General features: G+C 44.8%; 55 protein-coding genes and 1 tRNA gene (1 of these 56 running past the window's edge). 20 read left to right on the top strand and 36 right to left on the bottom strand.

Annotation, left to right across the window (positions count from 1 at the left end; all coding sequences use genetic code 11):
* Positions 1-52 carry the end of a carbohydrate ABC transporter permease gene (locus RJ60_RS01750; protein WP_099830524.1) on the top strand. Its footprint begins 878 nt before the window's first position, so the window shows 52 of its 930 coding nt (coding positions 879-930); the start codon falls outside the window, past its left edge; it ends in the stop codon at positions 50-52.
* Positions 49-861 carry a carbohydrate ABC transporter permease gene (locus tag RJ60_RS01745; protein WP_099830523.1) on the top strand — a complete coding sequence of 271 codons (813 nt, stop codon included), beginning with the start codon at positions 49-51 and terminating at the stop codon, positions 859-861. Before RJ60_RS01750 ends, RJ60_RS01745 begins: the two co-directional genes overlap by 4 nt.
* Positions 862-881: 20 nt before the next feature.
* Here the strand turns inward: RJ60_RS01745 and RJ60_RS01740 are convergent, their stop codons facing one another.
* The 3 genes from RJ60_RS01740 to RJ60_RS01725 form a co-directional block, all read right to left on the bottom strand.
* On the bottom strand, positions 882-1,496 hold the full coding sequence (locus tag RJ60_RS01740) for a hypothetical protein (protein ID WP_099830522.1): 615 nt from the start codon (positions 1,494-1,496) through the stop codon (positions 882-884).
* 763 nt (positions 1,497-2,259) lie between these two features.
* A complete protein-coding gene (locus RJ60_RS01730) occupies positions 2,260-3,075 on the bottom strand; it encodes a GNAT family N-acetyltransferase (protein WP_099830691.1) in 816 nt (271 codons plus the stop codon).
* Complete coding sequence (locus RJ60_RS01725) at positions 3,072-4,133, bottom strand: alanine racemase (protein ID WP_099830690.1); 1,062 nt, start codon at positions 4,131-4,133, stop codon at positions 3,072-3,074. The genes RJ60_RS01730 and RJ60_RS01725 overlap by 4 nt, the downstream gene beginning before the upstream one ends.
* Positions 4,134-4,251: 118 nt before the next feature.
* Between RJ60_RS01725 and RJ60_RS01720 the strand changes: the two genes are divergently transcribed.
* The 11 genes from RJ60_RS01720 to RJ60_RS01670 are packed head-to-tail and all read left to right on the top strand — an operon-like array spanning position 4,252 to position 16,567.
* Positions 4,252-4,650, top strand: a complete 399-nt coding sequence (locus tag RJ60_RS01720; protein WP_243392417.1) for a DUF123 domain-containing protein — start codon at positions 4,252-4,254, stop codon at positions 4,648-4,650.
* Positions 4,631-5,413 carry an S-adenosyl-l-methionine hydroxide adenosyltransferase family protein gene (locus RJ60_RS01715; protein WP_099830689.1) on the top strand — a complete coding sequence of 261 codons (783 nt, stop codon included), beginning with the start codon at positions 4,631-4,633 and terminating at the stop codon, positions 5,411-5,413. The genes RJ60_RS01720 and RJ60_RS01715 overlap by 20 nt, the downstream gene beginning before the upstream one ends.
* Positions 5,400-6,695: a PAS domain-containing sensor histidine kinase gene (locus RJ60_RS01710; protein WP_099830688.1), complete on the top strand. Its 1,296-nt coding sequence runs from the start codon at positions 5,400-5,402 to the stop codon at positions 6,693-6,695. The genes RJ60_RS01715 and RJ60_RS01710 overlap by 14 nt, the downstream gene beginning before the upstream one ends.
* Positions 6,685-8,031: a sigma-54 dependent transcriptional regulator gene (locus RJ60_RS01705; RefSeq protein WP_099830687.1), complete on the top strand. Its 1,347-nt coding sequence runs from the start codon at positions 6,685-6,687 to the stop codon at positions 8,029-8,031. Before RJ60_RS01710 ends, RJ60_RS01705 begins: the two co-directional genes overlap by 11 nt.
* Positions 8,006-10,600: a CBS domain-containing protein gene (locus RJ60_RS01700; protein WP_099830686.1), complete on the top strand. Its 2,595-nt coding sequence runs from the start codon at positions 8,006-8,008 to the stop codon at positions 10,598-10,600. The genes RJ60_RS01705 and RJ60_RS01700 overlap by 26 nt, the downstream gene beginning before the upstream one ends.
* The gene (locus RJ60_RS01695) at positions 10,597-11,694 is read left to right on the top strand and encodes a hypothetical protein (protein ID WP_099830685.1); all 1,098 of its coding nucleotides are present in this window, start codon (positions 10,597-10,599) and stop codon (positions 11,692-11,694) included. Before RJ60_RS01700 ends, RJ60_RS01695 begins: the two co-directional genes overlap by 4 nt.
* 14 nt (positions 11,695-11,708) lie before the next feature.
* Positions 11,709-12,287, top strand: a complete 579-nt coding sequence (locus RJ60_RS01690; protein ID WP_099830684.1) for an NUDIX domain-containing protein — start codon at positions 11,709-11,711, stop codon at positions 12,285-12,287.
* Positions 12,248-13,117, top strand: coding sequence for a 4-(cytidine 5'-diphospho)-2-C-methyl-D-erythritol kinase (gene ispE / locus RJ60_RS01685; RefSeq protein WP_099830683.1), 870 nt, complete (start codon positions 12,248-12,250; stop codon positions 13,115-13,117). The genes RJ60_RS01690 and ispE overlap by 40 nt, the downstream gene beginning before the upstream one ends.
* On the top strand, positions 13,099-14,787 hold the full coding sequence (locus tag RJ60_RS01680; protein WP_099830682.1) for an NFACT family protein: 1,689 nt from the start codon (positions 13,099-13,101) through the stop codon (positions 14,785-14,787). The genes ispE and RJ60_RS01680 overlap by 19 nt, the downstream gene beginning before the upstream one ends.
* Positions 14,784-15,704 (top strand): hypothetical protein, encoded by a 921-nt coding sequence (locus tag RJ60_RS01675; protein ID WP_099830681.1) that lies wholly within the window; start codon positions 14,784-14,786, stop codon positions 15,702-15,704. Before RJ60_RS01680 ends, RJ60_RS01675 begins: the two co-directional genes overlap by 4 nt.
* A 14-nt stretch (positions 15,705-15,718) precedes the next feature.
* Positions 15,719-16,567, top strand: a complete 849-nt coding sequence (locus RJ60_RS01670) for a rhomboid family intramembrane serine protease (protein WP_099830680.1) — start codon at positions 15,719-15,721, stop codon at positions 16,565-16,567.
* Between the two features lie 31 nt (positions 16,568-16,598).
* Here the strand turns inward: RJ60_RS01670 and RJ60_RS01665 are convergent, their stop codons facing one another.
* The 25 genes from RJ60_RS01665 to RJ60_RS01545 all read right to left on the bottom strand — a co-directional run bounded on the left by RJ60_RS01665 (position 16,599) and on the right by RJ60_RS01545 (position 41,646).
* Complete coding sequence (locus tag RJ60_RS01665) at positions 16,599-17,762, bottom strand: type III PLP-dependent enzyme (protein ID WP_099830679.1); 1,164 nt, start codon at positions 17,760-17,762, stop codon at positions 16,599-16,601.
* Positions 17,763-17,888: 126 nt separating this feature from the next.
* Entirely contained in the window at positions 17,889-18,839 is a 951-nt protein-coding gene (locus RJ60_RS01660; RefSeq protein WP_099830678.1) for a GAF domain-containing protein, read from the bottom strand.
* 4 nt (positions 18,840-18,843) lie between these two features.
* Positions 18,844-20,046: an LCP family protein gene (locus RJ60_RS01655; RefSeq protein WP_099830677.1), complete on the bottom strand. Its 1,203-nt coding sequence runs from the start codon at positions 20,044-20,046 to the stop codon at positions 18,844-18,846.
* On the bottom strand, positions 20,046-20,756 hold the full coding sequence (locus RJ60_RS01650) for a hypothetical protein (protein ID WP_243392416.1): 711 nt from the start codon (positions 20,754-20,756) through the stop codon (positions 20,046-20,048). The genes RJ60_RS01655 and RJ60_RS01650 overlap by 1 nt, the downstream gene beginning before the upstream one ends.
* Positions 20,743-21,336, bottom strand: a complete 594-nt coding sequence (yqeK, locus tag RJ60_RS01645; protein ID WP_099830675.1) for a bis(5'-nucleosyl)-tetraphosphatase (symmetrical) YqeK — start codon at positions 21,334-21,336, stop codon at positions 20,743-20,745. Before yqeK ends, RJ60_RS01650 begins: the two co-directional genes overlap by 14 nt.
* Positions 21,308-22,534 carry a hypothetical protein gene (locus RJ60_RS01640; RefSeq protein WP_099830674.1) on the bottom strand — a complete coding sequence of 409 codons (1,227 nt, stop codon included), beginning with the start codon at positions 22,532-22,534 and terminating at the stop codon, positions 21,308-21,310. Before RJ60_RS01640 ends, yqeK begins: the two co-directional genes overlap by 29 nt.
* Before the next feature lie 16 nt (positions 22,535-22,550).
* On the bottom strand, positions 22,551-22,829 hold the full coding sequence (locus RJ60_RS01635; protein WP_099830699.1) for a DUF503 domain-containing protein: 279 nt from the start codon (positions 22,827-22,829) through the stop codon (positions 22,551-22,553).
* Positions 22,830-22,935: 106 nt separating this feature from the next.
* The gene (gene fusA / locus RJ60_RS01630; protein WP_103133932.1) at positions 22,936-25,008 is read right to left on the bottom strand and encodes an elongation factor G; all 2,073 of its coding nucleotides are present in this window, start codon (positions 25,006-25,008) and stop codon (positions 22,936-22,938) included.
* A gap of 28 nt (positions 25,009-25,036) precedes the next feature.
* Positions 25,037-26,710: a phosphodiester glycosidase family protein gene (locus RJ60_RS01625; RefSeq protein WP_103133931.1), complete on the bottom strand. Its 1,674-nt coding sequence runs from the start codon at positions 26,708-26,710 to the stop codon at positions 25,037-25,039.
* Positions 26,711-26,722: 12 nt separating this feature from the next.
* Positions 26,723-28,024: a thymidine phosphorylase gene (locus RJ60_RS01620; RefSeq protein ID WP_099830671.1), complete on the bottom strand. Its 1,302-nt coding sequence runs from the start codon at positions 28,022-28,024 to the stop codon at positions 26,723-26,725.
* A complete protein-coding gene (locus RJ60_RS01615) occupies positions 28,021-29,271 on the bottom strand; it encodes a cell wall metabolism sensor histidine kinase WalK (RefSeq protein WP_099830670.1) in 1,251 nt (416 codons plus the stop codon). The genes RJ60_RS01620 and RJ60_RS01615 overlap by 4 nt, the downstream gene beginning before the upstream one ends.
* A 4-nt stretch (positions 29,272-29,275) precedes the next feature.
* Positions 29,276-29,995, bottom strand: coding sequence for a response regulator transcription factor (locus tag RJ60_RS01610; RefSeq protein WP_103133930.1), 720 nt, complete (start codon positions 29,993-29,995; stop codon positions 29,276-29,278).
* Positions 29,967-31,442 (bottom strand): radical SAM protein, encoded by a 1,476-nt coding sequence (locus RJ60_RS01605; protein ID WP_103133929.1) that lies wholly within the window; start codon positions 31,440-31,442, stop codon positions 29,967-29,969. The genes RJ60_RS01610 and RJ60_RS01605 overlap by 29 nt, the downstream gene beginning before the upstream one ends.
* On the bottom strand, positions 31,435-31,842 hold the full coding sequence (locus RJ60_RS01600; protein ID WP_103133928.1) for a hypothetical protein: 408 nt from the start codon (positions 31,840-31,842) through the stop codon (positions 31,435-31,437). Before RJ60_RS01600 ends, RJ60_RS01605 begins: the two co-directional genes overlap by 8 nt.
* A 13-nt stretch (positions 31,843-31,855) precedes the next feature.
* Positions 31,856-33,757, bottom strand: coding sequence for an ATP-dependent zinc metalloprotease FtsH (gene ftsH, locus RJ60_RS01595; protein ID WP_103133927.1), 1,902 nt, complete (start codon positions 33,755-33,757; stop codon positions 31,856-31,858).
* Positions 33,758-33,761: 4 nt separating this feature from the next.
* On the bottom strand, positions 33,762-35,153 hold the full coding sequence (gene tilS / locus RJ60_RS01590; protein WP_103133926.1) for a tRNA lysidine(34) synthetase TilS: 1,392 nt from the start codon (positions 35,151-35,153) through the stop codon (positions 33,762-33,764).
* Positions 35,154-35,195: 42 nt separating this feature from the next.
* A tRNA-Thr gene (locus tag RJ60_RS01585) sits at positions 35,196-35,271 on the bottom strand.
* Positions 35,272-35,315: 44 nt separating this feature from the next.
* Positions 35,316-36,851, bottom strand: coding sequence for a ribonuclease Y (gene rny / locus RJ60_RS01580; protein ID WP_103133925.1), 1,536 nt, complete (start codon positions 36,849-36,851; stop codon positions 35,316-35,318).
* Positions 36,852-36,906: 55 nt separating this feature from the next.
* The gene (locus tag RJ60_RS01575; RefSeq protein WP_258006155.1) at positions 36,907-37,329 is read right to left on the bottom strand and encodes a regulatory protein RecX; all 423 of its coding nucleotides are present in this window, start codon (positions 37,327-37,329) and stop codon (positions 36,907-36,909) included.
* 14 nt (positions 37,330-37,343) lie between these two features.
* Positions 37,344-38,393 carry a recombinase RecA gene (gene recA / locus RJ60_RS01570; protein ID WP_099830663.1) on the bottom strand — a complete coding sequence of 350 codons (1,050 nt, stop codon included), beginning with the start codon at positions 38,391-38,393 and terminating at the stop codon, positions 37,344-37,346.
* Positions 38,377-38,949, bottom strand: a complete 573-nt coding sequence (thpR, locus tag RJ60_RS01565; RefSeq protein WP_099830662.1) for an RNA 2',3'-cyclic phosphodiesterase — start codon at positions 38,947-38,949, stop codon at positions 38,377-38,379. Before thpR ends, recA begins: the two co-directional genes overlap by 17 nt.
* A 1-nt stretch (position 38,950) precedes the next feature.
* Positions 38,951-39,490, bottom strand: a complete 540-nt coding sequence (gene pgsA / locus RJ60_RS01560; RefSeq protein ID WP_099830697.1) for a CDP-diacylglycerol--glycerol-3-phosphate 3-phosphatidyltransferase — start codon at positions 39,488-39,490, stop codon at positions 38,951-38,953.
* Positions 39,477-40,778 carry a 30S ribosomal protein S12 methylthiotransferase RimO gene (gene rimO / locus RJ60_RS01555; RefSeq protein ID WP_099830661.1) on the bottom strand — a complete coding sequence of 434 codons (1,302 nt, stop codon included), beginning with the start codon at positions 40,776-40,778 and terminating at the stop codon, positions 39,477-39,479. The genes pgsA and rimO overlap by 14 nt, the downstream gene beginning before the upstream one ends.
* On the bottom strand, positions 40,775-41,311 hold the full coding sequence (locus tag RJ60_RS01550) for a DUF4416 family protein (protein ID WP_099830660.1): 537 nt from the start codon (positions 41,309-41,311) through the stop codon (positions 40,775-40,777). The genes rimO and RJ60_RS01550 overlap by 4 nt, the downstream gene beginning before the upstream one ends.
* Positions 41,311-41,646, bottom strand: coding sequence for a hypothetical protein (locus RJ60_RS01545; protein ID WP_099830659.1), 336 nt, complete (start codon positions 41,644-41,646; stop codon positions 41,311-41,313). The genes RJ60_RS01550 and RJ60_RS01545 overlap by 1 nt, the downstream gene beginning before the upstream one ends.
* A gap of 149 nt (positions 41,647-41,795) precedes the next feature.
* Here RJ60_RS01545 and RJ60_RS01540 point away from each other — a divergent pair, with 149 nt between their 5' ends.
* From RJ60_RS01540 to RJ60_RS01510, 7 genes are all read left to right on the top strand, one after another.
* Positions 41,796-42,449, top strand: coding sequence for a redox-sensing transcriptional repressor Rex (locus RJ60_RS01540; RefSeq protein WP_099830658.1), 654 nt, complete (start codon positions 41,796-41,798; stop codon positions 42,447-42,449).
* Positions 42,449-43,054: a uridine kinase gene (udk, locus tag RJ60_RS01535; RefSeq protein WP_103133924.1), complete on the top strand. Its 606-nt coding sequence runs from the start codon at positions 42,449-42,451 to the stop codon at positions 43,052-43,054. Before RJ60_RS01540 ends, udk begins: the two co-directional genes overlap by 1 nt.
* 18 nt (positions 43,055-43,072) lie before the next feature.
* Positions 43,073-45,397 carry a hypothetical protein gene (locus RJ60_RS01530; protein WP_103133923.1) on the top strand — a complete coding sequence of 775 codons (2,325 nt, stop codon included), beginning with the start codon at positions 43,073-43,075 and terminating at the stop codon, positions 45,395-45,397.
* Positions 45,394-46,416: a BMP family protein gene (locus tag RJ60_RS01525; RefSeq protein ID WP_099830655.1), complete on the top strand. Its 1,023-nt coding sequence runs from the start codon at positions 45,394-45,396 to the stop codon at positions 46,414-46,416. The genes RJ60_RS01530 and RJ60_RS01525 overlap by 4 nt, the downstream gene beginning before the upstream one ends.
* A 140-nt stretch (positions 46,417-46,556) precedes the next feature.
* The gene (locus tag RJ60_RS01520; RefSeq protein ID WP_180979884.1) at positions 46,557-48,098 is read left to right on the top strand and encodes an ABC transporter ATP-binding protein; all 1,542 of its coding nucleotides are present in this window, start codon (positions 46,557-46,559) and stop codon (positions 48,096-48,098) included.
* Complete coding sequence (locus RJ60_RS01515; RefSeq protein ID WP_099830653.1) at positions 48,095-49,150, top strand: ABC transporter permease; 1,056 nt, start codon at positions 48,095-48,097, stop codon at positions 49,148-49,150. Before RJ60_RS01520 ends, RJ60_RS01515 begins: the two co-directional genes overlap by 4 nt.
* Positions 49,147-50,106 carry an ABC transporter permease gene (locus tag RJ60_RS01510; protein ID WP_099830652.1) on the top strand — a complete coding sequence of 320 codons (960 nt, stop codon included), beginning with the start codon at positions 49,147-49,149 and terminating at the stop codon, positions 50,104-50,106. Before RJ60_RS01515 ends, RJ60_RS01510 begins: the two co-directional genes overlap by 4 nt.
* A gap of 35 nt (positions 50,107-50,141) precedes the next feature.
* Here the strand turns inward: RJ60_RS01510 and gltX are convergent, their stop codons facing one another.
* Genes gltX through RJ60_RS01470 form a run of 8 tightly spaced genes read right to left on the bottom strand, consistent with a single transcriptional unit; the run spans position 50,142 to position 57,555 of the window.
* Positions 50,142-51,590: a glutamate--tRNA ligase gene (gltX, locus tag RJ60_RS01505; RefSeq protein ID WP_103133933.1), complete on the bottom strand. Its 1,449-nt coding sequence runs from the start codon at positions 51,588-51,590 to the stop codon at positions 50,142-50,144.
* A complete protein-coding gene (locus RJ60_RS01500) occupies positions 51,583-52,119 on the bottom strand; it encodes an NUDIX hydrolase (protein WP_099830651.1) in 537 nt (178 codons plus the stop codon). The genes gltX and RJ60_RS01500 overlap by 8 nt, the downstream gene beginning before the upstream one ends.
* A gap of 1 nt (position 52,120) precedes the next feature.
* A complete protein-coding gene (locus tag RJ60_RS01495; RefSeq protein WP_099830650.1) occupies positions 52,121-52,513 on the bottom strand; it encodes a cytidine deaminase in 393 nt (130 codons plus the stop codon).
* Positions 52,467-53,834, bottom strand: a complete 1,368-nt coding sequence (locus RJ60_RS01490; RefSeq protein WP_103133921.1) for a hemolysin family protein — start codon at positions 53,832-53,834, stop codon at positions 52,467-52,469. Before RJ60_RS01490 ends, RJ60_RS01495 begins: the two co-directional genes overlap by 47 nt.
* A gap of 20 nt (positions 53,835-53,854) precedes the next feature.
* Entirely contained in the window at positions 53,855-54,322 is a 468-nt protein-coding gene (locus tag RJ60_RS01485; protein WP_103133920.1) for a 23S rRNA (pseudouridine(1915)-N(3))-methyltransferase RlmH, read from the bottom strand.
* A complete protein-coding gene (gene hutI / locus RJ60_RS01480; protein ID WP_103133919.1) occupies positions 54,319-55,530 on the bottom strand; it encodes an imidazolonepropionase in 1,212 nt (403 codons plus the stop codon). Before hutI ends, RJ60_RS01485 begins: the two co-directional genes overlap by 4 nt.
* Positions 55,531-55,532: 2 nt before the next feature.
* A complete protein-coding gene (gene ftcD / locus RJ60_RS01475; RefSeq protein ID WP_103133918.1) occupies positions 55,533-56,447 on the bottom strand; it encodes a glutamate formimidoyltransferase in 915 nt (304 codons plus the stop codon).
* 22 nt (positions 56,448-56,469) lie between these two features.
* Positions 56,470-57,555, bottom strand: coding sequence for an FtsW/RodA/SpoVE family cell cycle protein (locus tag RJ60_RS01470; protein WP_103133917.1), 1,086 nt, complete (start codon positions 57,553-57,555; stop codon positions 56,470-56,472).
* Between the last annotated feature and the right edge of the window lie 116 nt (positions 57,556-57,671).

Here is a 57,671-nt window from a genome sequence, read left to right as displayed (position 1 = left end):
TGTAATTATCCCATATCTTGCCTCGGCTTTCAGAAAGGAGAAGAGGGTATGATCAAGAAAATCGTCACTTACATTCTTCTGGTTGTATTTGCATTGTTCTTTCTGATGCCAATCTATGTCCTTCTGGCGACAAGTCTCAAACCTCTCAGAGAAGTCGGCCTGGAGAAAATGTGGTTCCTGCCTAAGGAACCCTCTCTTGATGGCTTCGCAAAGGCTTTCAACCGTCTCGCTCCTAACCTGAGGAATTCATTCATTTTGGTGATTCCTGCAACGCTCTTATCAGCCATAATTGGCTCTATTAACGGTTACGTTTTATCGAAACTGAAATTCAGAGGTTCCGATTTGCTTTTCGCTCTAGTTCTCTTCGGGATGTTTATTCCTTACCAGAGTGTCCTCTTCCCTCTTATTCGTTTCCTGCAAGACATAGGTCTTTACGGCTCACTTTGGGGATTGATTTTGGTCCATGTAGTTTATGGATTGCCAATAACAACTTTGATCTTCCGCAATTACTACAGTGAAGTACCTACGGAGCTAATTGAAGCGGCTGGAATAGATGGCGCCGGTATATTCAGGACCTACCTGAAAGTTCTCTTTCCAATTTCTCTACCCGGCTTCGTAGTAGTTGTGATCTGGCAGTTCACTAATATCTGGAACGAGTTTCTCTTCGCGGTAACTGTAACGAGTGATCCCACAAAGCAGCCAATTACAGTCGCTTTGGTCAATCTTGCCGGGAGTCAGGTTGTTGAATGGAATGTTCAGATGGCTGGAGCGCTGCTGGCTGCTCTACCAACGCTGGTTGTCTATGTACTGCTTGGTAAATACTTCCTGAGAGGACTTCTTGCGGGCTCTGTCAAAGGCTAGAGAACTCTAGGCGATCCTTCTCAGTTAACACTCAGAGCTCTGTCGAGAAGATGCTGTCTATTCTGTGCCGAAATCTCGGCAAGCTCATCTTCAAATCCACATTCCTCACCATCTTTTGAAGCTTTCAGGTAAAGGTGAAGCTGTCTTCCAACAACATTGCTCATCGTGAAGCCTGCTTTGTCTTCCATGGTCTTACGGAAGCTTTCTGTAACTTCCTCTCCAAATTCGTCCAGCAGATGGGCATATGTCATCCCGAAGATAAGAAACTCGGCGAACATATCCTCCCGGGAAGGATGCTTCTCTCCGTAAGACTCGAGAATTCCAAGTGCGAAAGGTGAGTGCTCGAGTCTTTTGACGAGTTCGGCAATCCGCGAGAGAAAGAGGTCTGCAAGCGGGTGACAGAACTCGTTAAAAGCAACGATTCTAGACCAGACGAAGTTCTCAAGATAACTGGAGAATTCTTCATCGGGCGCCGTGACCCCTGGCTCATAGGGCCACTTCTCGGTCGCTCTACCTGGATATCTTGCAATACTGTAGAGCCAGTCAGATCCAGATGCACCAAGAGAAACAAGTTCAGGGAAAAGCGGATTTGGAGCGAAAATAAGTTCTTTGTAATTATTCCAAAAAACCGCCACTAACTCTCTCAATACTATTACCGATCAAAGCTTCGATAGCGTCTTTCTCAACCTCATTCTATAGCGTCTTCTGGCTTTCCTGGAGTTTCTCCAGAGTTCCGAACTCGAGAACCCCCTAATCTCCCTGTTCAAACCGCTCCTATGCAAACCCGGTTCGTATCTTTCGAGAAATGGCGGAAATCCAATTGGCTTGAGACCAGGTCATGAATGGCTAAGAATGTAAGTGAAGAAGAAATAGGACGGTGTTCCATCTCTCAATAACCTTTCAAGCTCATGAAAGCGTACCTTATTGCCTAGAATGAAGTTCTCTGTATCCAAACAGAGAGGGTGGTGTCTGTGGGGCTTCTGATTTGCACTTTGATTCAGCTCTGATGTCATAAGGACTATTGCCATCACTTGGATCTGCTTGTCACTTTCGACCTTCATCTTCCATCTCATCTTCAGAGTGTGTCTTTATGAAACAGAAAGAATCTTGATACAGACACCAATTATCGAATCATACCAAAGATTGCAATCAAAGCAAAACTGACTCTTTGTGTAGATTTCATTACTGCATTGAGTCCCGACAATTGACGCCATCAAAAACCATCCTGGTAATTGTAGGATATCCCGGGCTCTAGATCCGAAACTGACGCAATCAGAGTTTGTAACAGCCATTCAGCTCCACACTCAGCTCAACACCGTCTCTTCTCGAAATGAAAAAACTATCCAAGATCGTCGAGAACCACGATCACCAGATACAGTCTAAAATGACTTATGGAGATCAGATTTGAAGAGTTGAACCATCGGCGTAATAAAGGAATACATCCTTTGTTCTCTCGAAAGGTTTGAATCCATTCATTAGAAAGGGTTCTAGATCAAAATCCTCGCTGGCCATGGTATGCATACGGCCGAAACCTCTCGCCTTCGCGTAACAAACAAGCTCCTTCACGAAAACCTCAATACTCTCCCTGTCCTCCATTTCAATGAAATTGATGTCAAGACAATCATTGAACTTGGAGTTTATCGACAAAACCGCCCAGTTAGCGCCATCTGAAAGTTGCACAGGATGTATCAGGAAACTGGTCTTGTTTGGAACTTCTTTTGGAATAAATGACCAGTCTTCGCTGATGTGATCATCGATTTCCGGAATCTCGTCGCTTTCCAGAAGATTGAAGGAAAAGGGAGTCAATTCGTCAATCTCCTTCTCCAGATTTGTGAAGACAGCTATTCGTTCGAAGCCAAAAGCTTCGTTCATCTTGATCGAAGCCGTGTTGTCAAAGTAAGTTGCAAAATAAAGCCTTTCAAGCCCCAGATCTCTGGTCAACTGCAACATCTCTTTGCCCAACTCTTTCCCGTATCCCCTTCCCTGAAAGGCGGGGTCTATTCTCATCCCTTCCATCCAGCCCACTTTGTCGGAGAAGAGCCTTAGATTATCTATTCCAATTAATCCTCCTTCACTCCAAAAACCCATGAAATAGCAAAAGGGGTCGTCTACCCACTTGTCAAAAACCAGGGGGATATAGTCATCTCCTTCCCAGATCGTCTTTACGATCTCCTCAACTCTGCTCCGATCGCTCTTTTTCAGAAGCTTTATCATAAGTACACCTTCCTCACATAGGGAGATGTCATAACTCTTAACAGAGCTCCGTAAGACATTCTGAAGGGAATCGAGTCACCAACAGCAAAGGACTTCTCGGAATCGGTTACATCCACTATCAGATGGTCGCTCGAAGCATGGATTATTTCACATCCACTTACCAAAGGTGTCAATCCGGAGGGAACCACATCTTGTTCACCAAGATCAAGTATTGCCTTCATTCTCTTCCCTTTATCTACGAACCTTGGAACCCGACCAAAGGCATCATGACCGATATCGCCAATTGGTATGGAAGGCTTCTCTGCAAGTTCAATAATCTCTCCTACGAGAGTGAATGTGTTCTGTAGGGTTCCCGGAACTCTTCGGTTGTTAGTGACATCTGTTCCACACATGATAGATTCACCCAATCTGAAGTGATTTATGCCTCTGGGAAGCGTTCCATCTTCGAGAAGAGGAAGCGAAGCGGTGTTTCCTGCTGAGTATCTCCTCATGGAGTATCCGGTTGCCTTTCTAAGCGACTCTCCCAGGTCTAAAAGTATCTCGAATTTGGCGGGAGAGGCTATCACTCCGCCGAAACACCCGAGGTTTGTCCCAATTCCATCGAGATTCGTTCCGGCAATCTCGAATGCCTTCATAAGAATTGCCTCAGCCTCGTAATACATGACTCCCTCTCTGAGGTCTCCGGTATCGATCATATATATGAATTTCAAATCTTTGCCGCTTTCAGTCGATACTTCATTGAGTCTGACCAAAGTCTCCAAATTCCCTATCAGAACCGTGTCTACTAGCTCCACTACTTCCCTGAATCTAGCCTGTTCAGGAAGTCTGAGCAGGAGGTAATCGGCCTTCATTCCAGAGCCTTTAATCCTCGATATGTTCTCCAGCCTTGACTCGCCAATTTCAGAAATGCCGTTCTTCAACAGTACATCTACTATGCTGGGATCGCCGCACACGACCTTAGTCACTCCGGCAATTTCTACCCCACTGTTCTTAGCCAGTTCCCTAATCCTTCTTACATTCTCTGCGATACTGTCCCTCATCACTTCAACAAAAGCCATTCAAATCACCTCTAGTAAATTATATATTATGCTCCTCTTCCGTTCGCTGCCATCTCCTTATCTGACTAACTTGTTGTCGTATAATATCTACATCATGTATCAAAATAAGGGAAGCTATTTGATTCTACTTTTTTTGAAGGAGCCGGAAGAGATTTCTTCTCGTGGAAAGGCCTGGTCTCTGGAAACGGGATACTATCTTTACGTTGGATCGGCAATGAAATCTCTTTCAGAACGAGTTAAGAGGCACCTCGTTGAGCGAAAGAAACGGCACTGGCACATCGATTTCCTGAGAGAAAAGGCAGAGGTTGTTGCAGTGTTGCTACTTCCATCTGAGCACCGTAGAGAAGAACAGCTTTCCCGGTTCGTCTCGAATTACGGCAAACAAGTTCCCGGCTTCGGAGCCACAGACTGTAAGACCGATTCAAATCTTTATAAGCTGGAATCAGAAGGCGTAGAAAGAGTGTTCTCTTCTATCGTCCTATTATGGAGGGATAACTGTGATAGCATTTTTGAGTGACTGGGGACTAAGCAGCTACTATGTTGGTGTAGCTAAAGCCGCGATTAAAGAAGTAAATAGAAAGGCGGAGATAATAGATATATGCCATGATATCAAACCTTTCAGCATTAAACACGGAGCATACGTCGTGCAAAGAGTAATAAGGGATCTTCCCAAGGATGCAGTCTTCCTCGCAGTTGTCGATCCCGGCGTGGGAACTTCGAGAAAGCCAATAATGATGATTCTTAAGGATGGAAGGCGGCTTGTTGGTCCCGACAACGGTTTGTTCACATTTGTTGGGGAAGAGTATGGTATTCACGAGATTCGTGAATTGGAAAACAGAGAATACCACAGAGGCAGTTCGAGAAGCTTCCACGGTAGAGATATCTTCGCTCCAGTGGCTGCCTATGTGGATGCGGGAGTCGAGCCAGAAAAGCTTGGTTCAAGACTTATGAACTTCGAGTACTTGAAATACAAGAAGCCTGTCAGAGATGGAAATACGATTATGGGAGAGACCGCCTTCTATGATCACTTTGGGAACCTCGAGACCAATATTCCAGCATCTCTTGGAAAGGATCTGGAAGAAGGCGATACTCTTGAGATAGTTAAAGGGAGAAGACCCTTCAAGCTGACCTTTGGAAACACTTATTACGATGTCAACCCGGGAAACCTGATGGCTCACTTCGATTCAGCCGGTTTTTTGGAGATAACTGTGAACAAGGGAAGCGCACAGCATTTCCTTTCTATTGAAGAAGGAGAACCCATAACGCTTGTCAAAGTCTGATAGAGGTCTGTTCAAACCAGGCTATCACTACATCGTAGGCGGAGTAGTGCTGGGCGCAGGATTCCTGTTCTCCCTCTTATACGGTTTCAGTCTCGAGAGAGTTTTTCTAGTAGTTGTTTTGGCGGCCACATCGACCGTTACCGTTTATTTCACACTAGTTAGGCAACTCGAAAGGCTAATAAGGCTTGTCCGTACAGGTGAGAAAAAGACTATTGGAGAGCTTGATGGTCAGTTCAACGAGATATATGGTTTCTACAGGAATCTCTCTCTCCAGGTGGAAGAAGAGAGAAACTACTATGAGAAACTATACATGGATTACTCGGAACTCCTTAATACTCTCGATATTGCCGTTGTTTCGGTTGACGAGAAAGGGAATTTCGACCTAGTGAACGAGGCATTCATCAAGAGTTTTTCCTATGGAAGCCAGGGTGCCAGGTATCTGCGAATCGACAGATTCACAAGAAGAACAGGCCTAGTCTTTCCTCTTCAAGAAGGGCAGTACGAAGTTTACAGTAAGAAACTCGGAAAACGCTACCAAGTTTCAGTAGCACATAAGAAAAAGAGCGGTTTCTTGCTTACTCTTACCGACAAGACCAGTCAGTGGAAGACAAAACAGCTTCTTGAAAAGACAAGAAGATACGCAGTAGACGCTCAGACAGTCGCCGACCTTGCACATGGACTCAAACAACCTCTCGCAAATGTTAGACTGGCACTTGATCTGTTCAAGAGAACAAATAAAGCTGAATACATTGAGACTCTGTCGAGAGAGCTAAATTCTTTTCAAAGCAGGGTTGGGGGTATTCTACAGATCTTCAGATATGGAGAAGAGTTTGAAAGAGTCGATCTGTCAGAGCAGGTGAGCAAAATCGCCAGCTTTATGTCATCAATCTTCTCCGAAAAAAAGATTCAGCTTAGTTTAGTCTCTCTTGATAAGGGAACTGTGTTGATACAAAAAGGTAGACTCGAGAATGTGATAAAAAACCTCTTCATGAATGCTGTAGAAGCAACTACTCATGGAAAAGGTCTGATCCTCGTAAAAGTAAGGGCATCAAGAGAACTTCTGACGCTGATTCTAGCCGACAACGGAAAGGGGATAGACTCAGAGGCTCAGCAAAAGATATTCAAACCTTTCTTCTCAACTAAGTCAGAGGGATCGGGGCTCGGACTGTACCTCGTCCACAGTTTCTGCGAAGAGAACGATGTAAGATTGAAAATGAGGAGCTCACCCGGAAGGGGAACAGTATTTGCTTTGACCTTCAGGAGGCAAGTAAATGAGGAGTAGAATTCTATTAGTTGACGACGATCTCGCTTTCAACGGACTGCTGGGTGCAGCATTGGAAGAAGAGGGATACGAAGTTGTACAGGTATATAACCTGGCGCAGGCAAAAAAGCAGATATCCGAAGAAATCTTCGACTGTCTGATTCTTGACGTGAGACTGCCCGACGGTTCGGGACTTGAAATTCTTCCTGAGGCCTCGGCGAATACACCTGTAATAGTAGTATCAGCACACGGAGACATCAACACTGCAATTGAAGCCGTAAGAAATGGCGCCTTCAATTTCCTTGAGAAACCCTTCGACTTGACTCACGCACTCCTTGAAGTGAAGCGAGCAATAGAGTTCTCGGAGGTTTCTCGGGAGAGAGATAACCTTGCAGAAATGGTAGTTGCGGAACCACCCGTAGAGATACTTGGAAATAGCAAAAGCGTTATTCGCATGAAGGAAACGATTGAAATGATTGCTCCAAAGAAGGTGACAGTCCTCCTTGAAGGCGAAAGCGGTACCGGAAAGGAAGTCGTTGCAAGAACCATTCATCAAAAAAGCGGAAGAAAGAAGTTCGTTCCGATAAACTGCGGTGCTATTCCTGAGAATCTATTCGAAAGCGAACTCTTCGGTTATGAGAAAGGAGCCTTCACCGGAGCAATGAACTCAAAACCCGGCTTGATCGAGGAGTCTCATCGCGGAACACTCTTTCTGGACGAGATATCGGAGATGCCTCTTCCTATGCAAGTGAAGCTCTTGAGAGTGCTTGAGACATCTAGCAGCCAGAGACTGGGAGGTACCAATTCTCGCAAGCTTGATTTGAGAGTAATAGCGGCAACGAACAGAGACCTGGAGATCGCCGTGGCTGAAGGTGTCTTCAGAAGTGACCTCTTCTACAGACTGAACGTCGTGAGACTGAAGATTGACCCCTTAAGGGAGAGGAGAGAAGATATCCCACTTCTGATTAGTCACTTTTTGCCTACGCTTTGTGACGAGCTTGGCATGAAGAGGATCTCAAAAGTACCCGAAGAGTTTACCGAAAGCATGAAGGACTACGATTGGCCAGGGAATGTGCGTGAACTACGTAACAGGCTGTTGTCAATCCTTGCGGTGAACGGTACCTTGAAAAGCCTCTCCCGTTCGACAACTCCCGAACGTAAGCATGCTCTCGAAGACGATTTTAGATTCGAAGAAGTATCTCTCGACGAGCTGGAGAGGCGCTACATTTACTGGCTAATTGAGAGAAACGAAGGAAACAAAACAAGAGTTGCGAAGATTCTCGGGATAAGCAAGAGCACGCTTTACGAAAAACTTAAGAGGTGGAACATCTTTGAAAGTAATAACAACTCACCGTAATCCGGATTTCGATGCGTTCGCATCTGCGGTTGCAGCTCAGAAGCTCTATCCAGATCACATTATCGTCTTTGGAGGGCAGCTTGTTCCTGCGTTGAAGAGCTTCCTTTCTTCGAAAAGCCTTCTGCTGTCTTTCTACTACATCAACGAGCTGAAGATCTCCGATCTCTCCTCTGTGGTTATTGTTGACACATCAGATATAAAGAGGATTCCCTCTTCTTTGCAAAGAATAATCGGAAAGAACACAGAATTAAGGTTTTTCGATCATCACAGGACAAATCTTTCGGGCAATCAGATCGGGGTTTTCAGAGAACTGGGGTCCTGCACTACTCTACTGTGCAACCAATTGCGGAAGAAGAAAAAGGAGATTTCCCGAAATGAGGCAACTCTATTTGCAACGGCCATCTACAGGGAAACGGGAAACTTCACCCATGCCTCGACCAAAGCACAGGATCTCAGAACGGCAGCGTGGCTTATAGATATCGGTGCCCAGCCGGACGACCTGGGAGTTTACTCCAGTTACAGGTTAAGTTCGGCCCAGCAGAGACTTGTTGAATCGCTGATCCTGGGTTTGAAGAGCAAACTCGTCAGGGGCGTGGAAGTCAATATCGCAACTGCAAAGAGAGACTCTCTACCCGGCGGCTTCAGTCTCGTTGTGGAGAAGCTCTGGTCGTTTCTGGGGGTCGAGAATCTAGTGGTCTTGCTCGAGACCAAAAACAGAGTCTATTTCACAATGAGATCACGATACATGAGTCTAGACACGGCAAAACTCGAGGGAGTTCTAAGGAACGGCGGCGGGTCTTACACTCTCGGCTACTTTGAAGGTTGCTCTGTTGAAGATGCCGAAGAAAAGATAATCAGGAACTTCGAAGACAACATCGATCGTCTTATAAAAGTCAGGGAAATAATGTCTTCTCCTGTAAGAACAGTACTAGCCGAGATGAAAGTGGAGGACGTCTTCAAGATAATGCACAGAACCGGTCATCACACACTTCCAGTGGTAGACCACGAAAAGATAGTGGGTGTCTCGAAGTACAGAAACGTTGAAAAAGCCGTTCGCCACGGACTTGCAACAAGAAGAATAATCGAAGTCATGGACCGCTTTTTCGTTACAGCGTCTGCTGATGATTCAGTTCAATCGGCGACTGACAAGATGGTAGAGAACGATACAACCGCAATATTGATTATCGACAACGGCATACTAATTGGAATCGTTACTAGAACTGATTTGCTGAAAAGCGCTTTTGGAAGAAAGAGGATAATCGACCCTGGAGGCAATGACAGTGATCAGAGTTATTCGAAGTTTCCTATCGAAGATCTCATCGAGGAACGTGTGGAAAAGCGAATAGTAACAATGTTGAGATTTCTTGGAGCGGTCGGGAGCGAATTGAATATGCCGACATATATCGTTGGGGGTTTTGTCAGAGATTTACTTCTTAACAAACAGAATCTTGACCTGGATGTTGTAGTTGAGGGAAACGCAAACGCTTTTGCCGAGACTTTCAAGAAATATTTCAACATCAAGATCGTAGAACACAGAGAGTTCCTTGCAAGCTCGATGTTCTTCAACGATGGGCTGAGAATCGACGTAGCTACCGCTAGAACTGAGTATTATAAGAAGCCTGCAATGCTTCCGGAAGTGGAAATGAGCACGATCAAGAAAGATCTATATAGAAGGGACTTCTCAATAAACGCAATGGCAGTGAAACTTAACCAGGAAGAGTTTGGGATTCTGATCGATTTTTTTGGTTCAAGAAGGGATCTTTCAAAAGGAGTGATAAGGGCGCTTCATCCACTTAGTTTTATTGAGGACCCGACCAGAATTCTCAGAGCCGTCAGGTTCGAACAACGCTTTGGATTCGAAATTGAAGTGAGAACTGCCGAACTATTGAAGCAGTGCGCTGCAGAAGGCTATCTTGATAGAGTGACAGGTCAGCGGCTTAGGGATGAGTTGATCAAGACTCTCTATGAACCTCTTCCTTTGAAGGCTTTGAGAAGGCTTTCGGGGTTTGGCGTAACTGAGAAGCTCTTCCCACAGTCGAAATTTGATAGAGAAACCGATATAATGCTTGACAGGTACTTCTGCAGAAGAGACAGAAACGCTTCGATCATAGGAGAAGACAAAATATTCTACACTCTCTTGATGATTATGCTAAGAAATAGCGATAATGAGGCTGTTGAATGGTGTATCGAACGCTACGGACTTACGAGAAACTTTCTCGACAGGCTTACTGATGCAATAGACACTGCTGGTAGAATAGTAAATGAGAAGCCCAAAACGCCTTCTCATTTTCATGTTTTGCTTAGAACAAGGAAACCGGAAACCCTGAACTTCGTTGACAGCCACCTCGATGATGATTATGACCTCCTGTTTTTCTCTTATCTGAAGAGACTGAGCGAAACAAGATTGACAGTCGACGGAAACACGCTAATAGAGAAATACGACATGAAAGAAGGACCGGAGATCAGGGAAGCGCTTGACAGACTGTTCTGTGCGAGACTGGACGGTCTTGCTGAACAAGAGGAAGATGAATTTGTCAGGAAATACCTAAAAGGGAGGGGATCGAAATGAAAAGAGCGAAATTGTTCTTGATATTGAGTGTATTAGTAGTAGTTGCGTTCACAGTTTCTTCTTGTTTCCCAATTAAAGGAACCATCCTGCTTCTAGCGCAGAGAATCGGATGGGAACCCGGAAAGCCGGTCGTTATTGAAGCCAACGCACTATTATTCATGCCAGATCAATCGTCGAACTACCAGTGGTCAGTAGATGCCAAACCTCAAGGGAGTTCTAACTGGATATCGAGAAATGACCTGGTCAAAGTAATCCCGAGCGACAGAAACTCGAAAGTTGTCGTTTACCTTCCTGTTTACGAAAACTTCGAAATCAAGATTACCGCAAAAATCTCTGGAACCAGTGCAAGTGGAGATCATGCGAACTACAGCTCAGAGATTACGAAACACGTAAGCGAAATACCCGATGTATTGGTTGAGGTCTTCGAGAAGAGTCTTGGGTTCAATACACCAGACTTGTGGTTTGAGGATTATTTGGATGGTAGTAGATCAAGTTCGGTAAGGACTCCTGTGTTTTTTAAACTCAGCAAGGCTCTGCACTCAACTGCTTACTACAACAGAATCGGTTGGGGAGTATACCCTAAAAATGAAAGCATTCTTCCGGCTGCACAAGTGGTGTTTCATGGCGATGCTGAATACGTTGTAAACAGCACCTCGACATCTGTTTCTACAACCATGGAGAACTGGTTTAAGCTTGTGGATATTGATCACAACCGATTCAAGATGCGAATCGAGCCGCAGAGTCTTGTAGGACTAGATTCAGGATGGAGAGTAAGAGACTGGATAGTATCACTGAACGTTTCTCAGGCTGTTCTGGATAGTCCAGACACTCTAATATATCTTGTGAAAATCGATCGTTCAAGTTACAGAGCAACTCATATATACAATATTAAAAATGAATTCTATCTTTCTGAAGTAAGCGGCGATTTTAGAGAAGAGGCAATTGTTCCCGCAGCGTACCTTCACGAATCGAAATATGGAACACTTTGGAGTGAGGATAATTATTTTGCAGTTGTAGTTATGAATTATGACAGTGTAGCACCCCAGGTAATAACTGATCCATATGTAATCAAAGCTGCCGAGATGATCTGGTAGCAAAGGAGAAAGGCTTGGAAGAGAGAGTTCTCGTAGTCGATGTTGACTGTCTAGGAGAGCTGGCAACCCGTAACGGGTTGTTGGCTCTTCCTTTGGATGAAATTAGAGAACGCGTCAGGAGATTCGGAAGGTTCGTACCGCGTTCCGATGCAGAGCATGATGAATCAATGAGGCAAATAATACCTTATGCGGTCTTCAAGAATGGAAATGAACACCTCCTCATGAAGAGAACTAAGAAGCAAGGAGAGGCGCGTCTTCACGACATGTATTCGATAGGTGTCGGGGGTCACATCAATCCAGAAGACGGAGCGTATCCCTGGGAGGCATTTGAGAATGGCTTCGAACGGGAGATCCGAGAAGAAGTCTCGGTGGAAATTCACTCAATTGAATACTTGGGAATCTTGAATGACCTTCAGACGGCTGTAAGCAGGGTCCACATGGGTATTGTATACTTGGCAGAGGTGGATTTCAACGGATTTAACGAAGTAGAAAAGTTCACGGGTGAGATGGTCGACCTGGCAATGCTTTACAAATATAGGGAGAAGATGGAAACATGGTCTCAAATCGTTTTGGGATATCTTCTGTCTCGTTGAAATGTCCGGCAAAGATAAACCTGTATCTTGCAGTAGATAAGAGGAGAAGTGACGGATTTCATAACATAAGCTCCGTCTTCCAGACAATAGATTTATTTGATGAGCTGATCCTTACTCCAGGAGTCAGTGAGACTTACTTCAAATGCAATACCGACATTAGCTGGAATCAAGAGAACACTCTTCACAAAGCGCTTACTGAAGTTGAAAGGCAGACTGGGAGAAAGATCAAAATTGGAATGGAACTGAAGAAGAGGATTCCTCCAGGAGGAGGTTTGGGTGGAGGTAGTTCAGATGCCGCTTCTTTACTGAGATTCTTTGCTCAGATATTCGAAATCGAACCTGAAAGACTGATCGAAATGGCATCGATGGTCGGTAGCGATGTCCCTTTCTTTCTTAGAGGTGGAACAGCAATAGCTTCGGGAAGAGGCGAGATTCTTAGTTATCCTGGCGATGTAACGGGATATTCCGTTGATTTGAGCTTTCCGGAGGTTGAGGTCTTGACAGTACTGGCATACAGATTAATAGATGAACGGGATTTCTTTCCTGGAATTGATGAGAGAGGGGCCGAGCAATACTATAAAGCCCTGAAAGCTCGTGATAGCCTTGGGATAAAGAATCTTTCTCTAAATTCATTTCAGAATCCCATCTTCAGTTGCTTTGCGGAGATCAAAGAGCATTATTCTAAATCCTCGTCAGAGAAACCTAATGCAGTCGTAACGATGATGACAGGATCAGGATCAACCATCTTCTCACTTTTTCAAGGCAGAATTGGAAAGTACAGGTTCATTAGTTCAGAGGAGCTGAATAGAGTATGGTATTCGACGGGTTGACTCTTCAGAGAGTCTTAGCAGAGATCTCAACTGGTCTTGGAACGCAGCTTCGGCAGGTATATCAGATTGGAAAGACGGAATTCTTTCTTAAGCTGTCAAAGATGGGAATCGAGATTTCCGTAAACCCCTCTTCTCCATATGTAATTGCATCTGAAAGAGATCGGAACTCCCCGTCGCTAGAAACCCCTTTCAGCATCTTCTTGAGAAGACATTTGAACGGTTTCTTTGTCACAGGAATAGAGCAGAAGGAAATGGACAGAATACTGAGGCTAGACTTCGAAGGAAGGGATGCCTTTGGCGAAAGGACGAAGTACTCTATTGTAACTGAATTCATTGGCCCGGGCTCGAATATGATAGTGCTTGATGAAGAAGGCATGATAGAGCAAACATTCAAAGAGATGATTACTTCTAAGAGGTCTCTGGTTAGAGGACTTAAGTATTATTCTCCCGAAAGCCCCGGAAGGTGTTTGAGAGAACTGTCAGCTGAAGAAATTGTCTCCACTCTTCAAGAGTCTAATCAGATTCTTTCGAAGGCAATCAGCGTATCCTTTACTGGCCTCTCACGAGCAACAACTGAAAACATAGTCGGATATCTTCAGCTTGAAGACGTTCCTCCTCTTGCACTTGGAAAGGAAAGGCTCCGCGAGACTGCCGAATTCTTGAAGAGTCTGGTAGAGAACTCCAGTGACGACTTTCTTTTCACTCTTGAAGCCAAGAACGGAACTGAGCTTTCTCCAATCCCTCTTGATTTCAAGGGTCATTGTGAGAAGATTCCGGCATCCCTGGCGATCAGCAAGACTCTTGAATCGATAGGGGTTGAAACCGAGATTGACAGGAGAAAGTCAACGATTCTCAGAAAAATCGAGAGAGCTTCAAAGAGACTCTTCCTATTAGCCGAGAAGCTTGAGAAAGAGCTTGCAGAAGTGGAAAACTATGAAGAATTCAGAAGATACGGAGAGCTACTCGTCGCAAATCTTTACCGGTTGAAGGAAAGACAGTCAGAAGTGGAGCTTGATGACTGGGAAAGCTCTAGCAAGGTTAAAATATCGCTCGATAAGAGACTGACGCCATCGGAAAACGCGCAACTCTTTTTCAAGTACTTCAGCAAGTCACGGCGGAAAGAGTTTCAAGTGAAGAAACGGCTGAGAATACTTCGTGCTGAAAGCGATTACTTGGAGCAGCTGAAAGAGATGATCGTTCAGGCAGAAACAATTGACGATATTCAGGAATTCTCATCGGAATTGGAAGAAGCAGGAATAATTCACAAAGGCAAGAGCGAAAGAAAGAAGAAAAAGAAGGTTCAGAATTACGGACCGAGAGTCTTCGAAAGAGATGGAATGAAGTACCTCGTGGGAAGAAACAATCTTCAGAATGACGACATAACGAAAAACGCTTCCAGGAATGATCTGTGGTTTCATGCCCGAGGCATTCCCGGAGCCCATGTTATACTTAAAAGAGCGGGAAAAGAGATCACTTCAGATGCTCTCCATTACGGCTCTTTTCTTGCAGCAATGTATTCAAGAGGAAAGCAATCTGGGAAGGTGGAAGTAGTATATACCGAAGTTCAAAACATAAGAAAGCCCAAAGGAGCTAAGCCAGGGATGGTTCTATATAAAAAATCGGAAACAGTTACAGTAGATCTCACCAAAGAGGTGTTACCAAAAAAATGATAAAGCTTCCTCCATATATCTTTTTTCTAGGGGGTTTCCTAACTTACGCTTCGATTTTCTTTTCGAGTGCTTCCGTGTCGATGACGATGTCGGTTATCGGAATGACAATAAGCCTCTATATCTGGTATATTCTTGCCTGGAATCGCGATAGACACATAAAGAATATGAAAACAAAGGGCCTCGTTAGGCCGGAGCAAATTCTTGAGCTCAAAATCACAAGTAATTCCAGAGTCTGGGTAATTGTGTACTCCGCCAGCTATTTGACAATGAACTTGACGGGTCTTTATATCGTCAAGGCCATTGTTGAAAACATAGACATCAACCTCGATGTTCCCAGCATGGAAGAACTGATGACGCTGCTCGGCACTGGCTACGTTCTCTCCAGCTGGTTGTTCTTCTTGACAGGAATCGCTTCTCTGTTTCTTTATGGGAAGCTGATCACAATGCTGTACAACGACGAGATGAAGATACAGTCACTTGAGAGCAAACACAGGAACATCCCTGAGTTGATTGTCAAGCCACTGTCTATAGTTGTGATGGTAGTCTTCACGCTCGTAACCTACGGCCTGTTTAGCTGGTTCATGAGATACAGGTTGGCCGCTATACAAAGATTTCACAACCAGATCGAGAGGAAGCTTGACGAGCTAGATATTTCATTTAAGGGAAAGGCGATTCAGGAGCATCAGCAAGAGGAAATAGAGAGTCCAAAAACGAAAGACAAAGAAATCCTGGAGAAATACTCTTCCAGTCTTGCCACGACCGGCGAAAGCGAAAGAAGAAAAGAGATTATCGCTTCTCTATTCAGAGATCTGGGCGATCTGAAATCCGACCAGGCTTTATCTCTGCTCAATAATCTACTTTCGAGGCAGTTACTTACGGAAAATGAGTTCAACAGGCTCACAAGACTTTTAGTTTAGCAGGAGGAAGGAAATTGATCCGATTCAGAAGTGCAACCATAACTTTGATAATAATAAATGTCGTTGTATATCTTTTTGTTATGATCATGGGGCTTTTCAGGGGCCCAATGGGCGTCAGTTATCGCGACTTGATAACGATTTATGGTGGGGTGAGCAGGTTTGCTCTTTCAAATGGCCTCATTTACACCCCTCTGACCGCTCTCTTCCTTCATGGAAATCTGATGCACATTCTCTTCAACATGTGGGCTCTATTTCAGCTTGGACACATAGTTGAAGGAGTTTATGGTATGAAGTGGTACCTCATCTTCTACTTCATTACGGGAATTAGCGGGAGCCTGAGTGCTGCTGCGTTTTCTAATGCATTCACTATTGGCTCGAGCAGCGCTATCTTCGGACTCGTAGGTATCCTTTTCACTTTGGGACTTAAAGATGACACTCCTGTCGCGCTACGCTCGATAACCGGCTACTCCCTACTTCCTATCATATTGATCAACTTGTTTCTCGGCTTCAGTATTCCAGGGATAAGCAACGCAGCTCATATTGGTGGCCTTGTGGCCGGTGCGATAATCGGTTGGTTCGCAAAGCCTGCTTATGCTAGATTCGCCCGTACTAGAAAAGTCTTTACGAAAGTGAAGGAGAAGAGTCCCGAAGAGTTCTCCAGAGATATTCTTGTAAGGTATATTCCTGTTCTGAACGATCTCAAAAACGTGAAATCAGAAGAGAGAACGTTGAGAATCGTTCAGTTGAGAAGTGAGCTGAGCAGTCTGAAGGATCAGGAAGTAGCCTCAAAAGTTCTCTGGGAGCTCTACAGACGTGATCTACTTTCAGAAGAGGAGTTCGAACGCTTGAGAAGATTTCTTTGACATTACAATAAGAGCCCCTTTCGGGGCTCTTTCATTCTATGAAGTCGCCGTCGATATGCATCTCAGCATCCACAAAGTCTTCTACAAAGAGAACTCGGGGAGCGTCAATACCGTTGAAATTAGTAGCATACTCGGTTGTGTAAGCACCGGCATTGATGAAGTATACTATGTCTCCGTAACCAATGTTCTTCGGAAGATCGATTTCATGATAGATCGTATCCACGGAATCACACGTGGGACCTGCAAGATGGAAAGAAATCTTTGTATCATCGACCTTTCCTTCTGTCAACACCTCGTATCTGAAGCCTTCAATCGTTTCGGTAAGACCGTGAAATACACCGGCATCAATGTACGCCCACTCTTCTTCACCCTTTTTACTTCTAAGAATAACCTGGCTAACGAGAACAGCGGAATTTCCTACCATCGATCTTCCTGGTTCTATGAAGAGCTCGAGATTAGAAACTGAAGACATGTACTTGTCGAGTGCTTTGTTAATTATGTCGCCATATGACTTAACAGACTTGATTTCTCTAACATGCCTAACGGGCATCCCTCCACCAAGGTTGAGCATGCGAAGGTTTATATTCTTCGAGCGCAGAGTCTTGAATACTTCCGAGGCATCTCTTATGGCGTCGTCCCAGCTATTGACGTTGTAATTCTGAGAACCAACATGGAAGCTTACTCCGTAAGCGTCAAGTCCAAGCTGATCGGCGTATTCCATTATTGAAATGACATGGTTCACATCGGTTCCAAACTTTCTTGAGAGAGGCCAGTCGCAGTCGCCCCCGCTCGTAGCGATTCTTCCGTACACTTTGCTTCCGGGAGCGTGGGCGGCTATCTTCTCCACTTCCATTTCCGAGTCGACAGCATAGTAGTCTATTCCAACGGAATAAGCGTACGCAATATCCTCTACTTTCTTGATCGTATTTCCAAAACTCATTCTTTCTGGACCAATTCCAAGTGAGAGAAGTTTCTCAATCTCTCCGCGCGATGCTACGTCGAAATTACTGCCGAGGTCCCGAAGAGTCTCGATAATCCTGGGGTGTGAGTTCGCTTTAACCGCGTAAAACACCTGAACATTCCTAACATGGCTTACAATGTCGAAATAGTTGTTTCTAACGTAATCCATATCCATTATCAAGAATGGTGTCTTTACTTCTCTTGCGGCCTTTCTTACCTCAGGGGTAATGTGCACTACGGCATCCCTCCTATAAAATAATCAAGTTATTGTAGCATCGATACTATGAAGGAATGCCAAAGATAAAATGTCATTTATAGTTTAATAACGTTACAAAACCATATTGCCCAATAATAGGCGCTTTCAGCTTTCTATGAGGAGTCTGCAAGTTTTTTCTAGAAATTCCCGATCAAGATCATCGAAACTGTTTTGAAAATGACTGTCAATATCCAGTTCACCTATGACTCTTTCATCGACAATCAAGGGTAGTACGATCTCTGACTTGGTACGCGCGCTGCACGAAAGATAGTTGGTCTCCTGTGAAACATCTGGTATGAGAAATACACTCTTCGTCTCGGCCGCCTGGCCGCAAATTCCGCTACCGAAGCCTATCCTGACGTGTTCGGTGGGTTCGCCCACATACGGTCCCAGTATGAGGGAGTTATCTCCATCGGAAAGATAGAAGCCTGTCCAGTTATAGTAGTCTACATACTTGTCGAGAAGCTTCGAAACAATCGTCATCTTCTCATCGAAACCGCATCCCTTAGTGCTCATCTCTATGTACTTGAGTAAACGGTCAAATCTCTGTACCTTCTCCTCCATAGACATACTAATGCGAACGTTCATTTCGGAATACTCTATGAAGTCTTCCAATGCCCTCATGGCTACGGCAGAGAAGTCTTTTATGTTGCCTTCACTCCAGCAATGAAGAAGATCTATCATTACTACATTTCCCTTTGAAGTTGGAACGATAAGATGCTCTTGTTTTCCCAGAGCACCCAGAATGTGGATCACAAAGTCTTCCCTTTCCAGGTGAAGCTGTGACGATATCTTTCCAAGATTTTTAAGGACCCTCCCTTTCTCGATAGGACCATGACTTTCCCAATAATGAGAAAGTCTGTCTATCTCCCTTCTTTCCAGTTTCTCAATCTCTCCTGAGAGGGTTCTGTCATCTAGATTGTTCTTGAACATGTATTCTTCGAGTACCCTTGGATGCTTTTCTCTGTATGCAGCCCAGAAGTCTCCCCACTTTTCCTTCGGATAGCTTAGAATACTGAAATAGTCATAAGTGAAATCCCTGAAAATGCTCCTCATCTAGCTACTTTCCTCCTACGCCAAGCAATACATAAGCATCATAATTGGACGGGTAGAATCTGTTTTCAGAAAGCGAATCGATCAGGCCGTAGTAGTAGTCCAGTCCCCCAAAGCTTGAAGTAACCATTACTATAGGTCTATGATATACATGAGCCTTAGAGAATAGCTCCCTGATTTCCGTTGCTCTATTATTAATGAAGAGATATGTACCTCTCTTTTCAATCCCATTTATTTCTGGAACTAGACCCGTTGCATCTATCTTCACGCCTGCCTGAGCAGACCACTGAGCCTTTATTGTCTCGGCAAAATCTCCGAAACGAGTGCTGTAATCAGGAATGTTATTGACCACAAGAATTTTTGGTGAAGAGCTTGCACCCCTTGTAGGTTCTGGATCATCACTTCCCGGTCCTGTAGGTATTATCCGACCTTCTCCATCTATGTAGTAGTCTATCTGGGCAAAGCTGACAGACCTCGGTCCAGTGAAAAAGCCGACGGCGAAATCCGTGAGAGACTTCTTGTCGATGCTGATATCTGTCTTTTCGAGCAAGAAGTCAATCATCTCGACTATCTTTGAGGGTCCTGCGTTAACAAGGTTCTTCAAGAGCTGCTCCACCACCAGTCTCTGCCTCTCTATCCGGCCCAAATCCCCAGAATCCGCCTGCCTATAACGCAGAAACTTGAGCAAATCTTCACCCTCAAGAAAGTGTATTCCAGGTTCAAAGTGAATGTGGAGTCCCTGCTGAAAGTCATCGTGATGCATCAAGGAATTCACTTCAACTCTTATAGGACCGGTGAACCTTGTCAGTTCAGTCACAGTGCTGAAATCAACAACTACCCAACCGGTTATTTCTCTTTCTGTGAGTTCCTCGACTCCCTTGATAAGTGCCTCCATTCCGAATGAGTTGTATAGTGAATTGATCTTCCTTTTCTCTGATCCATAAGAAATAACTGTATCTCTCGGAATACTTTTCAAGAGAAGTTTTCCAGAGGATCCAAAGTAGACTATGGAAATATAGTCAGTTCTTCCGCCAACGGCAGCCTTTGAGTTACCTCCAGAATCTATGCCAACTATCAGCACTGTCTCTCCCACAAGGTCTCTTCCAGTCATAGAACCGTATGCATCCCTGAAAACCAGAAAAACTAGGAAGAAGAAGAGAAAGACCTGAAGAACCGAAATGGTTGCAAGGGTAAAGTGAACAGACTTCATCAGTTTGAGAGTGCTCTCTTCACACTGTCAAGAGAATCGGGCTTTAGATATAGACGGCTAACGGTTTCTCCTCCAACCCCTACAGAGATCTTCAAAGGAAACTGAGTTAGTGTTTCCAGCTGATACGCCATCCTTGAAGAGCTTCCAAGTCTGTCGAGAAGTACGGCAATCCCCCTAGATGTAAGAGTAGTGGAACCGTCGTTTTCCTTTACTGTTTCTGCAAGTCCATTTATCTTCCAGTAATCGAACAGCTTGAACCCTCTTAAGGCCATTGCATCAATTAACTGAACGGGATTCGAAGCATTCACACCTAATCCCGATGCGAGTTCACTTATCAGCTTAGGACTAAGATTCACGAAGTATGAGAAGTCACTGTTGGTGTTCAACCAACTATGCACCAATCTCATTGCCTCTGCGCCAAGTTGAGGATCAAGAACCTCTTTGGAGTTCTCGATCGTTGCAAATACCGGAAAAGTTACCACAGAAGTCCGGGCGCTCACAGTGGTTCTCAAATAGTAGTACACGTGTTCACTGCCCTCCTGCCAGTGGAAGAGATAGTCCACATAACTTGCCTTCATCTCATCGCTTCCGCTGACTGAGCTGATTGTGAAATACACATAACCGGCACCGGCAGCAACGATTACTAAGATAAGAATAATCAGCCACAACAACTTCGGACCACGTCGTTTCTTTGGCTTAATTAGAGACATGATTGGCACCTCCAAGTAATTCATTCCACGTCCACACAGTCTCAGGAAGCAAGAGACTGCCCGACTTTACGGCCCATGTTATTTTCAATCTTATCACGTCAACAAACGATTTTTCCAGATCTGCTTCGGCCGCCACACGAATCTGGAGGGCCTCGGGAAAGGATCTACTTTCCTCGCTAATATCGGCAATCATAAGTATCTTTCCAAGCACACACATACCGGGAATCCCGCTGACATGCCAGTACACTGCCTCAAACACGTCACCTTCCAGTCCGAACTCTTCATTTAGAAAACAGGCAGCAACCTTGCCATGAAGAAGAATTGGGAAGTTTCTCTCGATATCTGATGGCTCTATCCCGTATGAGACTGCCTTTCGCATAAGTTCATCTCCATCCGCATCTCGGAAGAGATCGTGCGACAAGGCTGCGAGTGCTGCCTTAAAAGGGTCTGAGTTATGTACAACGCTGAGTCTCTTTGCCAATCTCTCGACCCCCGAAATGTGTTCTAGTCTCTCAGGAGAGCAAGTCTCTTCTGCCTTCTCACGAACAACTTCAGTTAGAATATCGTACCCTATATTCAACCTCTACCTCCGCTACCTCGCCTGGATCGACCGATACCGTGTAAGTCCACATACCTGTTTCTTTTATGTAGTCGAAATCACAATCTTCGCAATTCAGGTGGAATTGTTCGGCGTTCTGACCAAGGTAGTCTTCAATTTCAACTGTTACAGTCTCCTCGGAAAGGTTCCTAACGTAATAAGTGTTCTTGTAATATCTATACTTTGAATCACCAAGCGTTGTCACAGTCGTCTTTCTACCCGAAACTTCTATTGATCTTGCTATGCTTTGAAGAACAACACTCTCTCCCTTTGCAATATTTCCAATTCCTGCAGAACCTAAGTATACAGATTCGCTCCAGACCTCCATGACGCCGGACGGAAGATCAATTGGAACTTCATTCAGATAAACGTCAATTTCAACTCCGGTGAAGTTACTTCCGCCTCTACTTGCTCTGAAGACTAGCCTCTTATCTCCAGAAAAGAGTTCGGAGAGAAACGCAATATAGTTGGTGCCACGTTTCAGAGGAACGGAAATCTCGTAAAGTCTCGTCTCAGCATCGGAAGTAGTAGGAGATACTGAGTAAGATTCATTTACCATCTTTGCCGCCATGTCCCTGGTTGCATAACCGTAACCTGGATTTGATGAGACCAGAGTCACGTTTTCATTGGTTTCCATTTCAAGATGCACTATCATAAGACCCGTTAGAGAGAAATCCTTAAGTGAGAGCGAGTACCTCGTGGTCCAGCTGTTGTTCCTAACTTGATACGCAAATGAAGAGTGACCGCTGAAGCTATCCTGGGAGTTCAACAGAAAACGGGCGTTTGGGCTGAACTCATCGGAGAAAACGGGATACCCTTTTGGATTCACGATGATTTCGCCATATGAATTTCTGAATACTGGAAGAGGCGAGACAACCTCAAGTCTCTCAACTCTACCGTCTTCATAAACAAACTTAACAGGTCTTCCCAGATTTCTTTCGTATAGCGATTCCACGCTGTCACCTGGAACAAAGTTGATCGTAGTAGACTCAGGCACCCCAAATACAGAGAAGGTTTCTGGTTGAACTTGGGCACCATAAGGAACCTCAATAACCGCTCTTCCTTTCTCAAAAGCTACCTCCCCGGTGAGAATCGAGAAACCATTGAAAATGTAGAGTTGCTCAGAAAATGCGACAAATGCTCCGATAATGAAAACAACTAGAATCAGAAACCTTTTCATACCCCACCTCCAGTTTTCACCAGATCTCTCCTTCCTCTCCATAGACTTCGACACCGTTCCAGATCATTCGCTGCCAAACAGACTGAAATAGAGAGTCCAGCTCGCTTCTTTTGCACGCAACCATGCTTACGGTAATCTCTGCTTCCAGCTTCGAATCGTGTTTTCCCGTCTCCACAACGGAAGCGTTGAAATTTCTTCGAAGGTCGCTAAGGATCGGCCTTATGATGGACCGTTTTTCCTTCAATGAACTTATTCCGTAAAGTCTCAATAGATAGGTCACATAACCTACGTGCATCTTGTCTCCTCCAAGTTCTCTCGAATCTATGACATCTGGCGCTTGACTGCCGTTCAAAAGAAAGCGGGGGATAACCCCCCCCCCCGCTTAGTCAATCTGAAAAGCATTACTTCTGCTGTTCTTCAAGCTCCCTCTGTCGTTCAAGAATGATTTTCTGCTGGACATCTGGTGGGGTCTCCTGATAAGAGTTGAATCTCATGGTGAAGTAGCCCCTTCCGCTAGTTATAGAGCTCAGCTTGTTAGCAAAATCAAGCATTTCCGCAAGTGGGACCTGAGCGACGACTTTCGAAGTGCCCTTCCCTTGAGGTTCCATGCCCATCGGTCTGCCTCTTCTAGAAGTTATCTCACCCATTATATCCCCTGTCGCTTCTTCGGGGACGAAGACATCGACATCCATCAAAGGTTCAAGAATTACCGGATTGGCTTCTCCCATACCATTCTTGAACGCCTGCCTGGCAGCTATCTGGAAAGACATATCTGAAGAATCTACATCGTGGTAAGAACCGTAGAAAAGCGTTACTTTTGCATCGACTACCGGATAAGAAGCCAGCACGCCCTTTTTCATTGCCTCAACGATACCTTTCTCAACTGCAGGGATATAGTTTTTCGGAACGACTCCGCCGACGATTTTATCAATGAACTCAAAACCGGCACCACGTTCATTAGGCTCAATTCTGATCTGAACGTGTCCGTATTGACCGTGACCACCGGTTTGCTTTTTGTGTTTATACTCAGCCTCAACGGTCTTTCTCACTGTCTCTCTGTAGGCGATTTTCGGCTTTCCTACTTCGACATCGACGGAGAAGAGTTTTTTCAGCCTCTCTATCATTATGTCTAGATGCACAGAACCCAGACCGCTGATAACCGTTTCATTGGTTTCGGGATCGTTTTCCCACTTGAACGTAGGGTCGGACTCTGCAAGTCTCGCGAGACCTCCGCTAATCTTATCGATGTCTCCTTTTGACTTGGGCTGAATCGATTTAGAAATCATTGGTTCAGGCATTTCCGGCAATTCGAGTTTCAGCTGTCTGTCCTTGTGAGCTACCGTATTACCTGCAGCGCTCTTCTTGAGCTTACTCAACTTGACGATATCCCCGACAGTAGCCTCATCTACCTCAATCTCCTTTGTACCCTCGGGAAGCATAACATGTCCGACTTTCTCCAAGGATTCTTGATCAACCACGATGAAAGTGTCTCCTTGTTTGAGTGTCCCTGAAAGTATCTTCATGAAAGTCAGCTTTCCAACGAAGGGATCGACGACTGACTTGAAAATGTAAGCCACAAGCGGCTCTTCTTCGGTAGCGTTGACTTCTATCTTCTCTCCGGAAAGAAGTGTGGCTGCCTTCGGCGATGTCTCTGATGGCTTCTTTCCAACTTCGATCACAAAATCGAGTAGCTGCGAAATTCCGATATTCTTTGCCGCCGAACCAAGAAGAACCGGAATCACTTCATTTCCAAGATAGGCCTTTTTGAAAGCCGAGGTAAGCTCATCTGTCGAGAGGGGTTCTCCCTCTAGATACTTCATCATCAGCTCCTCATCGTTCTGAACGATGTCCTCGATCATTTTTGTTCTAGCCTCTTCGGCAGCTGATTTGAGATCTGCCGGGATATCTTCTTCTTTGAATACGCCACCATCTTCGAAAATGAACGCCTTCATTTTCACTAGATCAATCAGACCTCTGAAACCAGCTTCACTGCCTATTGGAAGCTGCACAAGAACCGGTGTTCTCTCAAAGGTGTCTCCTAGATCGGCGAGTGTATCTGCGAAACCGGACCTCTCTTTGTCCAGCATGTTGAAGAATGCAATTATCCCTTTTCCATGCTCTTTGGCGACCGAACCAAACCTTTCGGTTTGTATCTCAATCCCGGCAGTAGAATTTATTACCACCACGATGTTCTCTGACACTAAGATTCCGTTTGCAGTCTCAGCATAGAAGTCCGACATACCGGGAGTATCGATGACGTATATCCTGCTATCGTTGTGGCGAACACTTGTTACCCCCATTGAGAAACTTGCTTTCTTCTCTCTTTCAACTTCTTCAGAATCGGTTGCAAGGATGCCTATACGATCAATCAACTTAGCGTTATAAAGCATCGCATCAACAATTTGAGTTTTTCCAGACCCGTGGTGCCCAATTAGTGTAATATCTCTCTTGGCATCGACAGTAATCTTGTCCATATCTGACCACCTCCAAATCTATTTCAGTCTACTTTCGCGATCCAGTTATAATTACTGGAAGAGAAGGCACTCCCGAGGACGGCGAATTGATTATTTTACCATTGACAGATAGTATCGATGACTTCCCTCCATCAAGACACATGAGGGATTCAAATCCCTTGTCTTTGAAGAATTCTATCATCTCTTTGAAGGTTAAGCCATAGCTAGTCTGCTGGTAGCCATCAATTACGATGAAAACAACTTCTCCGGTTTCTTTAACTCCAACAAGCGTTCTTGGAGCTCTAACATCCAGTAGAGATGCTGAATAGTAGTTTCGCTCGTAACTGGTTACAGGCTCGCCTCCATGTATTATCATCGGACCTCCTTCAACAGCTCCTGTTACCTTCTTCCCATATGAATTCAACAACTCAAATGAAACAAATTCTCCAACTGAAGCCTTATTCCCTATCTTCTGTACGGAAGATGGCGAAAGAACCAACACATCTGAACCCTTCTCCACACGGGATACGAAACCCTTTTTGGTAACCATGCCATCCCTTATTACAAGATAGGTGAAGTCATCAAAATCAGGGATACTGTTTCGATACTCATCTGTGTACAAGACGGCTTCTCCTCTATACGGAGAGTTAACTCCCGTGATTTGAAGAAAACGGTCTCCAAACTTGGCCGTGTAGAATACATCCATTCTTGAAACATATACTTCACCACCTTCAGTGAAGTAAATCGCCGGTCTTCCGAGAGTTGGAAGGCCTAGCACTTTGCCATCCCGAACAAGGAGACCTATTGGTAGATTATGGTTCTGATCAAAGTATCCGCCATTAATCATTATCTCTGCACCGCTTCTTTTCAGAGTATCCGTTGCCTTCTCAAGACCTGCAATTTCATTGTTAGCGAGTTCAACTCCAAAAGAGAACTTCGAGCCGTCTATTTCGAGATAAGACATTGTGAACTTCTGGCCGCCCGAGTAAGACTCGAATACGTTTAGGTCGAAATCTAAGCTGGCCTCCTGTTGTATTGTTCTTCCCATACCACTTTTACCTCTTATAATCAGCGTCATTCCTTTGATCTCATACTCAACGTCCGACCACGGTTTCTCAGCAGAGATTTTCACAAATCCCCTCCCGGTCGTCACAGATATCCCTTCGTATGAAAGAAATGGATCTACTTTCGCGGGCTTCAGAGTGAGGGCAAGTGATCCGCTTCCGGTCCACCAAATTGTGAAAAAGTCCGGGAGAACATCTCTATCAAGGGTCACATAGATCGCTTCCTGTGTGTTTTGAATACCCTTCACAGTTACCGGCTGAGAATAGAGGATCAGCGCCTCTGCTTCGCTGAAGAAAGATTTGTCTGTAATAGCTGCAAGCAACTCTGCGTTGACTAGAACCTTGCTATCTCTGATAATCAGTGAGTTCTCAAATTCGCTTCCAAACTCCACGGTTGCTCTTTTTGTCTCATGTGAAAGTGAGACGATAATCCCTGACGGAAGAATCATTATCGTCTCTTCTTGGCGAAGAGACTGAGAAACAACTATCCCCCTTATCAACTCACCAATTATGTCCAGTTTTACAAAATCCATTGAACGCTCAACAACTACCGCATCGGTGAAGACCCTTGTCTGTCCTCTATCGTCAAGGTAGATCAGATTCTTTGCTGAAGTTACCAATGAAACTAGCAGGAAACAAATGAACAGGATACGTCTCATTGAATGCACTCCCTACAGTACCTCGTAGACTATCGGAGGAGCCTGCACTCTCTCCTCCGAAACACAAAAACAATCGCGAATTGCTACAGTTTCCCTCTCAAACCTATCCCTTTGATTAGCATAGACTATGGCGATCGTTTCCCCCTTCTCAACTCTGTCTCCAATCTTCTTAAGAACTCTCATACCCACAGCCGGGTCTATTCTATCTTCCTTTCGTTCTCTCCCTGCGCCAAGCCTCATGCAGATCAATCCAATTGATTCGGCATCAACCGATTTCACATATCCGCTCACCTGAGATCTCACCTCTTCGATGATGGCGGCCCTGTCAAAACAACTCTCATAGTTCTCCGAGAAATCCTTTGGTCCTCCTTGAGCATCGACGAATTCGTTGAACTTTTCGATGGCTTCACCAGAGTCGATCATGCGATCAACGATTACTTGTGCATCATCTTCGTCTGCAACACCGCCAACTACCAACATCTGGCTTGCAATCACTCTGCAAAGCGAGCTGAAATCATTTGGACCTTTCCCTTTAAGAGTTTCTATTGCTTCCACTACCTCAAGCGAGTTTCCTACAGCGATTCCCAGTGGCTGGTTCATATCGCTTATTACAGCCTTCGTGGTTCTTCCCTTTCTTTTTCCAATGTCTATCATCGCCAACGCAAGTTCTTTAGCCTCTTCAAGGTCTTTCATGAAGGCGCCCGAACCGATCTTGACGTCAAGAAGAATTCCATCGGAATCGATAGCTAGTTTCTTGCTCATTATGCTTGAGGCGATTAGTGAAATCTCATCAACTGTGGCCGTAACGTCTCGCAAAGCGTAGAGCTTCTTGTCAGCGATGGCTACCTGTGCGGTTTGACCTGCAAGAGCAATTCCTATTCGTTCTGATTGCTGCTTGAATTCATCAATATCAAGTGAAGTCTTGAAGCCCGGAATCGATTCCAGTTTGTCGATCGTTCCTCCTGTGTGACCCAAACCTCTTCCCGACAGCTTTGCGAAAACCAGTCCTGCTGCCGCAACGATCGGTCCAACTACCAGAGTCACTTTGTCGCCCACTCCTCCGGTAGAGTGTTTGTCGACTTTTATGCCACTAATGGACGAAAGATCGATCTTTTCTCCTGAGTCAGTCATGATCTCTGTCAGACAAAGTCTTTCTTCTGCATCAAGATGATTGAAATACACGGCCATTAACCACGCCGCCATCTGATAGTCTGGAACATAGCCATCTACAAAACCCCGTATCAGCGATCGTAGTTCATCTCTAGTGTTGGAATAGCCGTTTCTCTTCTTGATGATTATGTCGTAAGTTCTCATTTAAACACCTTCTTCAGTGGTAACTTAACTTTCAGAATCGTTCCTGTACCATACTCGCTCTCAAGGGAAATAACTCCGCCGTGTTTTTCGACTATAAAGCGTGTAATAGCCAACCCAAGACCTGTACCACCCATCTTTCTTGATCGAGCCTTATCAACCCTGTAAAACCTTTCAAATATGTGCTTCAGAGAGTCTTCAGGTATTCCAACACCAGTGTCTTCAACTTCAATCATTGCATGGTTATTTTGAGCATAAGATCTTAGCCATATCTCTCTAGGCCCGTGCTCCTTAGCGGAGGTGTACTTAACGGCATTATCGATCAGGTTCAGAAGAAGTTGAACAAGTCTATCAAAATCTCCTTCTACAAAAATCCCTTCTTCTACGTCAACATTTACTATAACACCCTTCTCACCTGCAAGAGGATCGACAATTCGAATAACATATTTGACGACTTCTCCGAGCTCTACGTCCTCCTTGCTGAAGGAGGCTTCGCCCGATTCGAGTTTCTCAAGGTCAAGCAAATCGTTTATCAATCTTGTCATTCTTGCCGATTCGTTTTCGATTATTGAAAGAAATCTGTAAACTGTATCTTTGTCCTCAAGATCATCTTCTGCAAGCGTTTCAGCATATCCATGAATAGATGTTAGCGGGGTTCTAAGCTCATGAGAGACATTGGCAACGAAATCCCTTCTCATCGCCTCAACTTCCTTCTCCTTGGTAATATCCCTAAGAAGGATGAGATATCTCACATCGTTCTTCAGGGAGACTCTCATAATCTTACACTCTCTTATCGTTCTCTTCGGGTAGTAGATCGTTATCTCAGATTCCTGATTCTCTCTAGTTCTTACCGAATCTTCAAACAAATCGCCAATGTAATAATTGTCTATCGCTTCACTTATCTTCCTTCCAATTAGCTTCTTGCTCGAAAGCTCTTGCGCGGCTTTATTAGCGTAATCAATCCTTCCATCCTCTGATACTATCAAGAAGGCATCACTCAGATTATCAAAAATCGTCACAAGATCTTCGATTCTTGCATTTAAAGAAGTTACTTCCTCTTTAATGCTCGAAACAAGCTGCTGAACCTTCTTATAAATGAAAATAAACTCGGCGCTTCTCGGAACTTCTACAAGATCCGCAAAGCGCCTTTTGGCGGCTTCTAATCTCTTGTTTTTCTGTCTTTCATGTCTGAACAGAATCAAGAAGAGAAAAGCTATCACCGCAACAGTAGCGAGGACAGCATAGAACAACGGATCAATCTTCCTTTCCAGGATCTCTGAACTTGTAACCTTTACCCCTAACGGTGATTATGTACTTTGGATTAGAGGCATCTTCTTCGATCTTAGTTCTTAGCCGTCTAATATGGACATCAACTGTTCTTGTGTCACCGTAGTAATCATATCCCCACAGCTTGTCCAAGAGAACGTCTCTACTGAAGACTTTGCCCTCATTTTCTGCCAGGAATCTTAGAAGTTCAAATTCCAGAGGAGTAAGGCTGACCATTCGGTTTTTTACCCTTACTTCGTATTTCTCGGTATCGATCTCTAGGTCTCTCGCAAGTATCTTCTTTGGCCTTTCTTCTTTTGCCTGTGCGCTCTGTTGAATCCTTCTGAAAACCGCTCTTATTCTAGCCAGAACTTCTCGCACGCTGAAAGGCTTGGTAATATAGTCGTCTGCTCCGAGCTCGAGTCCCAATACCTTGTCGAATTCTTCACTCTTAGCACTCAAGAATATAACAGGTGTCTGTCTGAACTTTTCGGTTGCTCTCAGGTTTCTGACCAGTTCGAACCCATCCATTCCTGGAAGCATAATATCAACGATGAACATATCAGTTTCATTGTCCTCGGCGATCTTAAGCGCTTCTTCAGCATCATATGCTTTCAGGACGTCATAGCCCTCCTTTTTCAAGTTAAAAGTAAGGAGTTCCACGATCGAAGGCTCATCGTCAACAACCAGAATACTCTTCTTTGCCATGCTTCTTCCACTCCTTCCGTTTCGAATTCACTTCCTCTGCATATTTTTTCAGAATAGGTGTTGGATCAACTCCACGCTCCACGTGTGCCAATAGCTCCCGGGAATGACTCTTATCGATATTCGCAAGGGCAAACTGAACTTGAGATTCCTTCAAACTCTCGAAGTCAAGCTTTACGCCCTCAACCAACAACTCCGATCTGATCTCCTTCTCGTACTTTCTCAGTCCGCTTAGAGACTCCATCGGCATCTCTTCAAATGGAGTACCCGGTTTCGGAATCAAAGGGTTCAAACTAAGAACCACACTTGTATAACCCATGCTTGAAGCCTGTAACGCCATCTCGGCTATCTCTTGTCTATCCTCACGCCTTTCAAAGACGGCTCCATAGATGTAGTACATCTTCACTCTACGGAAACCGTGCTTTCTGCCTAGCTCCAAAGCGCTGAGGATATCTCCTCTGCTTATTCCTTTAGCAAAGGCATCTCTCATTCTCTGGCTTCCACCTTCTGGGGCAATAGTGAAAATACTCTGATTGGACAATCTGAGTGACTTCATTAGAGTATCCGAAACGGAATCGAGCCTAAGAGAAGAAACTGATAATTCGTACCCTTTCTCAATACAGTGTTCGGCTACTTCATCGATGCCCGGATAGTCCGTAACGGTTGCTGCCACAAGTCCAAATCTATTCGTGAAGTCAGCTACAGAATCCATCAGGTCAAATACCTCATCAGACTTTCTGAATCTTGGTCTTCCGTATCTGTGACCAGCCACACAAAACCTGCACTTTCTAAAGCATCCTCTGCCTACCTCAATTAGGTACCGGTCTCCAAATACTGAATCGGGACTGATAAATACACTCTCACCAAGAACATCAGAAAAGAAAGGAGTCACATGTTCCGTCTCTAGAGAAGCAATTATCTCCTTTCTGTGCATCCAGTGGTCAACGGCGGATAGACCATCAAGGAACTCCTCACTTAAGTCTCCCCTGTGAACCACATCGGCAACTTCTGTGAGGAGGTTATCATTGAAGTAAGTCATGGCTCCACCAGCAATGATCACCGGGTGAAACTCATTTCTCTCCTCTTTTCTAAGTGGAACAGAGAACTTATTAAGAATGTCAAAGACGTTCATTAAATCAAGCTCAAAGTGAACAGAAAAAGCCCAAATCTTGAACTCGTCTAAGGGCGTGAGTGAATCAAAAGAATAGTACTTCAGGAACTCCTTATTGTAAAAGAACCTCTCTGCCCTCACGCTTCCTAATTCGTTAAGCTTTCTCAGCAAAACGTGCGTAGACAGACTTGCACTTCCTACTTCGTACGAATTTGGGTAAATAAGCGCTACCCTAACATCGCCAAATCCACTTACTTCCCTAACAAACCGCTCTCTGAATTTAAAACTCGAGACTTGCTCGTACTCACTCCAGCTTCTTTTGTCTCTCGGTTTACGCACTAAAAACTCTCCTGAGAAAATCAGCAGATATGAATTTACGCGAAAACTCGAAAGAACCAGCTTCAGAACCACGCTGAGTAACTGACCCCGAAAAGCAGACTTCAGCATTGTCGGAGACAGATTCGATCTTTATGTTGACAACCATCTCTCTTTCCATCAATATCGGAGAATGATGCCTGACAAAGGTCTCGGAAACCACTGAAATCAACGATTCTGACTCAAAATCGGAGATCAGTGAATGGCCACAGTTATGGATAATCTTCATCAAACCACTAGTCGACAGCAGGTTCAATAGTTCAAAGTCATACCGTTCCGACCACCTAAGCGAAACATCCGATGGAGTAACTGCTAGCGTGAAAGTCTTACCTTGTAGCGACTTCAGCCGCTCGAAATCCAACATTTCACTTTCACCTCTACTCCTTTGTGATCTCGGGATCGCCTGCTGTCGCCCCAGGAGCAACCTCTACAGTCTCAATATCATCTCTATAATAGTTGCCGGTTTCAAGTCCCAGGATTTCGGCCAGTTCTTTGCCGGAAATCGTCTCCTTCTGAAGAAGATAGTCGGCCGCTTCATCCAGTTTCTTCCTGTAATCCGAAAGAACTCTCTTCGCCCTTTCATAACACGTCAGAACTATTGTCTTAACCTCTGAATCTATCTCACTGGCAATTTCTTCAGAATAGTTCTTCATCCTTGTGAGCTCTCTTCCGAGAAATACTTCCTCTTCCTCTTTGCCCCAAGCGATTGGTCCCAATCTCTCACTCATTCCAAACTGAGTGACCATACTCCGGGCCATCGCACTTGCTCTTTCCAAATCGCTTGCAGCACCAGTGGTAATCTCGCCAAATACCAGATCTTCCGCCGCTCTTCCTCCTAGGGCCTGAGCCATATTGTCTAACAGCTCAGACTTAGTTATTAGATACCTGTCCTCTAGTGGCAGGCTTTCCGTGAAGCCGAGGATCGAAGTGCCGCGAGGAATTATTGTAACCTTGTGCACAGGAAAGGCTTTTGGAAGAATCAGACCTACTACGGCATGTCCTAGTTCGTGATAGGCAAGTATCTTCTTCTCACGATCGTTTATTCTCCGAGATCTCTTAGCCGGTCCAGCAAGAACTCTATCGATAGCTTCCTCAAGTTCAACCATTCCAATCATCTTTTTCTTCTTTCTAGCAGAGAGAATTGCTGCTTCATTGATCAGATTCTCCAGGTCCGCTCCAACAAACCCTGGAGTTCTCCTGGCAAGCAGCTGGACATCAACTTCAGGGTCTATAGGTTTACCTCGCATGTGTATCTTCAGGATCTCTGTTCTTCCTTTCAGATCTGGCGGATCAACTGAGATTTTCTTGTCAAATCTACCTGGGCGCAGCAAAGCTTTGTCCAGAATATCTGGTCTGTTCGTGGCCGCAATAACTACAACTCCGGTCCTGGCATCAAATCCGTCCATTTCGACAAGAATCTGGTTCAACGTCTGCTCTCTCTCGTCATGGCCGCCCCCGAGTCCTGCTCCTCTGTGTCTACCCACGGCGTCAATTTCATCAATGAACAGAATCGCAGGCGCTGAAGACTTAGCCTGAGTGAAAAGATCCCTAACTCTTGCCGCTCCAACTCCAACGAAGAGTTCGACGAAGTCCGATCCGCTTATGAAGAAGAAGGGAACCCCTGCTTCTCCCGCCACAGCTCTTGCAAGGAGCGTCTTCCCCGTTCCCGGAGGACCCACCAATAATATACCTTTGGGCATTCTTGCCCCTGTTTCTGTGAACACCGAGGGATCCTTCAAATAACTGACAATGTCGGCTAGCTCCTGCTGGGCCTCCTCAACTCCCGCAACATCCTTGAAAGTCACGTGTTTGTCAGTGTTGACATATTTCTTTGCCGGACTCTTAGTGAATGTGAAGGCCTGTGAATTGCGGCCAGACATAGATCTCATCAAGAAGAACCAGATGAATACGATTATTGCGAGAGGAATCATAGTTCCAAGAAGATTCACCCAGAAGAGAGAATCGCTTCCTCTTTCGAATGTGATGTTTACTCCTCTCTCCGCCAATCGGTCTATGTGATTCTGAAAAGTTTGAGTCATAAGAGTCTGAGAGGGGACATACGTCTCAAGTGATCTTCTGGGGTTATCTCCTGTTATGTACACGACTTTTCCATTATCGTAAACAACTATATCAATAATATTATTAAAGTCATCCAGGAACTTAGTGTAGGGAACTACAACACTTGTCTCAGTTGGATATAGGCCCCTGAGTGCAATTAGCAGGAATATGCCCAAAACAACATAGAAGAGAATCATTCCAATCCTGGGCTTTTGATCCACAGAACTACCTCCTTTCAAGGCAAAAAACTACGCTGTCGAGACTGGAGGGGCAAACTCTGCAAAGCTCGCTCGTGACAACACCTGGAATCCAGAGGATATCTCCAAAAGCGTTTTCAAGAACCATAATTCTGCTTGAGAAGCCCTTCAAACCTTTCTCTGTAACTACATCGATAACTTTCTTATTTCTTGACATTCCAAACGGGATGATCTTGTCTCTTTCATCCATCGGCCGCAAGCTCAAAGGGAAGGAGAGCTTATCACCCGAACATATGCTATTAAAGGCACCGTCCAATCTTTCGATCATCGCTTCCGGAACTTCTTCGTTGCATTCCAGGGAAATCTTCCATCCTTCTAGTTCACGGCTGAAAGGGAGAGAGTCTATACTTTGCCTTTCGATCCGCTTGAATCTAAGTTCTCCCCCGTAGAAGAAGACATATCTGCCGATCTTCGAGGCCTTGATATCTTCTCTAAACTCAACAGTCCACCCTCCTCTACTAGAAATCAGGAGATCGAAAAAGGCAACAACTCGCTCTCTGGAGGGTGGATACTTGTCAGAACTAAGAATAGAAACGATCTCTCTCACCATCTCCAACAAAACGGCCCTTTCAACTTCTTTAAGCTTCAAGGCCTCCACAAAAAAAACACCGTCTGCGAATTCGATCTGCTCCAGAACCTCTTCAACCCTTTCATGGATCAGTGCATATCCATCATTGATGTTTTCAAAGAACCGCCACACGGCCTCATTAAGTGCTGAGTTTATCTTTCTAAGCTCCGGAATGATTCTCAGACGAACGTAATTGCGCTCAAAATCATCCTCAGAGTTGGTTTCATCCTCCATAAATGTAACCCTGTTAATTGTAACATAATCTATAATACGTTGCATATCGCTGAATAGCAGAGGTCTTATCAAATCGCCACCTAACGGGCGCAGTCCAATCACACCTTTCATGCCAGTTCCCTTCACGATTCTTAGCAGGATATTTTCTACAAGATCGTCTCGATTATGCCCTACGGCGATTAAATCTGCACCGATAGACATCTTAACTTCTCTCAGAAAACAATATCTTACTTCCCTCGCCGCAGACTCTATCGACAAACCGCGCCTCTTTTTCAAAAGCTCATTAACATCTCGTCTTTCGTGAAAGAAGGGTACCGACCGCGCCCGACAGAAATCGCCAATCATAACTGCTTCCTCGACGGGTCCCTTCCTTCGAAGACCATGGTCGAGATTTGCGGCAAAGAGGTCTATTCCCAGCTCCGATTTAAGATTTATCAGAACATTGAGAAGACACATTGAGTCCTTCCCTCCAGAAACTGCTACAAGAATTTTCTGACCACTTTCTATTAGGTCCCATTTCTTGATGAATTCGAGGACTTCCTTCTCGAAATCACTCATTTGCACCACCACCAATAATAATGCGCCCGTAAGGGGCGCATCTGGAGCCAACGAAGGGACTTGAACCCCCAACCTGCTCATTACGAATGAGCCGCTCTACCGGTTGAGCTACGTTGGCACCTGGTTCCAATTCTATATCACCGCTTTTCCTATGTCAATCTGTCATGACGCATAAGAGACGCTTCTTCGTTCCCTTATAACAGTCACCTTAATAACACCGGGATATTCGAGTTCCTCTTCAATTTTCTTGGCAATATCTACGGCCATTTTCTCGGCCAGCAGATCATCAACCTTTTCTGGCTCTACAATTACCCGAATCTCTCTCCCTGCCTGAATTGCGTAGGCCTTTTCTATATGCTTGAATCCGGTCGCAATGTTCTCCAGGTTTTCAAGTCGTTTAATATACATATCAAGCGACTCTCTTCTAGCTCCTGGCCTTGAAGCAGATACAGCATCTGCAGCGGCCACAAGAACCGCTTCAGGGGTCAAAGCCTCCGTCTCACCATGGTGATACTGTATCATATTGACAACCTGAACCTTTTCCCCGTACCTCTTGGCAATCTCTCCCCCAATAATCGCATGAGATCCCTCAACTTCGTGATCAATTGCCTTTCCAATATCGTGAAGGATCGCCCCCCTTTTCGCTTTGTCAATGTTCAAACCCAGTTCGGAAGCCATTAGAGCTGCAAGATGTGCAACTTCAACAGAGTGCTGCAATACGTTCTGACCGTAACTCGTCCTGAACTTAAGCCTTCCTAGTAGTTTGACAAGCTCTGGGTGCATCGAGGGAATACCTACTTTCATCAAAGCTTCCTGACCCGCTTCTTTTATTTCACTGTAGATCTCTTTTTTTGACTTTTCGTACATTTCCTCAATCCTGGCAGGATGAATTCTTCCATCTTCAACGAGCCTATCCAATGTCATCTTTGCGATCGCCCTCCTAAGAGGATTGAAACAGGATACCACAACAACTTCAGGTGTATCATCGATCACGAGATCCGAACCGGTCAACTTCTCAAATGCTCTGATATTCCTTCCCTCTCTGCCTATGATCCTTCCCTTCATCTCATCGGAAGGAAGGCTTACCGCGCTTACAGTTATATCGCCCGTATAATCTGCCGCATAGCGCTGGACTGAGTTGACGATTACCCATTTCGCGTATCGATTGCCTTCTTCGTCGTATTGATCTTTCATCTCCTTAAGCTTCTGAGCAAGATCATGTTCGTAGATTTCTTCAGCTCTCCTCAGGACTATCTCTCTGGCATCCTCCATCGAAAGGTCGGCAAGGCTGAACAGTTTCTTCTCTGCTTCTTCTTTCATCTCTTCAACACGAGCCCTTTCGATATCCAACTGTTGTCGAGTCCTCTCAATAGCTTCTTCCTTTTTATCGATGTTATCTTCTCTTCTGGAAATCCTTTCTTCCCATTGCTTCAGTTCTTCTCGATCTCTCTTGAAATCCTTCTCTTGCTCCTCACGAAGCCTGTGGAGTTCTTCACGGCCTTCTAAGAGTGCCTTCTTCTTAAGATGATCCGCCTCTTCCTGAGCCCTCTTGATTATCGACTCTGAATCCTGTTTTGCGGATTTCAGTTGAAGCTCAAGCTCATCCTTTGCCTTCTTCACAGCCAAAGGGGTGAGTATAAAATAAGCCAGCGCAATACCCGCTGCCAGGCCGGCTATTATACCAATCAGTAGCATCATAGTTTCTCATCGCTGGTCCTTTCACCTAGCCTTCGAGGAAACCAGCTCCCTCCCTTCATGATTTCTCTTTGATCTCCTCAATAATCTCATCGATTATCGAAGAGGAAAACCCTCTTCTGTAGAGTTTTCTTCTTATCTTATCAGGATCAGTCAATTCTGTGTTGCCTGCAGCTCTTTTTCCAATCTCTTTCAAGTCGCAACTGTCCAGTTCTAATTTAATTGTATCGTCAATTACCTCTTCTGAGATTCCTAACCCAAGAAGCTCCTGTCGAAGCCTGAACGGGCCTTTGTAATGCACATTCAGTCCGTCGCTTACATAGAGTCTGGCGAAAATGCCGTCGTTAACTAAGCCCTGCTCTTCCAGCTTTTCAATGACCTCTTTGATCTCTTTCTCAGAATACCCCTTCTTGAAGAGCTGTACTTCGATTTCCCTTCTTGACCTCAACCTGTATTTCAAATATCTCAAAGCATCTTTCATTGGATCTGAACTCATCACTTGTCGTCTTCCTTCTCCTCTTTCTTGACTTCCAGGAGCGGCAAACCAAACTTCGTCCTTAGCCTGTTTTCAATCTCGAGCATCAGCTCGGGGTTTTCCTTCAAGAATTCTACTCCATTGGCCTTGCCCTGCCCAAGGCTTACTTCACTATTATCAGGAGTCATGTAAGCGTACCATGCTCCCTTTCTATCTATCATGTTCTCAGAAACCGCAAGATTGAATAGCTCGTTTGCATGCTCGATCCCTTGCCCGTAAATTATGTCAACCTTGGCTTCTCGAAATGGCGGGGCAACTTTGTTCTTCACAACTTTAATGGTTGTCTCGTTTCCAAGAACTGTGTTTCCTTCTCTTATAGCACTGCCCCTCCTAACCTCAAGTCTTACCGAAGCATAGAATTTCAGTGCGACACCCCCGGTTGTTGTTTCAGGATTACCGTAGACTACCCCGATTTTCATTCTTGTTTGGTTAATGAAAATCACGATGCACTTCGATCTACTTACGTTCCCAGAAATCTTCCTTAGTGCCTGTGACATAAGCCGAGCCTGAAGACCAACCTGCAGTTCGCCCATCGCCCCCTCAATCTCGGTGCGAGGCACTAAAGCTGCAACAGAGTCCACTACAATTAGATCGACCGCACTAGACCTGATTAGGCCATCAACAATGTCCAGAGCCTGTTCTCCGTAATCAGGCTGAGATATCAAGAGATTGTCAACATCCACCCCAAGATTCTGCGCATAATGGATATCGAGAGCGTGCTCTGCATCGATAAAGGCAGCTATCCCACCCCGCCTCTGAACTTCTGCAATAGCATGCAAGGCAATTGTCGTCTTTCCGCTCGATTCAGCACCGTAAACCTCAACTACTCTGCCCCTTGGATAACCCCCCACTGTAAGGGCAATGTCGACAGCAAGTGAGCCGGTTGAGATCACTTCTATACTCTTCTGATCTTCTTTATCTCCCATAAGCATTACCGAACCCTTGCCAAACTGTTTCTCGATATCTTTTATTGCTCTATCAAGTGCGTTTTTCTTATCCTTCGACAGCATGTTCAATCAGTCCTCCTTCAAAGCTGCATGTGAAGACCTTTCTGTACCTAGCTCCTTCCCTGGAGAGAATCGATTCGAATATTGTGGCTTCTCCGACAGGAAATATCACTCGTTCACTATCAAGTGTACTCAAGAATTTCCGCCACATTGGCGGACTGAATTTCATCCTGCCTACAGTCAAATGCGGTCTAAAATTATCTTCAACAGGCAGATTCATTGCTTCAAGAACTACTCGCGTCTCTCTCTGTAGATTAATGAGACTCTGATTTCTTTCAATTCCTACCCAAATAACCTTTGGCAAGTCCTTATGTTTGAAGTAACCTATGCCTCCAGTTTCCAGAGTGAATGAAGGAAACCCTCTCAGTCTACGCGACAACATCGATGCCAGTAGAGAGAGTCTTTCCGGCTCTATGTTGTCAAGAAATGCAAGAGTAACGTGAGAGTTTACTCCCGGCACCCATGATGCCTTGAACCCCATCCTTCTAAGCCTTTCCGAGATACTGTCTATCATGGCGGAAACCCTGTCGCCTGTATCAACTGCGATAAAAGAGCGCAAGTCAATCCCCCCCTTTGAAAATGTCTAGATTCTTAAACAGGTAGTTGGCTCCACTCGCTGCCGTGACACCTGCGACGAAGACCTCAAGCCACAGCACCAATGCTTGAGAGGGGAAATCCCATAGCAAATTCATGTAGAGAATTACCAAGAGAATCATTTGAGAGAACGTCTTAACCTTTCCGAGAGCATCAGCCGCGATCACTTTTCCCCTGCTCGAGGCAACCATTCTTATCCCTGAGACAAGCGTGTCTCTAAAGATCAGTATGAAAAGGAACCAGAGACTGACTCTCGAAATCGCCATGAAGCCCAGGAAGACTGATGTAACAAGGATCTTGTCAGAGATCTGATCTAGAAACCTCCCCAGATCCGTAACGAGACCACGCTTTCTTGCTATTCTCCCGTCAAAGAAATCTGTAAGTGAAGCAATTCCGAAGACAAGGAATGAAAAGTAGTAACCGACGACATTCCCACTCATTAGCAATAGAAGGGTAGGTAAAGCGAGCACCATTCTCGACAGGGTAAGAATGTTAGGCAAGTTCATCAAGAACAACACCTTCCATGTCATGCTCGTAAGTATCTGTGATTCTGGCTTTCAAGAAAACTCCTTCCTGCTTATGGCCCTTCAAAACAACCACTCCATCAACATCAGGAGCGCTGTTATATGCTCTTCCCAGCGTGTAACTTTCACCGCTCTCCTCAAGCAACACAGTAACTACCTTTCCTTTAAAGTCTGAAAGGCGCTCCGCTGAAATCCGATCCTGTTCGTCAAGCAGAAGCTCAAGCATCTCCTTTGCCGCATTCTTGCTTACAGTAAGCTTCTTATCGAATGCTGGCGTTCCTTCCTCTCTTGAGTAGACAAAACCTCCGAGTCTATCGAACCTAACACTTCTTGCAAAATCGACAGTCTCGTTGAATGTAGCTTCACTCTCACCTGGGAATCCGACCATTATTGTCGTTCTCAACACAGCATGAGGTGCTTTTTCTCTGATTCCAAGGAGCAAATCGCGTAACTGTCTAGAGTTCTTTGACCTGCCCATTCTCTTCAGGATCTCATCGGAACCACTCTGAACAGGTATATCGAAATAATCTACTACCTTTGAAAGCGAGAGAATCGAATCTATCAGTTCATCTTCCACATGATCGGGGTGAAGATAAAGAACCCGTATCCAGAAATCTCCTTCAAGATCATTCAATTTACCGAGAAGTCCGGCAAGAGTGACTCCCTCATCCAGATCTAAACCATATTGCGTACAGTCCTGAGATACTAGAACGATCTCTTTCACACCTTGTCGCACCAAAGAAAGAGTCTCTTTAACTATGCTTTCTGAAGTACGACTTGCCGCAAAACCTTTGAAGTTGGGAATTGAACAGAAAGCACAATTTCTGTTGCAGCCGTCTCCAATCTTCACGTAAGCACTATATTTTTCAGCGACTCTGGTGGAGTACTCGTAGACTCCATCAGGTTCACCAATGAAGAATACCTCATTTCTCTCGATAAGATCAGCGAGCGTTGCCGGGCTTGTGACTCCAACTAACCCATCAACTTCGCGGATCTCAGATTTCAATTCTTCGAAATATCTTTGAACAAGGCACCCGACTGCAAGTACTCTTAGATTCGGATTGTGCTCTTTGTAGGAAAGGGCCCTGAAGATCTCTTCCAGGCTCTCCTTCTTTGCATCGTCGATAAACCCGCAGGTGTCTATAACTAGTAAATCCGCACGCGAAGCATCTTTTACTATCTCATGGCCCCTGCTTCTCATAATGCCCATGAAATTATCCATATCGGCAATATTCTTTGAGCATCCCAGAGAGAGAACTCCAAACTTCATAGTCTTTCCTTTCTTTTGAAGAGGTACAGCTCCCTGATTCGCATGAGTTCTTCAATATACTCCCGATCCCGATAGTTCGGATAAGTGTATGGAAGTGGTGTAAAAGCACCATTGACGAAAATGAGAGTTATCTCAGCAGAGATGCCGTCTCCAATATAGATACGATTCGCCCAATGCTTAGTTGATGCGAGAACAAACTGAGCGTGATGAACATAGCCCGGATCTAGATTTACTTTTCTCTTCCCTTCCAGTCCGAATTTCTCTTCAATATCGTTTGTAATTCTCTTTATGAGGGAAAGTTGTTGAGGGTGTACGAGCCTCTTAAAAGAAAGCAGCTTGCCTTTAAGACCAAATCCCATCTCATCGTTGTAATAAGATGTGTATTTATCGAAATCCAGCGATTTCGATATATAGTCTGCCGGTCCAAACTCCTTCTCAAGAACAGGTTGAATTTCCTGAAGCCTGTAATCTATGTATGAACCGAAAGCGAAGACAACGAGATTGACCATTTCCGTTTCTCTATAGCTTCCCATCACTTTACACTCACTTCCGCCAGTGGAATACTCACATTCACCATCTCGCCTCCGCCCCTAACCGTATACCTTCCGGGCAGATCTTGCTCAACAACCAATTTATCATTTCGTCTTATCTTTAGTACCAAATGCTCACCAGGTTCAAGAACATACCCCTCATCACCGAGAAGAATTCTGAGACGAGAAGAGAGGTCGAAAAAACCGACTTCAAATTCGGTAGACTGCGATTCTCTTATGTATCTAAAAATGTAAAGAGATTCTACAAATAGGAAGAGAGAAATTATCAGCAGTACTACCGATGCTACCTGGCTATTAAGTCTTGCTCTCTTTCCCATAAAAAGCGCTCCAGTCGAAATTATGGATATTCTACGGATAATTATAGCACGTTGCTATGGCACATTTTCTGAGTGGCGCCATCAAAAGATGTATGTATATAATCGTGATATAATTTTCACAAATACGCCTGCCGGGAGGTTGATCAGCAATGGATAACACAAAAATCCCAAAACCTACTATAAAGAGACTCGCCGTATACCACAGGTGCCTGGAAAACATGGTTATCTCAGGAGTGGCAAGCGTATCCTCAAATGATCTGGCAGAAAGGCTCGGGATTAAAGCCAGTCAAGTGAGAAAGGATCTTTCATATTTTGGAGAGTTCGGAAAGAGGGGTGTCGGTTATAGTACAAAGCTTCTTCTTGATAGTATTAGCGAAATCCTTGGGATAAGGAAGAAGTGGAAGACCTGTATAGTGGGGATGGGAAACCTTGGTATGGCGTTGGCCAACTACCCCGGACTTGAGAACTCCGGTTTCATTGCAAAAGCGCTCTTCGACAACAATCCAAACAAAATCGGTATTCCAATGCCGAACGATCTTGTAATAGAATCAACAGAAGTGTTAGAGGAAATTGTGAAGAAAAGGCAAATAGAGATTGGTGTAATCACTGTTCCCGCGAACGCGGCCCAAATCATCGCTGATTTATTGGCAGATGCGGGTGTCAAGGGGATTGTCAACTTCGCTCCAATCCGCCTTACTCTGCCTCCTGGCATAAGCAATGAGGAAATTGACATTTCTGTCTCATTCAGATCACTTGCTTTCAATATGACATTCGGTTCTTCCAGAAAAGGGAGAAGAGCTTAATGGTTCTTGTTTCAATAATCGGAGGAAGCGGGGCCGGAAAGACGTCCGTAACCAACGTAATCTTCGATCATTTCAACGAAAGAGCAGCTGTTCTCTCGATGGATGACTACTACAAAAACCTGGATCCTGGAACTGATCCGAGAGAGTTCAATTTCGATTCTCCGAAAGCCTTTGACTTTGAACTCTTTGAACAGCACCTCAAATCCGTTAAGCAGAACAAAAGCATTATGGTTCCAGTCTATAGCATGGTCACGTACAGGCGAGAAGAAGGAATCTGTAGAGAGTTTAGGCCTAAACCGCTGATTATCGTCGAAGGGCTCCTGGTAATGTTCAAGAGGGAAATGAGGGATCTCTTCGACTTCTCAATATACATAGATGCTCCGGCAGATGAAAGGCTTATTAGAAGGATAGAACGTGATACTAAAGAGCGAGGTAGATCCGTAGACAGCATAATAGAACAGTATAGAAAGTTTGTCGCTCCGTCTTTTGAAAGTTTCATTGAACCCCAGAAGTACTTTTGTGATATAGTTTTACCTGACGGGGCCGCGAACACTACCGGTCTTAATGTCATAATCAACGCCATTGAGAACATGTTGAACAAGTGATCGGGCTGGAGGTGTAGAGTGCCAAATAGAATACTCTCGGTCATTGTGTTTCTGGTAATCGCAATTCTTTCCTTTTCCTTTAGCCAGAAAGTGATCATTGAGGATTTCAAGAATTACATTAGTGATTATGTAAGCCAAGAGCCGCAGCTGCCCAAAGTTGTCAGGCTCAATCAGGACCTTGATTATCTGTCAATCTACAGGATGTACAAACTCCAGATGGTTGGGAGCATTGAAAAGAAAGAGAGTTCAACGACTATCGCCGGGTTGCTGACCAGGCATCTCGGAGCTTTCACAGACATTGACGACTTTCGCGATAACGACGACAAGATAGCCTATAGCGCCTTTCTTGCATGGGTTCTAACAGACATCTCAGGAAAACCCTTTGAGACCTATACGTTAAATGAGATGCCGGCATATCTTGAGGTCTTCAACTCCTACACGACAAGAGTCAGGAGCATGGCAGAGACTGTCTATAAGGAGTGGATAGCATTCGCTCTTGGCCTCGTGAAGAGCAAACCTGAAGCGTTTCCCGAGGAACTGACTATAACAAACTCTTTTTCTTCCTTCAACCTTGCAGTAGACGCTCCTGCAGAGTCGGAACAAGAAATTCTGAGTCTTTCAGATACCAGGATACTTGAAGCCCTTAACTCTACGATCTCGACCTTGAGTTCGAAAGAGTACCGAGTAGACACTCTTGTTGATGAAGAAGTAAACAGATTGGCAATTCAGACTGCTATGGATCTAGCTCAGATTTCCGGTCCTGAGATGATGGCATCTGGGAGAGAACTCTTTCGGCTATGGCTTCTAAGATCTATGGCTCTGATTGATTATGCTCCCTTTTTCCCGGAGTCGATCCCGGTGAAACCGAAAGAATTGGCAGGGTTTGAGCTTGGCACTGAACCAGATGACTCTGAGTATCGAGAACTAATGGACGTCCTTGATGAGAATCCAGAAATAAAGGCTCAAGTCTTTGAAAAGATTCAGATGGGCGCCCAGCTGCTTTCGATTAAGCAATTCACTCCGGTCGGCCTAATCGAGAATGACATCACCAGTGAAGTGAGAAAGATCATACCCATTCAAACAAACATAATGGGTCGGATAAGGAACGAGCTCTCAGCCAACCTCGTTTCAAGCGTTGAAAAGAAAATCGATCTCTGGTGGTTGAGAATTGTTGCCTACGCATTGCTGGTTGTTCTGGGATTCACTCTCTTCAACTCTGTCAAGAAGTATCTGTTAGGTACTATCATCATTCTTGAAACCTTGTACATATTCTTCATTGGTAACATTGCTGTTGGCATCTTCGATCTTTCTCTGCATTCAATAGTGGCATTGCCCGCCTTTGCATTCGCGTTCATTCTGACCGTTTCTTCGCTAATGAATAGGAGAAAGAGAAACAGAGTTCTGCTCTTGAAACTGCTAATGCTTTTTCTCATAGCCATTCTGCCATTCCTTAATCTTTTTAACGAGCAAACAGAGCTTTCAATGGACAGTTTCGATGGATTCTACGATTCAGTTTACTATTCAACTCTGAAGAGCGATGTGTTTCTTGCCCCTGAGTCGATGATCAGCCTGCAGACAAGAGAGTTGAACTCACTTGTTTCGAGCGAGTTGAACACTCTGAAAAGAGTCCTGAGGATAATCATCACCAACAAACTGAACTCTTTTTCATCCGAGGCAGGATTGACCTACAGTATAGACGCCAACGGAAGATTGAGGGTAACGGCCCCGGCCTTTAGTGAGTATTTGTCTATTGAGAACCAGGCCGTATATGCATCCGAGTTGCAGGACCTCACAAAAGATATCAATAGCTTCATAAGAGACAGCAACAGAAATAGTAAAGGTTACGCCAATGCCGTTTCGAAATTGCTGGACACTTCAGAGACAATTGTCAAATACGCTGGACAAACAATGAGAAAGGATTTCACCACTTCACTTGAAGATACTCTAGGATCAAGACCTGAGCTTTCCATCGCTTTGGACGATTACCATCAAAGAATCGATCCGCTGCTAGAAAGCAAACCCTCGCCAATCCCGGTCAAAGTCTACAGAGTTCCAGAGTTTGCGGCGCTAGTAGTTGCTCTTTTTTTGCTGACGATTACGCTATTTGTTGTAAAGAAACCTGTTATCTCTTATATCCACCTTGCAGTAATTGTAGTATTCCTGTTAATACAGCTCCCAGGCCTGAGCGATCTAAATCTCTTTGTCCAAGGTGGTTCTCCGATGCTGAGTGTGCCTATTGAACCTTCGATAAACATTTTGTTTTTGGTAGTTTTTGCGGGTATAATTGTGTTATCAGTTCTATGGATCTTACTATCTCATAAGAAAGGGAGTGTTGTTGAATGAAACTAAGACTATTGTTGGTGTTCTCACTTATTCTCATGTTTGCTCTCCCAGTAATGGCAATGAAGGTAATCATGATTACTGACGTTGGGGGGCTCGGAGACAAGTCATTTAATGATGGAACTTGGGAAGGAATTGTCAAGGCCTCTGACTTCCTGGGAATTGACAGAGAAGTCGTACAATCAAAGGAACAGTCCGACTATATCCCTAATCTGTCAAACGCAGCAAAGGAAGCAGATATTATCTTCGCAGTTGGCTTCATGATGGCCGATGCGCTGTATAAGGTTGCTCCTCAGTTCCCGGATACTTACTTCGTAGGCATAGACATTGACCCTGTTGAGAACATGCCGAATAATGTAGCAACGTATCTCTTCAAAGAACAAGAAGGAGCTTTCCTGGTAGGTTATGTGGTAGCGGCCATGACAGAGACCAACATGGTAGGCTTCGTTGGAGGTCTTCCAATTCCTCCAGTTGAAAGATTCCGCTACGGCTATGAGGCCGGAATAAGAGTGTACGAAGAGATACACGGAAAGACGATAAGCATGCTTCAGGGATACACTATGGATTTCAACGATCCTAAGAAGGGTAAGGACCTTGCCATCGCTCAGTTCGCAGAAGGCGCCGACATTGTCTTCCATGCAGCTGGCGCGTGTGGAAATGGTGTCATTGAAGCTGCGGCAGAAAAGGGAGAAGGTTTCTTTGCAGTTGGTGTCGATGTTGATCAGGATTACATGGCTCCTGGAAGAGTCCTAACAAGTTCTGTCAAGAGAGTTGACATGGCTTCCTATCAAGCCGTTATGAGTATCGCTCTCGGAACTTTCGAACCCGGAGCAAAGACACTCGGAATAAAGGATGAAGGTGTTGGAATTAGTCCGATGACCTACACTAAGGATGTTGTTGGACCGGTTATTCTCGGCGAAGTTGAGTTCCTTAAGGGTCTTCTAAAAGCCGGAACGCTTATTGTTCCTGATACTCAAGAGAAGCTCGATGCGTTCGTTGTTCCAGATATAACCCTTCCGTAATGGAATTAATTCACACAATCGTGTGATATCAAAGATCGGGAGAGCGACCTCTCCCGATCTTTCGTATCATGAACGATGGAGGTGAGCGTGTGGAAGAAAGCTACGTTGAAAGCCTCGATCTCTCAGGTATCGCAGTAGCTATGAAAGGAATTGTGAAGACCTTCCCTTCCGTTGTTGCTAATGATCATGTGGATTTCTTTGTTAGGAAAGGCGAAATACATGCGCTTGTGGGCGAGAACGGAGCAGGAAAGTCTACTCTCATGAATCAGTTGTATGGGCTTTATACTCCTGACGAAGGAGAGATCTTCATAAATGGTAAGAAAACAGTTATCAACGGGCCAAAGGATGCTATTGACATAGGAATCGGGATGGTCCACCAACATTTCATGTTGGTGGATAACCTGACTGTCGCTGAAAACGTAGTTCTAGGTTCAGAACCGAAGTACGGTCCCTTCAAAATGTTCATGGACACTAACAAGTCGCGTAAGATCGTTACGGACTTGTCTAAAAAGTACGGACTAGCCGTTGATGTGGATGCTTTTATTGAAGACATTCCAGTTGGTATGCAGCAAAGAGTTGAGATTCTGAAGATCCTATTCAGGGGTGCCGAGATTCTCGTTTTCGATGAACCGACAGCCGTTCTAACCCCTCAGGAGACCGAAGAGCTTTTCAAAATACTTAGAGTGTTAAGAGATAATGGAAAGACGATTATTTTCATCACTCATAAGCTAAATGAAGTCATGGCTATTACCGATAGGGTGACAGTTATGAGACTCGGGAAAGTAACCGGTAAGGTGAACACCAAAGACACAAATCCCAGACAACTTGCAAACATGATGGTCGGAAGAGAAGTTCTCCTAAGAGTCGAAAAGGAAGAGAAACGCGCCGGCGAAACCGTTCTAGAAGTCAAAGATCTCCATGTGAAGGATAATCGAAACTTAGATACGGTCAATGGTGTCTCGTTCTCGGTTCGTCAGGGGGAAATTGTGGGAATCGCCGGCGTAGCAGGTAACGGTCAGACAGAGCTTATCGAGGCGATCACCGGTCTTAGGAAAGTTGATAAAGGAAACATATACTTGAGTGGCGTTGATCTTACTAATCAAACGGCGCTTGAAATAAGAGAAGCTGGTTTGACACACATCCCTGAGAATAGACTGAGAAGGGGAATGATAGCCCAGTATCCAGTCTATTACAACCTCATCCTTGGTAAACAAGACGAAGAGCCCTTTTCTCAAGAGGGGTTCATAAACCTTAGAAACGTAAAGGAATTCTCAAGAGGCGTAGTAGATGCTTTCGATGTGAGACCAAAGAACATAAACATGCTCGCTGGCAACCTCTCGGGCGGGAATCAGCAGAAGGTTGTCGTGGGCCGAGAACTGAGCGTTGTTCCGATAGAACCGAAAGTTGTGGTAGTCTCTCAGCCCACCAGAGGTCTGGATATCGGAGCAATCGAGTTTATTCATAAGACTTTGATTTCGATGCGCGGCAAGGGCATTGCCATGCTTCTAATCTCAATGGAACTCGATGAGATTTTTTCTCTCTCTGACAGGATACTTGTCTTCTATGAAGGAGAGATTATGGGAGAAGTTACTCCAGATGAAGTCGACAGAGAGGAAATAGGACTTATGATGGCAGGGCATAAAAAGGCCGAAGTCGTTAGGGAACGGAGTGATGAAGGATGAATACCAGCAAGATCTACGCATTACTAGTACCGATCGTCTCCGTTTTGATAGCTCTCCTGATAGCTTCCGTGATTATTATCATGATCGGTAAGAACCCAATTACTGCATATTCCATAATGATTGACGGCGCGTTTGGTAGTCAGGAAGCACTTGCAGATACTATTATGAAGATGACACCCCTGATTCTAACCGGTCTCGCAGTCGGGTTCGGATTCAGAGCAGGAGTCTTCAACATAGGCGCTGAAGGCCAGATGACGATGGGTGCCCTAATAGGTGCAATAGTAGCCATGAATATCGGGGGAATTCCTTCGGTTATTGCCATCCCTCTTTCAATTATAGTCGGAATGCTCGCAGGTGCCTTCTGGGCATCAATAGCTGGTTTTCTGAAAGCTTTCACTGGAGCGCATGAAGTTATTTCAACGATCATGCTCAACTGGATTGCAGCTAACCTTGCTTCCTATATGGTGACCGGACCCTTGGCGGTCGGCTCCGGTACTCCGAAGAGTCCGGAAGTTGCAGAAGCATCGAAGCTTCCGGTAATACTAAAAGTTCAGGCTACTGAACTAAGCGTTGGGATTTTCATTGCCATTGCTGTAGCGATCATAATGTACATCCTGATAGAGAAGACCACCATCGGTTACAAGTTAAAGGCCGTAGGATTCAACCAGCATGCGGCTGAGTATGGTGGTATTAGTATTAGAAAGAGCATAATTCTTACAATGGCAATTAGTGGTGCTCTTGCTGGTATGGCAGGAATCGTCGACCTCATTGGAGTTCCTCCTCATAGATTCGTCGGCGAACTCACAGGGGGAAGAGGATTTGACGGTATCACCATTGCGTTAATTGGGAGAAACCACCCAATCGGAATAATTTTTGCGGCTCTTCTGATAGCAGCCTTAAGAACAGGCTCCAACGCGATGCAGATTAGAGCCCAAATCCCTAATGACATCGTATCGATCATTCAGGGGATAGTAATCTTCCTTGTGGCTGCTGAGAGAATTGTCTCCACTCTTATACTGTGGAAGCGAAAGAAAGGAGTGACTGCTATATGAGCTGGATCGAAGCGATCTTCGCAATACTTGTCAACCCCCTATTCTATAAACTCACTTTGCTCTCTGCGACTCCTTTAATATTCGCCGCTCTTGGAGGCACTTACAGCGAAGTCACCGGCGTTACGAACATCGCTCTTGAAGGTATTATGCTCATGGGAGCTTTTACCTCGATCGTCTTCACCCTACTTTCTGGTAACGCCTGGATCGGTGTACTAATGGCCGTCATCATAGGAACGGGGTTCACCTGGTTCCACGCATGGGCAAGTATTAGGTGGTCGGCTAATCAGATAGTTAGTGCTACCGCTCTTGTGATAATCGCTCAGGGAACAACTTCATTCCTGATGATTCCGATCTTTGGAAACGAAGGCCAGACCGATTTCATTGGAAGAGTTCCATACCTTGACGCAGGTTGGTTGAAGGGTATCCCTTTCATAGGCGAGATTTTTGGCTCTATGAGTCCTTTTACGTATATCGCAGTAATTGCGGTTGTTGCCAGCTGGTTCTTACTGTACAGAACACCTCTTGGTCTTCAAATGAGAGCGGTCGGAGAAAATCCTGAAGCTGCTGATACTCTAGGAATAAGCGTCTACAAGATCAGATATTTCGGAGTTCTAATGAGTGGAGTTTTCGCAAGTCTTGCCGGGGCCTTTCTTTCGGTCGGTGAACTGGGAAGATTCGTTGAGAATATGATTCATGGAAGGGGATTTATTGCTCTTGCCGCTATGATCCTCGGAAACTGGAATCCGGTTGGGGCCATGTGGGCTGCAATACTGTTTGGAGCGGCGGAAGCGATGAACCTGCAGTTACAGAGTAGTTCAATTGTGTCGGTATCGGCAGGTGTGAAACCATTATTCAATATGATTCCATTTGTTGTCACGCTGATAGTGGTGGGCGGTTTTATTGGCAAGACGCGATCACCTGCTGCTTCGGGAATACCTTACGAAAAAGAATCCTGATTACGAAAACAAGAGGCCTTTCGGGACCTCTTGTTTTACACAAATCTCAGAGCCTGTTGAAGTCTGTTCAAAGTCTTGTTTCTACCGAGAAGAAAGATAACATCAACAAGTTCTGGCCCTTCATCAGCCGCTGTTAGAATATGTCTCAAGGACATGTAGAACCCCTTTCTATCGGGTTTGAATTCGTTGAGAACTGCTCTGATCGTCCCGACTATTTCATCGTTGTTCCATGCATCAAGATACTCTATTCTGTCTTTGAAGGCCTCAAGAGCCCTATAGATTCCCCTATCGATATCACTAGAGGGGTTGAAGGTAGAGATTTCCGGCTCTTCGAAATAAAGATGCATTTTCTCCGGCACTTCCAATAGGGTTTCCACTCCCTTTCGAACGGAGTCAATTGCCCTTCTCAACCACTTCCTATTGGCGATGACTTCTTCTGAAGACATTAGACCTGCTCTCACAATAAACGGAATCGTCAGATCGGTTATCCTATCCAAATCGCATTCACGAATGTAGACCCCGTTCATCCATCTTGCCTTGGCCTCATCGAAGATTGCAGCGCTCGTATTCACTCTCTCAATCGAAAAGCTTTCGATTATCTCCTCGTGTCGTAAGATCTCCTTACCATCAGGATGTGACCACCCTAGTAAAGTAAGAAAATTGAAGAAAGATTCTGGCAAAAAGCCTTTCTCTCTGAATTGCTCTACAGATGTATCTCCATGTCTTTTGCTCAACTTCTTTCCATCTGGCCCAAGAATCATCGACAAGTGTGCAAAAGATGGTATTGGTGCTCCAAAAGCTTCATAAAGAGCAAGTTGCCTTAGGGTATTAGATAGATGATCATCTCCTCGTAAAACGTGAGAAATCTCCATAGAAATGTCATCAGCAACTACCGCAAAATTATATATTGGTTGACCGTTGGACCGCATTATCACAAAGTCTCCAATTGCTCCCTCTTTGAAAACGACCTCGCCTTTGATTTTATCGGGAAGCCTGTACTCCTTGCGTGGCATGTTAAAGAAGACAACCGGATTAAGTCCTTTGGCTTCGAACTCCGAAACCCTTTCTGGCGAGTTGAAGACCTCCAGCATCTCTTGAGAATAATGAGGTGCCTTTCCTTCCGAAAGCATTTCATCGTGAAGCGCTTCAATGTCTTCAGGATAAGCATAGACATTGTAGGCTAGCCCCCTTTTAAGGAGATCGAATACCATCTCGCTGTAAACTTCTCCTCTTTCACTTTGTCTATAGGGCCCAAAGGACCCACCCACATCGGGTCCTTCATCCCAGGTGATCCCCAACCACAAAAGTGACTCCATGAGTTGCTCCTCAAATTCCTTTGTGGATCTTGAAACGTCGGTATCTTCAATACGAAGGACGAGCTTGCCGCCGTAATGCTTCGCAAACAGGTAATTGAACAACGCAGTTCTGGCACCACCAACATGAAGGTATCCAGTAGGGCTGGGCGCAAACCTTACTCTAATCATCATCATCACTTTCCCTTCCAGCAAAAGCAAGTAAAATCCCCGAAATACTCTTGCTATCAGTTATTTGTCCGTCAACAATCATTCTGATCGCCTCTCTTGAGTCGATCAGAATCGGCACCACAAACTCTCCTTCATCGGGACAGGGATCCTGAACCCTTTCCACCTCTGCAAGGTAGATATGAATTATCTCATCGGAAAATCCCGGCGAAGTCTCAATCGTAGTCAGTTTGCGTAAGTATCTTGTAACATATCCCGTCTCTTCCAGCAGTTCTCTTCTGGCGCAGTCTTCTGGGTTCTCACCGGCATCAAGCTTTCCGGCAGGTATCTCGAGCATGAACTTCTGAACGGGGAAACGGTATTGCTTCACGAGCAGCAATTTATCATCTACGAATGGAACGACAGCAACGGCACCGGGATGACGAACAACCTCTCTAAACGCCGTAGTACCGTCTTGGATTGAGACGGTGTGTCTTTCAAGATCAAGAATTCTGCCCGAAAAGATTTTCTCCTTTCTTATCGAATGCTCCATCTTACTTCTCCATCTCAAAATGCAGTGGCAGGAGCTCATAGGAAGTAGTTCTCTTGGTTATTCCATCGCCCACTAGAATCACCTCGAAATTTCCAAATTCTGCCATGAACTGTCTGCAGGCCCCGCACGGAGAAGTCGGTTCCTTTCTGTTACTAACTATTGCAATACTCCTGAACTTCCTGTATCCTTGTGAGACAGCCGAAACAATCGCAGATCTTTCGGCACAGATGGAAAGTCCATAAGAACTGTTTTCTACATTGGTTCCAACGAACACTTCGCCTTCCTCAGTAAGCAAGGCCGCACCAACAGGAAACCCTGAATATGGCGAATAGGATCTATCCTTTGCCTCAATAGCTTTCTGAATTAGCATTATCTCCTCTGATTTGTCTTTCATCAACCTTCCTCCTGTCAACAATGAGCCTGATCTTCTCAACTTTATTCTTTCCAGCAGCGAGGATCTCAAAAGTAAAGCCATTAACAATTATCTTCTCTCCGACTTCCGGAAACCTTTCAAGTACTTCCAGAAGATAGCCTCCTATTGTCTCAAACTCAGTATCTGGAAAATGGTGCTCAAGTTCTCTCTCGATATCATTTATTGGTGTCATTCCGTCAACAATGAACTCGCCTTCTCCTAGCCTCTCTATCATAATCTCTTCGGACTCTTCGTCATACTCATCCAGGATCTCACCGGTAAGCTCTTCAATTACATCTTCCATTGTTATTATCCCTGCTGTCCCGCCATACTCATCGATAACTACCGCGAGATGATTCTTCTTCTCTCTGAATTCTCTTAACAGATCATCGACTTTCTTCGTCTCGGGCACGAAATACGGTGCTCTCATAATTTCCTCGACACTAATGCTATGCAGGACTTCGTTATCCTTCCTTTCGAGTAAGAAATTTAGCAGATCTTTCGCGTAGCAAACTCCGACAATTCTATCAATGTTTTCTCTGTAAATAGGATAGCGAGAATAGCCTTCCGATTCTACTAATTCCATTAGGTCAATTAGCGGCTTTTCCTCTTCAAGTGCAACGATTTCCACCCTTGGAGTCATAATCTCCTTCACCGAGATGTCCTTCAATTCGAGCGTCCTCTTCATAATCATTCTCTCTTCCGACTGAAGAACCCCTTCTTCATGGCCGGCATCGACGGCCGACCTAATCTCGTCTTCGGTTATGAAGGGAGCAAAATCGGCTTTCTTACCTCCAATGAAGACTATAAAGAAATTCGAGATGCGTAACAGAAGCCACAAAAGAGGTTTCAGAATCATCGTGATTACGGAAATTACCGTTATCATTTTTCTAAAGAGTCTTTCAGAGTTTTCTCTTGCAAAGATCTTCGGAGTGATCTCTCCAAACACAAGTATTAAGAATGTCATAACTCCCGTAACAAGCGCTGCGGCAATCCCTGCGGAGTTGCTCGGAAGGAGCTGCAGTGCAAGCAAGGTTGCGAGTGATGAAGATAGTATGTTCACAACATTGTTCATGACAAGTATAGCCGTAAGAACCGAATTAGGGTTCTCTACGAAATACCTAACAGACTTGCTGAACCGCTTTTCTTTGTCATCCATAAGATCGCGTAGCTTCAATTTGCTCATCGACATGAGAGCCGTTTCAGTTCCAGAGAAGATGCCCGAAAGATAGAGAAGGAAGCCAAGCAGTGCCAGATTCAGTATAAGCGAAACAGGGTCCCCGCTACTAGTAGGGTCTTCCACTTCTTATTTGCACCTCCAAATCAATAATGATACGGTCTGTTGTCAAGAATAGTATGTGCCCTGAAAAGCTGCTCCAAAAGAATTAGAACGGCCATTTCATGCGTAAATGTCATTCTTGACAAGGACAGCTGTTGCCAGCCCTTCGATAGAACCTCTTCACTAAAACCCAAGGGTCCCCCAATGAAGAAAGTCAGGCCGCTTACTCCTATATTTTGCCATTTTTCAAGCATTCGTGCAAACTCTTCCGATGAGCGATGTTCTCCTAGTTCGTCAAGAAGGAGTATCTTGTCGCTCGAGTTGGCTATTTTCAAATACCTCTTGCCTTCTCTCTCTTTGACTATCTCCTTGTTCCTGGAGGTGTTGCCTCCTAGAGGGAGATACTCAATACCAACTTTACCAAAGCTGCTGAGCCATTTTCTATACTGGTCGATACCCTCAACAACAAAACTCGACTTTGGCTTCCCCGTTGCAAAAATCCTGATATTCATCTTACTATCTTTCCACTCTTGATTACTCCCTTTACGAGATCTCTAGAGAAATTGTAGACGATTTCACTGTAATCCTTCACCTTCAGAAGCAGCAAATCGGCATCGTATCCTTGCTCTACTCTACCCTTTCTACTCTCAAGACGCAAAGCGTATGCGCTATTCGCAGTGTAAGCATTTATCGCTTCTTCTACGGAAAGACCACAACGCGAAACCGCCAAGAATATTATTAAGAAAGGGTTATAGATGTTGCAGGAACCGGGATTGAAGTCTGAGGCTAATGCAACTATAGCTCCCCTATCTATCAATTCGCGACCTCGTGCAAAATCCTCATTAAGGAAGAAAGATGTTCCAGGCAGAAGAGTGCAAACTGTATCGCTCTTCGCCAGGAGTTCTAATGTCTCATTGTCTGCGGAGATCAAGTGATCGGCGGAGGTGGCTCCAAGCTCAACCGCTAACCTTCCGCCTCCTGATGATGAAAGTTCATCCGCGTGGAGTTTCGTCTTGAATCCCATTTTTTTCGCCTTACTCAAATACTTTCTCGACTGCATTTCGTTGAACACACCCTTCTCGCAGAAAATGTCAACCGTATCGGTGTATTCTCCAAGTTCAGAGAACATGTCTGCCATCGAATCCAGAAATTCCTCTGCAGATCGATACTCCTCTGTCAATGCATGGGCACCCAGAAAAGTGGGAATAATGTCCATTGGGTGAATGGAATTCAATGTCTTAAGAACCTTCAGCTGCTTGAGTTCGTTATCCCTGTCGAGACCGTAACCGCTTTTGCCCTCAATAGTAGTAACTCCAAGAGAAAGCATCGCGTCAAGGTATCCCATTGACTCGGCCACAATTCTGGAAGCAGGAGCGCTTCTTACTTCTCTTACGGTTGACCTGATACCCCCTCCTGCATTCATTATGTCCATATAACTCTTCCCAGAAAGCCGCATTATGAACTCATCACTTCTACTGCCGACAAACGGGATGTGGGTATGACAATCGACAAATCCGGGAATAACCACCAGCTGGCTGCCATCAACATACTCGTTCGCCTTCACAAATTCGCTACCGACATAAGTAATCTTGCCTCCCTCAATTGCAATGTTCACACCGCGTTTGATTTCAAGAGAGGACATTTTCTTGCCCCTTAACGGCCCCAATTCTGGAGGTGAAGCAGTCTGCAAGACGTCGACAATTGCCAAATCAACCAACATCTCTAACTATCCTTGTCTGCAATGAAATCCAGCACCTTCTTCTCAAGAATTGAGGAGCTGGAAAATCTCTCGAGCCTAAGATAATGATCAGCAACATCAACAAGTGCCTGAAGTGGAGTAAGTCCTACTATTTCAGATCCTACAATCGGAACTCCGTACCTTTCAGCTTCCGACCTTATCACTTCGAATACCCTGAATAGAGGAGTCTTTTTGTAATTGGTCATGTTCATCGAGATCTGAACCATATTCCTGTCCTCTAGTCTGAAGCCAAGCGCCTTCACATACCGAAATCCTCCGCTTATATGTCTGATTGACTTCGCGATCTTATTTGCAATCTCGATTTTGTCAGTTCCCAAATTTACGTTGAAAGCGATAAGATACTCTCTACAACCCACCGCCACAACACCTGCAGAAGGATGAATCTCTGAAGGACCAAAATCAGGTTTCCACTGTTCGTCAGCGATCTTCGAAGCAAAGTTTTCGAACTCTCCTTTTCTTATGTTTGAGAGACTTACACGCTCCGAACAAGTCGCGGAGTCTTCATACAGGTAGACTGGAATCTGTAGCTCGTCACCAATTCTCTTTCCCAGTTTCTTGGAGAGTTCCACGCATTCCTCCTTTGTCGTGTTCATAACTGGAACGAGAGGAATAACATCAGTTGCTCCCATCCTCGGATGTTCACCAGAATGGTTTCTTAGATCGATCAGTTCTTTTGCTTTAAGAGTCATATTGAACAGAGCAGTTTCAACTGCTTCGGGTTCACCGGCAATCGTAACGACAGAACGATTGTGATCAGCATCACTTGAATAATCTAAAACCCATACATTCTTTACCTTACTGGACTCTTCGACAATCTGTTCGACCACATCCAGCCTTCTTCCTTCACTGAAATTTGGCACTGATTCAATGAGTCTCATCTGTACCTCCTCAAACAAACTGCTATTCATGTTCTCTATCGTACTCGACCTCTTTACCTGTGTAACTTTGGACAATACCCAACTGTAGCGCGAATATCATCGATGACGATCCACCGTAACTTACAAATGGCAAAGGTATGCCCGTGACTGGCAGAAGCCCCAGATTCATTCCGATATTCTGTACCACGTGAAAGGCAAAAACAGCGAATATCCCGCTAAGAACTATTCTACCAAACTCACTTGTGGTTTTTCTGGTAATCGACCAGATTCTCCATAAGAGCAAAGAATACAACACTATAAGCGAAACGGAGCCTATGAAACCCCATTCCTCCCCCAGAACCGAGAAAATGAAATCTGTGTGATCTGCTGGAACGTATCCAAGTCTGTTCATAGTACCCTGAAGCATTCCGGTACCTTCAAGACCTCCAGAACCAATTGCTCTGATTGCCTGAATAGTATTATAGGCGGCACCTGACGCATATTCTTCTGGATTCAGGAAGCTGAGGAGCCTATCCCTTTGATATGGCTTGAGCCCGAACATAAAGACAACTGGAACAAAGAAAGCAATCAAAGCAGTCATCGCAATCATCAGTTTATCAAATCTCTTGCTGATGAGAGTAACAAAGTACCAGATTACTACAATTATGATCGTCGAACCGAGATCGGGTTCCAGATAAATCAGACCTGCAAAGATGGCGGCAGAGAGAACACCAAGAGAGAAAAGGCCGTATTTGTTTTTCGCTTCCCTAGAATAGATGAACCCCAAGAAAAGTATCAAAGAGAATTTGGCCAGCTCGGATGGCTGAAAACTGGCGATGCCCAGGTCTATCCATCTTCTTGAACCTTCTCCAGAACCCAAATAGAGAACTGCGACCAAAGTGACTACGGAAGCAAAAATCAAGACAATAGACATACTCTTCCAAAAGTTTCTCTTAATCACATACGCCGTGAAAACGAAGACAGCACAAGAAAGCAGCACCCAAACCAATTGCCTTCCGAACAGATACTCCTCTCTCTCACCAAAAGTCGCGCTAAACAACACGATGAGGCCAAACACCATTATAGAAATCATGAATATTGGAAGTAAAAACTCTGCTCTTCTCCTCATTAATGCTCTCCTCTCGCCCGAAACAATTATATATCTTAATTATTCTACTTGAGATTCTAGATGTTGATTCGCCGACAGTGGTCACGTCGTCTCAGACGTAATGCATCATAATTAAA

The sequence above is a fragment of the Mesotoga sp. B105.6.4 genome (assembly GCF_002896535.1).
Taxonomy (GTDB): domain Bacteria; phylum Thermotogota; class Thermotogae; order Petrotogales; family Kosmotogaceae; genus Mesotoga.
Note: the sequence above shows the minus strand (reverse complement) of the source record. Positions and strands in the feature narration are given on the sequence as shown.

Excerpts from the sequence above, each read along its gene's own strand:
- RJ60_RS01745 (WP_099830523.1), top strand. The coding sequence starts at position 49 with ATGATCAAGAAAATCGTCACTTACATTCTTCTGGTTGTATTTGCATTG.
- RJ60_RS01730 (WP_099830691.1), bottom strand. The coding sequence starts at position 3,075 with ATGATAAAGCTTCTGAAAAAGAGCGATCGGAGCAGAGTTGAGGAGATC.
- RJ60_RS01725 (WP_099830690.1), bottom strand. The coding sequence starts at position 4,133 with ATGGCTTTTGTTGAAGTGATGAGGGACAGTATCGCAGAGAATGTAAGA.
- RJ60_RS01705 (WP_099830687.1), top strand. The coding sequence starts at position 6,685 with ATGAGGAGTAGAATTCTATTAGTTGACGACGATCTCGCTTTCAACGGA.
- RJ60_RS01695 (WP_099830685.1), top strand. The coding sequence starts at position 10,597 with ATGAAAAGAGCGAAATTGTTCTTGATATTGAGTGTATTAGTAGTAGTT.
- ispE (WP_099830683.1), top strand. The coding sequence starts at position 12,248 with ATGGTCTCAAATCGTTTTGGGATATCTTCTGTCTCGTTGAAATGTCCG.
- RJ60_RS01680 (WP_099830682.1), top strand. The coding sequence starts at position 13,099 with ATGGTATTCGACGGGTTGACTCTTCAGAGAGTCTTAGCAGAGATCTCA.
- RJ60_RS01675 (WP_099830681.1), top strand. The coding sequence starts at position 14,784 with ATGATAAAGCTTCCTCCATATATCTTTTTTCTAGGGGGTTTCCTAACT.
- RJ60_RS01660 (WP_099830678.1), bottom strand. The coding sequence starts at position 18,839 with ATGAGGAGCATTTTCAGGGATTTCACTTATGACTATTTCAGTATTCTA.
- RJ60_RS01655 (WP_099830677.1), bottom strand. The coding sequence starts at position 20,046 with ATGAAGTCTGTTCACTTTACCCTTGCAACCATTTCGGTTCTTCAGGTC.
- RJ60_RS01650 (WP_243392416.1), bottom strand. The coding sequence starts at position 20,756 with ATGTCTCTAATTAAGCCAAAGAAACGACGTGGTCCGAAGTTGTTGTGG.
- RJ60_RS01640 (WP_099830674.1), bottom strand. The coding sequence starts at position 22,534 with ATGAAAAGGTTTCTGATTCTAGTTGTTTTCATTATCGGAGCATTTGTC.
- RJ60_RS01635 (WP_099830699.1), bottom strand. The coding sequence starts at position 22,829 with ATGCACGTAGGTTATGTGACCTATCTATTGAGACTTTACGGAATAAGT.
- fusA (WP_103133932.1), bottom strand. The coding sequence starts at position 25,008 with ATGGACAAGATTACTGTCGATGCCAAGAGAGATATTACACTAATTGGG.
- RJ60_RS01625 (WP_103133931.1), bottom strand. The coding sequence starts at position 26,710 with ATGAGACGTATCCTGTTCATTTGTTTCCTGCTAGTTTCATTGGTAACT.
- RJ60_RS01620 (WP_099830671.1), bottom strand. The coding sequence starts at position 28,024 with ATGAGAACTTACGACATAATCATCAAGAAGAGAAACGGCTATTCCAAC.
- RJ60_RS01610 (WP_103133930.1), bottom strand. The coding sequence starts at position 29,995 with ATGGCAAAGAAGAGTATTCTGGTTGTTGACGATGAGCCTTCGATCGTG.
- RJ60_RS01600 (WP_103133928.1), bottom strand. The coding sequence starts at position 31,842 with ATGTTGGATTTCGAGCGGCTGAAGTCGCTACAAGGTAAGACTTTCACG.
- tilS (WP_103133926.1), bottom strand. The coding sequence starts at position 35,153 with ATGAGTGATTTCGAGAAGGAAGTCCTCGAATTCATCAAGAAATGGGAC.
- rny (WP_103133925.1), bottom strand. The coding sequence starts at position 36,851 with ATGATGCTACTGATTGGTATAATAGCCGGCCTGGCAGCGGGTATTGCG.
- RJ60_RS01575 (WP_258006155.1), bottom strand. The coding sequence starts at position 37,329 with ATGAAAGATGCTTTGAGATATTTGAAATACAGGTTGAGGTCAAGAAGG.
- recA (WP_099830663.1), bottom strand. The coding sequence starts at position 38,393 with ATGCTGTCGAAGGATAAGAAAAACGCACTTGATAGAGCAATAAAAGAT.
- pgsA (WP_099830697.1), bottom strand. The coding sequence starts at position 39,490 with ATGAACTTGCCTAACATTCTTACCCTGTCGAGAATGGTGCTCGCTTTA.
- rimO (WP_099830661.1), bottom strand. The coding sequence starts at position 40,778 with ATGAAGTTTGGAGTTCTCTCTCTGGGATGCTCAAAGAATATTGCCGAT.
- RJ60_RS01550 (WP_099830660.1), bottom strand. The coding sequence starts at position 41,311 with ATGGGAAGCTATAGAGAAACGGAAATGGTCAATCTCGTTGTCTTCGCT.
- RJ60_RS01545 (WP_099830659.1), bottom strand. The coding sequence starts at position 41,646 with ATGGGAAAGAGAGCAAGACTTAATAGCCAGGTAGCATCGGTAGTACTG.
- RJ60_RS01540 (WP_099830658.1), top strand. The coding sequence starts at position 41,796 with ATGGATAACACAAAAATCCCAAAACCTACTATAAAGAGACTCGCCGTA.
- udk (WP_103133924.1), top strand. The coding sequence starts at position 42,449 with ATGGTTCTTGTTTCAATAATCGGAGGAAGCGGGGCCGGAAAGACGTCC.
- RJ60_RS01525 (WP_099830655.1), top strand. The coding sequence starts at position 45,394 with ATGAAACTAAGACTATTGTTGGTGTTCTCACTTATTCTCATGTTTGCT.
- RJ60_RS01520 (WP_180979884.1), top strand. The coding sequence starts at position 46,557 with ATGAAAGGAATTGTGAAGACCTTCCCTTCCGTTGTTGCTAATGATCAT.
- RJ60_RS01515 (WP_099830653.1), top strand. The coding sequence starts at position 48,095 with ATGAATACCAGCAAGATCTACGCATTACTAGTACCGATCGTCTCCGTT.
- RJ60_RS01510 (WP_099830652.1), top strand. The coding sequence starts at position 49,147 with ATGAGCTGGATCGAAGCGATCTTCGCAATACTTGTCAACCCCCTATTC.
- gltX (WP_103133933.1), bottom strand. The coding sequence starts at position 51,590 with ATGATTAGAGTAAGGTTTGCGCCCAGCCCTACTGGATACCTTCATGTT.
- RJ60_RS01500 (WP_099830651.1), bottom strand. The coding sequence starts at position 52,119 with ATGGAGCATTCGATAAGAAAGGAGAAAATCTTTTCGGGCAGAATTCTT.
- RJ60_RS01495 (WP_099830650.1), bottom strand. The coding sequence starts at position 52,513 with ATGAAAGACAAATCAGAGGAGATAATGCTAATTCAGAAAGCTATTGAG.
- RJ60_RS01485 (WP_103133920.1), bottom strand. The coding sequence starts at position 54,322 with ATGAATATCAGGATTTTTGCAACGGGGAAGCCAAAGTCGAGTTTTGTT.
- hutI (WP_103133919.1), bottom strand. The coding sequence starts at position 55,530 with ATGTTGGTTGATTTGGCAATTGTCGACGTCTTGCAGACTGCTTCACCT.
- ftcD (WP_103133918.1), bottom strand. The coding sequence starts at position 56,447 with ATGAGACTCATTGAATCAGTGCCAAATTTCAGTGAAGGAAGAAGGCTG.
- RJ60_RS01470 (WP_103133917.1), bottom strand. The coding sequence starts at position 57,555 with ATGAGGAGAAGAGCAGAGTTTTTACTTCCAATATTCATGATTTCTATA.